This is a genomic window from Ruegeria sp. CK3 (assembly GCF_056536565.1).
The window spans coordinates 113,092-168,573 of sequence record NZ_JBQFPV010000006.1; the positions used below are offsets into that span (position 1 = coordinate 113,092).

Annotated in this window: 59 protein-coding genes (2 of these 59 cut by a window edge); 31 read left to right on the top strand and 28 right to left on the bottom strand. The window is 59.3% G+C overall.

The annotated features are described in order from the left end of the window. Window positions 1–232, top strand: partial view of a [protein-PII] uridylyltransferase gene (locus ACR0C3_RS09920; protein WP_480758267.1) — the end only. Its footprint begins 2,588 nt before the window's first position; the window shows 232 of its 2,820 coding nt (coding positions 2,589–2,820); the start codon falls outside the window, past its left edge; the stop codon is at window positions 230–232. After that, window positions 229–1,770 (top strand): murein biosynthesis integral membrane protein MurJ, encoded by a 1,542-nt coding sequence (murJ, locus tag ACR0C3_RS09925; RefSeq protein ID WP_480758269.1) that lies wholly within the window; start codon window positions 229–231, stop codon window positions 1,768–1,770. The genes ACR0C3_RS09920 and murJ overlap by 4 nt, the downstream gene beginning before the upstream one ends. On the opposite strand, the gene ACR0C3_RS09930 is transcribed toward murJ, so the two are convergent. Further along, a complete protein-coding gene (locus ACR0C3_RS09930) occupies window positions 1,771–2,457 on the bottom strand; it encodes a rhomboid family intramembrane serine protease (RefSeq protein ID WP_480723912.1) in 687 nt (228 codons plus the stop codon). Between the two features lie 86 nt (window positions 2,458–2,543). On the opposite strand from ACR0C3_RS09930, the gene trpS reads away from it, so the two are divergent. The 13 genes from trpS to ACR0C3_RS09995 all read left to right on the top strand — a co-directional run bounded on the left by trpS (window position 2,544) and on the right by ACR0C3_RS09995 (window position 14,018). Continuing rightward, entirely contained in the window at window positions 2,544–3,572 is a 1,029-nt protein-coding gene (gene trpS / locus ACR0C3_RS09935) for a tryptophan--tRNA ligase (protein WP_480758270.1), read from the top strand. A gap of 59 nt (window positions 3,573–3,631) precedes the next feature. Continuing rightward, window positions 3,632–4,495, top strand: coding sequence for a branched-chain amino acid aminotransferase (locus tag ACR0C3_RS09940; protein WP_480758271.1), 864 nt, complete (start codon window positions 3,632–3,634; stop codon window positions 4,493–4,495). Between the two features lie 65 nt (window positions 4,496–4,560). Further along, window positions 4,561–5,016 carry a universal stress protein gene (locus ACR0C3_RS09945; RefSeq protein ID WP_170378913.1) on the top strand — a complete coding sequence of 152 codons (456 nt, stop codon included), beginning with the start codon at window positions 4,561–4,563 and terminating at the stop codon, window positions 5,014–5,016. Window positions 5,017–5,022: 6 nt separating this feature from the next. After that, complete coding sequence (locus ACR0C3_RS09950) at window positions 5,023–5,616, top strand: DsbA family protein (protein ID WP_480758273.1); 594 nt, start codon at window positions 5,023–5,025, stop codon at window positions 5,614–5,616. Window positions 5,617–5,685: 69 nt separating this feature from the next. Beyond that, window positions 5,686–6,249 carry a NifU family protein gene (locus ACR0C3_RS09955; RefSeq protein ID WP_170462695.1) on the top strand — a complete coding sequence of 188 codons (564 nt, stop codon included), beginning with the start codon at window positions 5,686–5,688 and terminating at the stop codon, window positions 6,247–6,249. Continuing rightward, window positions 6,239–6,826, top strand: coding sequence for a tRNA (adenosine(37)-N6)-threonylcarbamoyltransferase complex dimerization subunit type 1 TsaB (gene tsaB, locus ACR0C3_RS09960; RefSeq protein ID WP_170691461.1), 588 nt, complete (start codon window positions 6,239–6,241; stop codon window positions 6,824–6,826). Before ACR0C3_RS09955 ends, tsaB begins: the two co-directional genes overlap by 11 nt. Further along, the gene (locus ACR0C3_RS09965; protein WP_480758275.1) at window positions 6,823–7,236 is read left to right on the top strand and encodes a GNAT family N-acetyltransferase; all 414 of its coding nucleotides are present in this window, start codon (window positions 6,823–6,825) and stop codon (window positions 7,234–7,236) included. Before tsaB ends, ACR0C3_RS09965 begins: the two co-directional genes overlap by 4 nt. Window positions 7,237–7,393: 157 nt before the next feature. After that, window positions 7,394–8,392: a BMP family ABC transporter substrate-binding protein gene (locus ACR0C3_RS09970; protein ID WP_170378922.1), complete on the top strand. Its 999-nt coding sequence runs from the start codon at window positions 7,394–7,396 to the stop codon at window positions 8,390–8,392. A gap of 84 nt (window positions 8,393–8,476) precedes the next feature. Further along, the gene (locus ACR0C3_RS09975) at window positions 8,477–10,006 is read left to right on the top strand and encodes an ABC transporter ATP-binding protein (RefSeq protein ID WP_480758276.1); all 1,530 of its coding nucleotides are present in this window, start codon (window positions 8,477–8,479) and stop codon (window positions 10,004–10,006) included. Window position 10,007: 1 nt separating this feature from the next. Beyond that, window positions 10,008–11,102: an ABC transporter permease gene (locus ACR0C3_RS09980; RefSeq protein WP_480758278.1), complete on the top strand. Its 1,095-nt coding sequence runs from the start codon at window positions 10,008–10,010 to the stop codon at window positions 11,100–11,102. Beyond that, window positions 11,102–12,070 (top strand): ABC transporter permease, encoded by a 969-nt coding sequence (locus tag ACR0C3_RS09985; RefSeq protein WP_480675618.1) that lies wholly within the window; start codon window positions 11,102–11,104, stop codon window positions 12,068–12,070. The genes ACR0C3_RS09980 and ACR0C3_RS09985 overlap by 1 nt, the downstream gene beginning before the upstream one ends. A 257-nt stretch (window positions 12,071–12,327) precedes the next feature. After that, window positions 12,328–13,248, top strand: coding sequence for a sulfite exporter TauE/SafE family protein (locus tag ACR0C3_RS09990; RefSeq protein WP_419738888.1), 921 nt, complete (start codon window positions 12,328–12,330; stop codon window positions 13,246–13,248). 2 nt (window positions 13,249–13,250) lie between these two features. Beyond that, window positions 13,251–14,018: a TIGR02186 family protein gene (locus tag ACR0C3_RS09995; protein WP_480758279.1), complete on the top strand. Its 768-nt coding sequence runs from the start codon at window positions 13,251–13,253 to the stop codon at window positions 14,016–14,018. 3 nt (window positions 14,019–14,021) lie between these two features. Here the strand turns inward: ACR0C3_RS09995 and ACR0C3_RS10000 are convergent, their stop codons facing one another. The 6 genes from ACR0C3_RS10000 to ACR0C3_RS10025 form a co-directional block, all read right to left on the bottom strand. Continuing rightward, entirely contained in the window at window positions 14,022–14,750 is a 729-nt protein-coding gene (locus tag ACR0C3_RS10000) for an SDR family oxidoreductase (RefSeq protein WP_480758281.1), read from the bottom strand. Beyond that, complete coding sequence (locus ACR0C3_RS10005; protein ID WP_480758282.1) at window positions 14,747–16,279, bottom strand: ATP-dependent DNA helicase; 1,533 nt, start codon at window positions 16,277–16,279, stop codon at window positions 14,747–14,749. Before ACR0C3_RS10005 ends, ACR0C3_RS10000 begins: the two co-directional genes overlap by 4 nt. 60 nt (window positions 16,280–16,339) lie before the next feature. Then, window positions 16,340–16,978: an acyl-homoserine-lactone synthase gene (locus tag ACR0C3_RS10010; protein ID WP_480758283.1), complete on the bottom strand. Its 639-nt coding sequence runs from the start codon at window positions 16,976–16,978 to the stop codon at window positions 16,340–16,342. A gap of 83 nt (window positions 16,979–17,061) precedes the next feature. Next, window positions 17,062–17,781, bottom strand: coding sequence for a helix-turn-helix transcriptional regulator (locus ACR0C3_RS10015; protein WP_480758284.1), 720 nt, complete (start codon window positions 17,779–17,781; stop codon window positions 17,062–17,064). A gap of 364 nt (window positions 17,782–18,145) precedes the next feature. Next, window positions 18,146–19,432 (bottom strand): crotonyl-CoA carboxylase/reductase, encoded by a 1,287-nt coding sequence (gene ccrA / locus ACR0C3_RS10020; protein ID WP_170468948.1) that lies wholly within the window; start codon window positions 19,430–19,432, stop codon window positions 18,146–18,148. Window positions 19,433–19,543: 111 nt separating this feature from the next. Continuing rightward, window positions 19,544–20,932 (bottom strand): 1-acyl-sn-glycerol-3-phosphate acyltransferase, encoded by a 1,389-nt coding sequence (locus ACR0C3_RS10025; protein ID WP_480758286.1) that lies wholly within the window; start codon window positions 20,930–20,932, stop codon window positions 19,544–19,546. A 144-nt stretch (window positions 20,933–21,076) separates the two neighbouring features. Between ACR0C3_RS10025 and ACR0C3_RS10030 the strand changes: the two genes are divergently transcribed. From ACR0C3_RS10030 to deoD, 3 genes are all read left to right on the top strand, one after another. After that, window positions 21,077–23,044 carry a methylmalonyl-CoA mutase family protein gene (locus ACR0C3_RS10030; RefSeq protein WP_480758287.1) on the top strand — a complete coding sequence of 656 codons (1,968 nt, stop codon included), beginning with the start codon at window positions 21,077–21,079 and terminating at the stop codon, window positions 23,042–23,044. Window positions 23,045–23,167: 123 nt separating this feature from the next. Further along, window positions 23,168–23,485, top strand: coding sequence for an H-NS histone family protein (locus tag ACR0C3_RS10035; protein ID WP_480758288.1), 318 nt, complete (start codon window positions 23,168–23,170; stop codon window positions 23,483–23,485). Between the two features lie 19 nt (window positions 23,486–23,504). Next, a complete protein-coding gene (deoD, locus tag ACR0C3_RS10040; RefSeq protein ID WP_480758290.1) occupies window positions 23,505–24,218 on the top strand; it encodes a purine-nucleoside phosphorylase in 714 nt (237 codons plus the stop codon). Window positions 24,219–24,493: 275 nt separating this feature from the next. Here the strand turns inward: deoD and ACR0C3_RS10045 are convergent, their stop codons facing one another. From ACR0C3_RS10045 to ACR0C3_RS10095, 11 genes are all read right to left on the bottom strand, one after another. Beyond that, entirely contained in the window at window positions 24,494–24,640 is a 147-nt protein-coding gene (locus tag ACR0C3_RS10045) for a hypothetical protein (RefSeq protein ID WP_475219313.1), read from the bottom strand. A 124-nt stretch (window positions 24,641–24,764) separates the two neighbouring features. After that, on the bottom strand, window positions 24,765–25,544 hold the full coding sequence (locus ACR0C3_RS10050) for a succinate dehydrogenase iron-sulfur subunit (RefSeq protein ID WP_170462678.1): 780 nt from the start codon (window positions 25,542–25,544) through the stop codon (window positions 24,765–24,767). 13 nt (window positions 25,545–25,557) lie between these two features. Beyond that, window positions 25,558–26,184 (bottom strand): sulfotransferase, encoded by a 627-nt coding sequence (locus tag ACR0C3_RS10055; protein WP_480758291.1) that lies wholly within the window; start codon window positions 26,182–26,184, stop codon window positions 25,558–25,560. A 91-nt stretch (window positions 26,185–26,275) separates the two neighbouring features. After that, window positions 26,276–28,084, bottom strand: a complete 1,809-nt coding sequence (gene sdhA / locus ACR0C3_RS10060; RefSeq protein ID WP_170378956.1) for a succinate dehydrogenase flavoprotein subunit — start codon at window positions 28,082–28,084, stop codon at window positions 26,276–26,278. A 22-nt stretch (window positions 28,085–28,106) separates the two neighbouring features. Further along, on the bottom strand, window positions 28,107–28,478 hold the full coding sequence (locus ACR0C3_RS10065; protein ID WP_170468973.1) for a succinate dehydrogenase, hydrophobic membrane anchor protein: 372 nt from the start codon (window positions 28,476–28,478) through the stop codon (window positions 28,107–28,109). Window positions 28,479–28,488: 10 nt separating this feature from the next. Beyond that, window positions 28,489–28,872, bottom strand: coding sequence for a succinate dehydrogenase, cytochrome b556 subunit (gene sdhC, locus ACR0C3_RS10070; protein ID WP_170378960.1), 384 nt, complete (start codon window positions 28,870–28,872; stop codon window positions 28,489–28,491). A 213-nt stretch (window positions 28,873–29,085) separates the two neighbouring features. Then, complete coding sequence (locus ACR0C3_RS10075) at window positions 29,086–29,745, bottom strand: DUF1194 domain-containing protein (protein WP_480758293.1); 660 nt, start codon at window positions 29,743–29,745, stop codon at window positions 29,086–29,088. A 53-nt stretch (window positions 29,746–29,798) separates the two neighbouring features. Beyond that, window positions 29,799–30,827 (bottom strand): MaoC family dehydratase, encoded by a 1,029-nt coding sequence (locus ACR0C3_RS10080; RefSeq protein WP_480758294.1) that lies wholly within the window; start codon window positions 30,825–30,827, stop codon window positions 29,799–29,801. Continuing rightward, window positions 30,827–31,033 (bottom strand): DUF1737 domain-containing protein, encoded by a 207-nt coding sequence (locus ACR0C3_RS10085; protein ID WP_480758296.1) that lies wholly within the window; start codon window positions 31,031–31,033, stop codon window positions 30,827–30,829. The genes ACR0C3_RS10080 and ACR0C3_RS10085 overlap by 1 nt, the downstream gene beginning before the upstream one ends. Before the next feature lie 16 nt (window positions 31,034–31,049). Continuing rightward, a complete protein-coding gene (locus ACR0C3_RS10090; RefSeq protein WP_480758297.1) occupies window positions 31,050–31,601 on the bottom strand; it encodes an NnrU family protein in 552 nt (183 codons plus the stop codon). A 6-nt stretch (window positions 31,602–31,607) separates the two neighbouring features. Continuing rightward, entirely contained in the window at window positions 31,608–32,465 is an 858-nt protein-coding gene (locus ACR0C3_RS10095) for an HpcH/HpaI aldolase/citrate lyase family protein (protein ID WP_480758298.1), read from the bottom strand. A gap of 169 nt (window positions 32,466–32,634) precedes the next feature. Here ACR0C3_RS10095 and ACR0C3_RS10100 point away from each other — a divergent pair, with 169 nt between their 5' ends. Then, on the top strand, window positions 32,635–32,940 hold the full coding sequence (locus tag ACR0C3_RS10100) for a hypothetical protein (protein WP_480758299.1): 306 nt from the start codon (window positions 32,635–32,637) through the stop codon (window positions 32,938–32,940). On the opposite strand, the gene ACR0C3_RS10105 is transcribed toward ACR0C3_RS10100, so the two are convergent. After that, window positions 32,937–33,692, bottom strand: coding sequence for a sulfite exporter TauE/SafE family protein (locus tag ACR0C3_RS10105; RefSeq protein ID WP_480758301.1), 756 nt, complete (start codon window positions 33,690–33,692; stop codon window positions 32,937–32,939). The genes ACR0C3_RS10100 and ACR0C3_RS10105 overlap by 4 nt on opposite strands. A 161-nt stretch (window positions 33,693–33,853) precedes the next feature. Between ACR0C3_RS10105 and mdh the strand changes: the two genes are divergently transcribed. From mdh to lpdA, 10 genes are all read left to right on the top strand, one after another. Continuing rightward, entirely contained in the window at window positions 33,854–34,816 is a 963-nt protein-coding gene (mdh, locus tag ACR0C3_RS10110) for a malate dehydrogenase (RefSeq protein ID WP_170378975.1), read from the top strand. A gap of 321 nt (window positions 34,817–35,137) precedes the next feature. After that, window positions 35,138–36,331 (top strand): ADP-forming succinate--CoA ligase subunit beta, encoded by a 1,194-nt coding sequence (sucC, locus tag ACR0C3_RS10115; RefSeq protein WP_170378977.1) that lies wholly within the window; start codon window positions 35,138–35,140, stop codon window positions 36,329–36,331. An 84-nt stretch (window positions 36,332–36,415) separates the two neighbouring features. After that, window positions 36,416–37,297 carry a succinate--CoA ligase subunit alpha gene (gene sucD / locus ACR0C3_RS10120; protein WP_170480831.1) on the top strand — a complete coding sequence of 294 codons (882 nt, stop codon included), beginning with the start codon at window positions 36,416–36,418 and terminating at the stop codon, window positions 37,295–37,297. Further along, entirely contained in the window at window positions 37,298–37,738 is a 441-nt protein-coding gene (locus tag ACR0C3_RS10125; RefSeq protein WP_480758302.1) for a hypothetical protein, read from the top strand. 10 nt (window positions 37,739–37,748) lie between these two features. Next, complete coding sequence (locus ACR0C3_RS10130; RefSeq protein ID WP_170553562.1) at window positions 37,749–38,291, top strand: DUF805 domain-containing protein; 543 nt, start codon at window positions 37,749–37,751, stop codon at window positions 38,289–38,291. Next, the gene (locus tag ACR0C3_RS10135; protein ID WP_480758303.1) at window positions 38,288–41,245 is read left to right on the top strand and encodes a 2-oxoglutarate dehydrogenase E1 component; all 2,958 of its coding nucleotides are present in this window, start codon (window positions 38,288–38,290) and stop codon (window positions 41,243–41,245) included. The genes ACR0C3_RS10130 and ACR0C3_RS10135 overlap by 4 nt, the downstream gene beginning before the upstream one ends. A 3-nt stretch (window positions 41,246–41,248) precedes the next feature. Then, window positions 41,249–42,757 carry a 2-oxoglutarate dehydrogenase complex dihydrolipoyllysine-residue succinyltransferase gene (gene odhB / locus ACR0C3_RS10140; RefSeq protein WP_480758304.1) on the top strand — a complete coding sequence of 503 codons (1,509 nt, stop codon included), beginning with the start codon at window positions 41,249–41,251 and terminating at the stop codon, window positions 42,755–42,757. A gap of 2 nt (window positions 42,758–42,759) precedes the next feature. Further along, a complete protein-coding gene (locus tag ACR0C3_RS10145; RefSeq protein ID WP_170469015.1) occupies window positions 42,760–43,035 on the top strand; it encodes a hypothetical protein in 276 nt (91 codons plus the stop codon). Window positions 43,036–43,158: 123 nt separating this feature from the next. Next, complete coding sequence (locus ACR0C3_RS10150; protein WP_480758305.1) at window positions 43,159–43,551, top strand: MAPEG family protein; 393 nt, start codon at window positions 43,159–43,161, stop codon at window positions 43,549–43,551. Between the two features lie 51 nt (window positions 43,552–43,602). Further along, window positions 43,603–44,991, top strand: a complete 1,389-nt coding sequence (gene lpdA, locus ACR0C3_RS10155) for a dihydrolipoyl dehydrogenase (protein ID WP_480758307.1) — start codon at window positions 43,603–43,605, stop codon at window positions 44,989–44,991. Between the two features lie 22 nt (window positions 44,992–45,013). Here lpdA and ACR0C3_RS10160 read toward each other — a convergent pair whose 3' ends face one another. Continuing rightward, window positions 45,014–45,592, bottom strand: coding sequence for a TetR/AcrR family transcriptional regulator (locus ACR0C3_RS10160; RefSeq protein WP_480758308.1), 579 nt, complete (start codon window positions 45,590–45,592; stop codon window positions 45,014–45,016). Window positions 45,593–45,694: 102 nt separating this feature from the next. On the opposite strand from ACR0C3_RS10160, the gene ACR0C3_RS10165 reads away from it, so the two are divergent. Beyond that, on the top strand, window positions 45,695–46,288 hold the full coding sequence (locus ACR0C3_RS10165; RefSeq protein WP_480527382.1) for an NAD(P)H-dependent oxidoreductase: 594 nt from the start codon (window positions 45,695–45,697) through the stop codon (window positions 46,286–46,288). Window positions 46,289–46,297: 9 nt separating this feature from the next. Here the strand turns inward: ACR0C3_RS10165 and ACR0C3_RS10170 are convergent, their stop codons facing one another. Genes ACR0C3_RS10170 through ACR0C3_RS10185 form a run of 4 tightly spaced genes read right to left on the bottom strand, consistent with a single transcriptional unit; the run spans window position 46,298 to window position 49,203 of the window. After that, window positions 46,298–46,903 carry a pyridoxamine 5'-phosphate oxidase family protein gene (locus ACR0C3_RS10170; RefSeq protein WP_170379255.1) on the bottom strand — a complete coding sequence of 202 codons (606 nt, stop codon included), beginning with the start codon at window positions 46,901–46,903 and terminating at the stop codon, window positions 46,298–46,300. Next, the gene (locus ACR0C3_RS10175; RefSeq protein ID WP_419740422.1) at window positions 46,890–47,630 is read right to left on the bottom strand and encodes a lysophospholipid acyltransferase family protein; all 741 of its coding nucleotides are present in this window, start codon (window positions 47,628–47,630) and stop codon (window positions 46,890–46,892) included. Before ACR0C3_RS10175 ends, ACR0C3_RS10170 begins: the two co-directional genes overlap by 14 nt. Next, on the bottom strand, window positions 47,630–48,529 hold the full coding sequence (locus ACR0C3_RS10180; protein ID WP_480758310.1) for a cell division protein FtsX: 900 nt from the start codon (window positions 48,527–48,529) through the stop codon (window positions 47,630–47,632). Before ACR0C3_RS10180 ends, ACR0C3_RS10175 begins: the two co-directional genes overlap by 1 nt. Further along, the gene (locus ACR0C3_RS10185) at window positions 48,526–49,203 is read right to left on the bottom strand and encodes an ATP-binding cassette domain-containing protein (protein ID WP_170379000.1); all 678 of its coding nucleotides are present in this window, start codon (window positions 49,201–49,203) and stop codon (window positions 48,526–48,528) included. The genes ACR0C3_RS10180 and ACR0C3_RS10185 overlap by 4 nt, the downstream gene beginning before the upstream one ends. A 184-nt stretch (window positions 49,204–49,387) precedes the next feature. Between ACR0C3_RS10185 and ACR0C3_RS10190 the strand changes: the two genes are divergently transcribed. Further along, complete coding sequence (locus tag ACR0C3_RS10190; protein ID WP_480758311.1) at window positions 49,388–50,098, top strand: zinc-ribbon domain-containing protein; 711 nt, start codon at window positions 49,388–49,390, stop codon at window positions 50,096–50,098. 108 nt (window positions 50,099–50,206) lie between these two features. Here ACR0C3_RS10190 and ACR0C3_RS10195 read toward each other — a convergent pair whose 3' ends face one another. The 4 genes from ACR0C3_RS10195 to argH form a co-directional block, all read right to left on the bottom strand. Continuing rightward, the gene (locus ACR0C3_RS10195; RefSeq protein ID WP_480758313.1) at window positions 50,207–52,750 is read right to left on the bottom strand and encodes a TIGR02302 family protein; all 2,544 of its coding nucleotides are present in this window, start codon (window positions 52,748–52,750) and stop codon (window positions 50,207–50,209) included. A 36-nt stretch (window positions 52,751–52,786) separates the two neighbouring features. Further along, window positions 52,787–54,052, bottom strand: a complete 1,266-nt coding sequence (gene lysA, locus ACR0C3_RS10200; RefSeq protein ID WP_480758314.1) for a diaminopimelate decarboxylase — start codon at window positions 54,050–54,052, stop codon at window positions 52,787–52,789. 315 nt (window positions 54,053–54,367) lie between these two features. Further along, window positions 54,368–54,550: an argininosuccinate lyase gene (locus ACR0C3_RS10205; RefSeq protein ID WP_170469036.1), complete on the bottom strand. Its 183-nt coding sequence runs from the start codon at window positions 54,548–54,550 to the stop codon at window positions 54,368–54,370. Next, window positions 54,550–55,482, bottom strand: the 3' portion of a protein-coding gene (gene argH, locus ACR0C3_RS10210) for an argininosuccinate lyase (protein WP_170691532.1). 456 nt of this gene lie beyond the right edge of the window; only the last 933 of its 1,389 coding nucleotides appear in the window; its start codon lies off the right edge, out of view; its stop codon occupies window positions 54,550–54,552. The genes ACR0C3_RS10205 and argH overlap by 1 nt, the downstream gene beginning before the upstream one ends.

Here is a 55,482-nt window from a genome sequence, read left to right on the forward strand (position 1 = left end):
GGTCGATACCCGCGACCGCCCCGGCTTGCTTTATGACCTGACGCGCACGCTGGCAGCGGCCAATGTCTATATCGCCAACGCCGTGATCGCGACCTATGGCGAGCAGGTGGTGGATACATTCTACGTCAAGGACATGTTCGGGCTGAAATACCACTCGGAAAGCAAACAGCGCGGGCTTGAGACCAAACTGCGCAAAGCCATAACCGAGGGCGCCGAGCGCGCGGCGTCATGAAGCAGATCCGGCTGTTTTCCGGCTTTTTCACGGTCGGCTTCTGGACGTTGGCAAGTCGCATTCTGGGCTTTCTGCGTGAGATCCTGCTGACCGCGTTCATCGGCCCCGGCCCGGTGATGGACGCCTTCGTCGCGGCTTTCCGTCTGCCCAACATGTTCCGCCGCTTCTTTGCCGAAGGCGCATTCAACGCAGCTTTCGTGCCGATGTTTTCCAAGCGGCTAGAAGGCGGAAAGAACGCGCAAGGGTTCGCGCAAGACGCTTTCAACCTATTGGTCGCTGCGGTATTAGCCCTGGTCGGGTTGGCGATGGTCTTCATGCCCGGCCTCGTCTGGCTGACGGCCGAGGGGTTCTACGGCGATGAGCGCTTCGACTTGGCAGTCGACTATGGCTATGTCGTTTTTCCTTACATTCTTTTCATGTCACTGGCAGCGCTGTTTTCGGGCGTTCTGAACGCGACGGGGCGGTTTGCTGCCGCCGCCGCAGCGCCGGTTCTTCTGAACATCTTCGCCTGCACCGCCTTGATCGCTGGCGCGATATCCGGAGGTGAGGTTATTCGCTGGCTCATCGCCGTGATCCCTGTGGCAGGTGTGGCGCAGTTGGCGTTGGTCTGGGTCGCCACCGAACGCGCCGGTATCCGCATACGCTTCGGTCTGCCACGCCTGACGCCCGAGATGCGGAATATGGTCCGTATCGCCGTACCCGCCGCCTTGGCCATGGGGGTGACGCAGGTCAATCTGGTCGTAGGGCAACTTGTGGCCTCAAAAACCGAGAAAGCCGTCAGCTGGTTATTTGCAGCAGATCGTCTGTATCAGCTGCCTCTGGGCGTCGTCGGGATCGCCATCGGAATCGTTCTGCTGCCCGACCTGTCTCGCCGCTTGCGCGCGGATGACAAAGCGGGCGCGCGCAATGCGTTTTCGCGGGCCGGAGAGTTCATGTTGCTGCTCACCCTACCCTCGACCGTAGCGTTCCTGATCATCCCGAACCCGCTGGTCTCAGTCCTGTTCCAGCGAGGCCAGTTCACCGCTGAGGACACAGCCGCCACAGCCCTGGCCGTTGCGATCTATGGCATCGGCCTACCCGCATTCATGCTGCAGAAGCTGCTGCAACCGCTGTATTTCGCGCGCGAGAATACGCGGTCTCCGTTCCACTATGCTTTGGTGGCAATGATCATCAACGCGGCGCTTGCCTTTGGCCTTTACCCGATTTTCGGATGGATTGCCCCTGCCATTGCGGCCTCTGCCGCTGGCTGGGCCATGGTTGGCCTACTGGCCTTTGGCGCGCGGAATATGGGCGATGAGACGCGGTTCGACGACCGCTTCCGGCGGCGCGCGGGGCGGATCATCTTGGCATCGGTCGGGATGGGCGTGGTGTTGTTTGCCGCTATTCAACTGTTCGGCTGGACGCTTGATGTGCCCGGGTGGCGCTATTTGGCTCTGCTTGCGCTGATCATGGTTGCAGCGGTCAGCTACTTCGCATTCGGCCACCTGTTGAGGGCATTTAGACTGTCCGAGTTCAAAACGGCCCTGCGCCGGTCTTGATCACTCGCGCCGGATGCGGCCCTTGATCCGCTCCCAACCACCCGGCGCCAAAAAGAAGGACAGGCCGAACCCGGTGGCAAAACCGCCCAGATCGGCCACCCAATCACCTGTGCCGCCAAAGATCAGGCCAAACAGCAGCTGAATGCCCATCAGCACCGCAATCAACTGAAATGCCCGCGCCTGATTGGCCCCAACCAAAGACAGTTTGCGCCACAGCAACCAGGTAAATGCCCCGATCAACCCATAGACCGGTGGGAACCCTCCGACCAGCGGATAAGACGGGTCCAGAAACAGCGCATAGGCGAGCGCGCCACCAACACCCGACAGCACGAAGATCAGCAGCATCGGAAAGCCGCCAAAGACCTCACCCACCATCTTGCCCATGGCCAGCACGAACACGCAGACAAAAACCGCCTGCGTAAAACTGCCCGAAACGAACGGATAGGTCACAAAGCGGATGACATGCTCGAACGGCCAGCGCCCGTTTTGCACCATCCAATCGAAGATATCGGCCGAAAACGCGTAGCTCTGCAGCGCATCCAGCCGCCATCCGACCGCGCCCGGCCCTCCGACCAGACCTCGGGCGCCCAGCGTAAATGCCAGCTCGATCCCCATGATGAACAGAACCAAGGCCACCACGACGGGCGGCAGAGGGTTCACAGCGGGTGTATAATGCTCACTGCTCATTGGGCTGGCCTTTCGCGGCTGTTGACGTCCCTTGGCCTCATGGGTAAGCGACGAGGGCTGATTTTTCCAGACGGGAGTTCCCTTCGATGACCCAGACCCAATTCACGCCGCGCGTGTTTTCCGGCATCCAGCCTTCGGGCGGGCTGACCTTGGGCAACTATCTGGGCGCGATGAAGCGCTTTGTGGATATGCAGGGGCCAGAGTTCGAAACCATCTATTGCATGGTCGACCTGCACGCAATCACCGTCTGGCAGGACCCCGCCGCCTTGTCGCACAACACGCGCGAATTGTGCGCGGGTTATATTGCGGCGGGCATCGACCCAGAACAATCCATCCTGTTCAACCAAAGCCAGGTGCCCGAACACGCGCAATTGGCGTGGATCTTCAACTGCGTTGCCCGGATGGGCTGGATGCAGCGCATGACCCAATGGAAGGACAAGGCGGGCAAGAACACGCAAAACGCCTCGCTGGGCCTGTTTGCCTATCCGGCGCTGATGGCCGCGGACATTCTGATCTATCACGCGACCCATGTTCCTGTGGGTGAGGACCAGAAACAGCATCTTGAGCTGACGCGCGACATCGCGATCAAATTCAACAACGATTTCGGCGTCGACTTCTTCCCGGTCACCGAACCCGTGATCGAAGGGGCGGCCACACGGGTCATGAGCCTTCGTGACGGCTCCAAGAAGATGTCCAAGTCTGACCCGTCAGACATGAGTCGGATCAACATGACCGACGATGCCGACACGATCGCCAAGAAAATCCGTAAGGCCAAGACTGATCCGGACGCCCTGCCATCAGAAGTCGACGGTTTGGAAGATCGTCCCGAGGCGCGCAATCTAGTCAATATCTACGCCGCGCTCAGCGACAGCTCGGCCGAGCAGGTGCTGGCCGATGTTGGCGGCAAGCAGTTCGGTGAGTTCAAACCGATGCTCGCGGAATTGGCGGTCGAAAAACTGTCTCCGATCTCGTCCGAGATGGCCCGCCTGATGGGCGAGCAGTCCGAGATTGACCAGATCCTTGCCCGTGGCGCGGAAAAGGCGCGCGCGATTGCCGCTCCGATCCTGAAACAAACCTACGAGATTGTGGGCATGGTTGGCGCTGCATCTGGCTGATTGCACTGGACCTTCGCCTGACGCCCTCCTAGGTTTGCCGAAAGCTGAGGGAGGGCGCTATGGCAGTCGGCAAAAATATCCGCACCTATTTCGAAGGCCAATGGCATGAAGGGGACGCTCCGATCATGCGGGCGGCGGATCATGGATCGTGGCTGGGGTCCTCGGTTTTTGATGGCGCGCGCTACTTTGACGGCATGGCTCCTGACCTGCTGGCCCATTGCGCCCGCGTGAACCGTTCCGCCGAGGCTTTGATGCTGAACCCGACCGTGACGACTGAACAGATGGTCGATCTGGTGCGCGAGGGGCTGCAATCCTATGGCGCGGATCAGGCTGTCTATATTCGCCCGATGTATTGGGGCATCCACGGAGACGTCACGGCCATCGTGCCCCAGAAAGACAGTACCGGTTTCGCCATCTGTCTCGAAGAGATCCCAATGGCGCCCGAGACGGCCTCGGTCACGTTGACCACCACCCGGTTCCGCCGTCCTGTACTGGAATCCGCCGTGGTGAATGCCAAGGCCGGGTGTCTCTACCCGAACAACGCCCGGATGCTGACTGAGGCGCGCTTCAAAGGGTTCTCGAACGCGCTGGTCGCCGACGCGATGGGAAATGTGGCCGAGACCGCTACCGCCAATATCTTCATGGCCAAGGATGGAGAGGTCTTTACCCCCATGCCCAATGGCACCTTTCTGGCCGGGATCACCCGCGCACGGCACATCAAGAACCTGCGCGCCGATGGTTTTACCGTACACGAGTCAGTCCTCAGCTTTGATGATTTCCATGCAGCGGATGAAGTGTTCATGTCCGGCAATATGAACAAAGTGACGCCTGTGACCGCTCTGGACGACACGCAATATCAGGTTGGCCCTATCGCCCGTCGCGCCCGCGCGCTCTACTGGGATTGGGCAGCAAGCGAGCGCTAGGGATTTACCCGAGTTGCCAGCACGCTATCGGTCAGGCATGATCCCAGAAAATTAAGAGGACCCAAATGCGCAAGTTTCTCGTCATTCTGGATGACAGCCGCGAATGCCTGAACGCCATGCGTTTTGCCGCGATGCGGGCCGCGCATACCGGCGGCGGCGTGACAATTCTGTCCGTGATCCCGCCGGATGAATTCAATCACTGGATCGGCGTGGCCGAGACCATGCGTGAAGAGGCCCGCGAGCGTATCCACGCCCATTTTGAAGTCTTCGCTAAATGGATGCGCGACAAGCAGAGCGTTGAGCCTGAATTGGCCATTCGCGAAGGCGATCCGGTGGCGCAGATCATCGAACACGTGCAATCCGATCCAGAGATTGGGGTTCTGGTTCTGGGCGCCGGTACCGACAAGAAAGGGCCGGGACCGCTAGTGACTCAGCTGACCAAGAACTCGGGCAGCATGCCGATCCCGATCACCATCGTGCCGGGCGATCTGAGTAAGGAAAAACTGGAAGAGATTACCTGAGGCACCATGGCAGCACCCGTTCAGTTCTGGTTCGAGTTCGCCTCAACCTATTCTTATCTCAGCGCGATGCGGATCGAGCAACTGGCCGCTGACAAGGGCGTTTCCATCGACTGGCAGCCCTTTCTTTTGGGGCCCATCTTTGCCGAACAGGGCTGGAACACATCTCCCTTCACGATCTACCCCGCCAAGGGCCGCTACATGTGGCGCGATATGGAGCGTTTATCCGCCGCGCGCGCATTGCCTTTTCAACGCCCCGATCCGTTTCCGCAGAATTCCCTGACCGCTGCGCGTTTGGCCGTGGCCATCAGGTCCCAGGACCAGCGGGCCGCGTTTACCCGAGCCGTCTACATTGCCGAGTTCGGTGAGGGCCGCGACATCTCGGCCGCATCGACATTGACCGATTGTCTTGCAGCCGCAGGTCTGCCCGCCGGTTTTATGGACAAATCGCAAGACCCGCAGGTCAAAGCGGCGCTCTTTGCTCAATCCAGCCGCGCCAAAGAACTCGACTTGTTCGGCGCACCCAGTTTTGTCGTCGGGGATGAGGTTTTCTGGGGTGACGACCGGTTGGTTGACGCGATAAACCACGCTCTCGCAATTTAGAACGGTTCCAAATCTTGACTTCCACGGCGGCTGCCCGCATATCAGAAGCAACGAAAACGGAGCTGCCTCATGTTCATTCAGACCGAATCCACCCCGAACCCGGCAACCTTGAAGTTCCTGCCCGGCCAGACGGTGCTTGAGGCAGGCACAGCCGACTTCCCATCCGCAGAAGCGGCCGAAAAATCGCCCCTCGCCCAGCGCATCTTTGCGGTCAGCGGCGTGACCGGCGTGTTCTTTGGCAATGACTTTGTCACGGTGACCAAGGCGGATGACGTCGATTGGGACCACATCAAGCCAAGCATCCTCGGCGCGGTGATGGAGCATTACCAATCCGGCCAGCCCGTCATGGGAGCCGAGGCGGCGCCGGCATCCGGCCATGCCGAACATACCGGCGAGGATTCGGAAATCGTCGATCAGATCAAGGACCTGCTGGACAGTCGCGTGCGCCCTGCGGTGGCTCAGGACGGTGGCGACATCACCTTCCACGGCTTTGACCGCGGCGTGGTCTACCTGCACATGCAAGGGGCCTGCGCGGGCTGCCCGTCCTCGACCCTGACCCTGAAAATGGGGATCGAGAACCTGCTGCGCCACTACATTCCCGAAGTGACCGAGGTTCGCCCCGTTGCCGTCTGAACCGACGCTGCTGGCATTTGACACATCGGCCGCGCATTGCGCGGCCGCTTTGTTGCGTGGCTCTGAAATTGTCGTCACGCGGGCCGAGGCCATGTCACGCGGGCAAGCCGAACGCCTGATGCCCTTGCTGGAGGAGGTTCTGTCTGAGGCAGGTCTTGGCTGGAAAGACCTGGACGCCACTGGTGTTGGCGTAGGACCGGGAAACTTCACCGGCATTCGAATCTCAGTCTCAGCGGCGCGCGGGCTTGCATTGGGTTTGAACATCCCGGCCGTCGGCGTGTCAGGTTTTGACGCTTTGGCCGAGATCATGCCCGACGGTCACCTGTCCGCAATCTCAGCCCCACGCGATCAGGTCTATATGCAAACCTCCGAAGGCCCACGCCTGATGCCTCGAGCCGAGGCCGAGGGGCTTGGCCCCCTCTTCACTGCCACGGACCCAAACGCGCATGTTCAGGCCATCGCCCATGTCGCGGCGCGCCGATACGGCACGGAAACAGACCCACCCGCACCGCTTTATATTCGCCCCGCGGATGCGGCGCCTTCTCGCGACCTCCCTCCTATGCTGCTGGACGAATGACCCCGGAAGACATGGCCCTGACCCACGCTGCGGCCTTCACACAGGCGCGCCCGTGGACGGCTGCCGAGTTCGAAGACCTGCTGCAAAACCGCTTCACCCATGTCGTCGGAGACCCCAACTCCTTTGCTCTGTTTCAGGTAGTCACGGGCGAAGCCGAGTTGCTGACCATCGCGACTCACCCTATGCATCAGCGTCAGGGATTGGCATCAGCCTGCATGGAAAACTGGCACGCCTTAGCTGCCGACCTCGGTGCAGCGCGTGCGATTCTTGACGTGGCGGCAGACAATGAGGCGGCTATCGCGCTCTATGAGCGCTTCGGATACAGCCCCTGCGGGCGGCGAAAAGGCTATTACACACGCGATTCCGCCTCAAAATGCGACGCGATCGTAATGGAACGCCCCCTACCGTAGCCCCACACCCCACTTTTTAGACCAAGTGGTCAAAAATCAGTTGACCCTGCCTGTTGCATACGGCCTTAATTCCCGTCATCACAACGGTTATGCTCGCTATAGGTGGGTAAACGAGGCTAGTTTAACCTCGAACCGACAAAAACAACGGGAGTACCAAATGACCCTGATGAAATCTTTGATGGGCGCTGCCGCCGCCGTCGCTCTGACCGCGGGTGCCGCACTGGCCGAACCGGCCCTGATCTTTGACCTGGGTGGCAAGTTCGACAAGTCGTTCAACGAAGCCGCACATAACGGCGCGCAGCGTTGGGCCAACGAAACCGGCGGCACCTATCGCGAGATCGAGCTTCAGTCCGAAGCACAGCGTGAACAGGCCCTGCGCCGTTTCGCCGAGGCTGGCGCGAACCCGGTCATCACCATGGGCTTTGCCATGGCCGACCCGCTGTCTGCCGTTGCCGGCGACTATCCTGAAACCAAGTTCGTCGCGGTTGACGTTACTTGGCTGGACGCCCCGAACATCCGTCAGATCGGCTTTGCCGAGCACGAAGGCTCGTACCTTGTTGGTATGATGGCTGCAATGGCGTCGGAGTCGGGCACTGTCGGCTTCATCGGCGGCATGGATATCCCGCTAATCCGCCACTTTGGTTGCGGTTATGCGCAAGGCGCCAAGGCTGTGAACCCCGACATAAACGTTGTTGCCAACATGACCGGCACAACACCTGCCGCATGGAACGACCCAGTCAAAGGGTCCGAGCTGACCAAAGCGCAGATCAGCCAAGGCGCTGACGTGATCTATGCGGCCGCGGGTGGCACCGGTGTTGGTGTTCTGCAGACCGCAGCGGATGAAGGCATCCTGTCGATCGGCGTGGACAGCAACCAGAACCACCTGCACCCGGGCAAGGTTCTAACCTCGATGCTCAAGCGCGTGGACGTGGCAGTCTATGACGCGATGAAAGCAGGTGAAGATCTGGAAACCGGCGTATTCGCCATGGGCCTGGCCGAGGACGGCGTTGGTGTTGCCATGGACGAGAACAACAAAGAACTTGTCTCTGTTCGTATGAACGACGCCGTGGACGAAGCACGCAAAGCGATCATCAACGGCGACATCTCCGTTGTCAGCTACTACGAGAACGACAGCTGCCCGGCGCTGCAGTTCTGATATCGCACGGGGCGGGGGGTGACCTCCGCCTCGGTCCCACTCTGCCGCGAACCGCGCGGCCCTTCGGCAACCCAAGGACAAGACATGACAGTCCCCGCCATTGAGCTCAAAGGGATTTCCAAAGCCTTTGGGCCGGTTCAGGCCAATAAAGACATTTCCATCAGCGTCGCCCCCGGCACGATCCATGGGATCATCGGTGAAAACGGTGCGGGCAAATCCACGCTGATGAGCATTCTCTACGGCTTCTACAAAGCCGATAAAGGTGAGATTTGGATCAACGGCACCAAGACCGACATTCCAGACAGTCAGGCGGCCATCGCCTCGGGTATCGGGATGGTGTTCCAGCACTTCAAGCTGGTCGAAAACTTCACCGTTCTGGAAAACATTGTTCTGGGCGCCGAGGATGGCGGTCTGCTGGCCCCGTCTCTGGCCAAAGCCCGGAAAGAGCTGAAAGCGCTGGAGGAAGAGTACGAGCTGTTCGTCGACCCTGACAAGCGCATCGATGAAATCGGCGTGGGCATGCAGCAACGGGTCGAGATCCTCAAGGCGCTGTATCGCAAGGCCGAGATCCTGATCCTTGATGAGCCCACCGGCGTTCTGACCCCGGCCGAGGCCGACCAGCTGTTCCGCATCCTCGATCGCCTTCGGGCCGAAGGAAAAACCATCATCGTGATCACGCATAAGCTGCGCGAGATCATGGAGAACACCGATACCGTCTCGGTCATGCGGCGCGGAGAGATGACGGCTACGGTCAAAACCGCCGAAACCAGCCCGGAGCATCTGGCCGAGCTGATGGTGGGCCGCAAGGTCCTGCTACAGGTCGACAAGGTACCCGCGCAGCCCGGGAAACCCATTCTTGAGGTCCAAGACCTACGCGTGTTCGATGCGGCAGGTGTTGAACGTGTCAAAGGCATCGACCTGACCGTCCGCGCTGGAGAGATCGTCGGCATCGCAGGCGTCGCGGGCAACGGCCAGTCGGAACTGTTGGAAGTTCTGGGCGGAATGCGCCCCGGTCAGGGGTCGATCAAGCTGAACGGTACGCCGTTGCCCCTCAGCGGGGCTGGGTCCGACGGTCAGGCGCGTCGCGCGCAGCACATCGCCCACGTCCCCGAAGACCGTCAGCGCGAAGGTCTGATCATGGATTTCCATGCCTGGGAAAACGTTGCCTTCGGCTATCACCGCGACCCGGCCTACAAGCGCGGCCTGTTCATGGACAACGCCGCCCTGCGCGCGGACACCGAAGCCAAGATCGAGAAATTCGATGTGCGTCCCCCGAATGGCTGGCTGACCGCCAAAAGCTTTTCGGGCGGCAACCAGCAGAAGATCGTCGTCGCGCGCGAGATCGAGCGGAACCCAGACCTGTTGCTGGTTGGCCAACCGACCCGCGGCGTAGACATTGGCGCGATCGAATTCATTCACAAACAGATCGTAGCCCTGCGCGACCAAGGCAAAGCGATCCTGCTGGTCTCGGTCGAGCTGGAGGAAATATTCTCGCTCTCGGACCGGATCGCCGTGATGTTTGACGGACATATCATGGGTGAGCGTCTGCCCCATGAGACAGATGAAAAAGAACTGGGCCTGCTGATGGCCGGTGTTGCGGGAGAGGCCGCGTAAGATGGAAAAAATGCCCAAATGGGCCGACGTCGTGCTGATTCCCATAATCAGCCTGGTGTTGGCCACGATCCTGTCGGCGCTGGTGATCCTCGCCATCGGAGAGAACCCGGTTGAGGCCGTGAACCTGATGGTCACAGGCGCGCTGGGGTCGACCTATGGCTGGGGCTATACGCTCTACTACGCGACCAACTTCATGTTCACTGGGCTCGCGGTGGCCGTGGCCTTCCACGCGCGGCTGTTTAACATCGGTGGCGAAGGTCAGGCGATGCTGGGCGGCCTTGGAGTGGCGATGGTGTGCCTCTACATCCCTTGGCCGCATTGGAGCATCGCTCTGATCGCTGCAGGTTTGGGGGCCGCTCTATTCGGCGCGGCATGGGCCGCAATCCCGGCTTACCTGCAGGCCAAACGTGGCAGCCACATCGTGATCACCACGATTATGTTCAACTTTATCGCAGCCGCCTTCCTGAACTACATGCTGGTCAATGTCATGCGCCCGCAAGGCTCGCAGGACCCGGCAACCGCGCGCTTCCCCGAGGCGGTACACCTGCCGACTTTCCAATCCATGTTCTCAACCGCCGAGAACGTGATGTTCCGCGGCGCACCTGCCAATATTTCATTTTTCGTGGCGATCATCGCCTGTTTCGTGGTCTGGGCGCTGATCTGGCGCACTCGGTTGGGATATGAAATTCGGGCCTATGGTCATTCGGAAACCGGTGCCGTCTATGCCGGGATCTCGCCGGTTCGCATCACCATCATCGCCATGCTGATCTCGGGCGGGTTGGCCGGTCTGATGGCGATCAACAACGTGATGGGTGAGGCCGAGCGTCTGGTTCTGAACTCAACCGAAGGCGCGGGTTTCATCGGGATCGCCGTGGCCCTGATGGGCCGTTCGCACCCGTTCGGCGTATTCCTCGCGGCGCTTCTGTTCGGCTTCCTCTATCAAGGCGGTGCCGAACTGGCCTTGTGGACATCCATCCCGCGCGAACTGATCGTGGTCATTCAGGCGCTGGTGATCCTGTTTACCGGAGCGTTGGACAACATGGTGCGGATGCCGCTTGAAAAGCTGTTCCTTGCCCTGCGGAAGGAGCCTCAGTGATGGAGTCGTTCGTAACACTGATCCAGGTTCTAGACTCCACCGTCCGCCTGGCGACGCCCTTGCTGCTGGCCTGCCTGGCAGGCCTCTATTCCGAACGCGCAGGGATTTTCGACATCGGGCTTGAGGGCAAAATGCTGATCTCGGCCTTCTTCTCGGCGGCTGTGGCGGCGGTGACCGGTTCGGTCTGGTTGGGATTGCTCGCGGGGATCGCGTCGTCTCTGGTTTTGTCGGCACTACACGGCGTGGCGTCGATCACGTTCCGGGGTAATCAGCTGATCTCAGGCGTGGCGATCAACTTCCTGGCCTCAGGCCTGACGGTTCTGATCGCGCAAAGCTGGTTCCAACAGGGCGGGCGCACCCCGTCGCTGTTCGGGCAAGGCCGATTTGAGCCGATCAACTTCCCCTTCGCCGAAGCGCTGAGTGACGTGCCCTTCATCGGCCCGATCTACTCCGAGCTGCTGTCCGGCCATTCGATCCTCGTCTATATCGCCTTCCTGATGGTGCCTGCGACGTGGTGGATCCTTTATCGCACCCGGTTCGGGTTGCGGTTGCGCGCTGTGGGTGAAAACCCGGCCGCCGTGGATACAGCCGGTGTCTCGGTCGTCGGTCTGCGCTTTGCGGCTGTCGCCATCTGCGGCGTACTCTGCGGTATCGCCGGAGCCTATCTTGCAACCGCCCTGCAAGCTGGGTTCGTCAAGGAAATGACCGCCGGTCGCGGGTTCATTGCGCTGGCGGCGCTGATCTTTGCGAAATGGCGTCCCTGGCACGCGATGTGGGCTTGTTTACTGTTTGGCCTGCTTCAGGCCATCGCGCTGCGGTTCCAGAATATCGACCTGGGCGGCATCGTGATCCCTGTGCAGGTGATGGACGCCCTACCCTATATCCTGACCGTGGTGATTCTTGCGGGCTTCGTCGGCAAGGCGGTTCCGCCCCGCGCCGGTGGCGAGCCTTACGTGAAAGAACGCTGATAAGTCCAGTTCAGGGCCAATTCTGGGTCCTGTTCGCTGCAGAGCGGCATGCAGAGTTGATTTTGCATGCCGCAACCGCTCTAAGAGGGTATGTGCGTGTTTCCTCTGATAGAAAAGAGTGCAAACCTCCCCTCGTATTTGCCAAAGACGGGTGGTAGGCCTGTGACCGCAGCGCCCGATATTCAGGCTGCACGCATTTTCGATGCCGGCGGGTCCACCGCTTTGCACAGCCGAACTCAATACGACTAGAGCATGCCATGCAAATTTACCTTCCGATTGCCGAAGTCTCCGTAAACGCCTTCCTACTGCTAGGGCTCGGAGGCATGGTCGGCATTCTGTCGGGCATGTTCGGAGTCGGCGGTGGCTTCCTCATGACGCCGCTTCTGTTCTTTATCGGCATCCCTCCGGCGGTTGCCGTCGCGACCGAAGCCAACCAGATCGTCGCCTCGTCTTTCTCGGGCGTTCTGGCTCATTTCAGGCGAAGGACGGTCGATTTCAGGATGGGCACGGTGCTGTTGATCGGCGGCCTCATCGGGGCCGCGCTTGGCGTCGTCGTGTTCAACTATCTCAAGAGTTTGGGTCAGGTCGATCTGCTGGTAACCCTGTGTTACGTCGTCTTCCTTGGCGTGATCGGCAGCCTGATGTTCATCGAAAGCCTGCGCGCCTTGCGCAAGGCAAAGAAAGGCGGAGCGTCACCTGCCAAGCGTCGTCAGCGCGGCTGGGTCCATGCGATGCCCTTCAAGATGCGCTTTCGTACTTCGGGCCTGTATATCTCGGTCATCCCACCGGTTCTGGTTGGCCTCTGTGTGGGCGTTCTGTCCGCGATCATGGGCGTCGGCGGCGGCTTCATCATGGTGCCTGCCATGATCTATCTGTTGGGCATGCCCACCAAGGTTGTGGTTGGGACATCCCTGTTCCAGATCATCTTCGTAACCGCCTTCACGACAATGCTACACGCCACCACGAACTACACCGTGGACGTGGTTCTGGCCGTACTGCTTCTGGTCGGCGGCGTTATCGGAGCTCAGATCGGAACTGTGATCGGCGCCCGGATGCCAGCCGAACAATTGCGGGTTTTGCTGGCTGCGCTTGTACTGGTCGTCTGCGGCAAGCTGGCGCTTGATCTGCTTCTGGAACCGTCCGAGCTGTATTCGCTTGGCGCCAGCGGGGGGCACTGATCATGATCCGCTCATTGATCGCCGCCCTGTGCCTGTTCTGCCTGCCCGCCGCTGCCGCGGAAGAGCAGGTGGTCTTGGGACTTAGCCAGGACCGGGTTGCCATTACCGCAACGTTCGACGGGTCCGAGATTCTGATCTTCGGGGCCATCAAGCGCGAAGCCCCGATCCCCGAAGGCCCTCCGCTAGAGGTGATCGTCACCGTTGCAGGCCCGTCAGAGCCTCTGACCGTGCGCCGCAAGGAGCGCAAGTTAGGAATCTGGGTGAACACCGACAGCGTCGAGGTCGATCTGGCCCCCAGCTTCTACGCTGTTGCCACCAGCGGGCCATTCAAAGAAATCCTCACCAATACCGAGGATCTGCGCTATCGGGTTTCCATCGAACGGGCCATCCGCTCGGTTGGGGCGGCGATGCATATCGAAGCCGCTCAAGACTTTGCCGACGCCGTGATACGCATCCGCGAAAGCGAGAGCCTGTATTCGATCCGCGAAAACACTGTTGCGGTGGATGAACAGACCCTGTTCCGCACCTCCATCGACATGCCCGCCGACCTGACCGAAGGAGACTACGCCGCACGCATCTTCCTGACGCGGGGCGGCAGTGTTGTGTCGCAATACGAAACCACCATCGACGTGCGCAAAGTGGGGCTGGAGCGGTTTCTCTACAATATGTCCCGCGAACAGCCCGTTTGGTACGGGCTGATGTCACTGGTCATCGCTATTGCCGCTGGGTGGGGTGCCTCGACCGCCTTCCGTCTACTGCGCGAAAAGTAGCGCTCAACCCCGGCCGATATAGGGCATGGTCGTGGCCATCACGGTCATGAATTGCACATTGGCCTCGGGCGGAAGATTGGCCATGTGCAGCACCGACTTGGCAGCGTCTTCCACATCCATGGTCGGATCGGGCGTCGTACCATCGGCAATCGCAGCATCAACCAGCCCCTGCACCATCTGAGTGCGGGCGTTCCCGATATCGATCTGGCCGCAGGCAATGCCAAAATCACGCCCATCCAGCGACAGGCTACGCGTCAGCCCGGTGATGGCATGTTTCGTTGCAGAATAATGCACCGAGTTCGGGCGCGGCACATACGCCGCGATTGAGCCATTGTTGATGATGCGCCCGCCTTGCGGCGTTTGATGACGCATGATCCGAAACGCCTCACGCGCGCTCAGAAACATGCCGTTGAGGTTGACGTTGACGCTTTGGTACCAGTCCTCCAACGCGATTTCATCAATCGTGCCGCCCGGTGCGAAGATGCCTGCATTGTTGAACAGTACATCCAGCCGCTCGGCCCTGTTCGAGAACGACCGAAAGGCGCGCGCAACTGCCACGGGATCGGTCACATCCGCAACCAGAGGGATCGCATTGCGATGCCCTGCGGCCATTTCCACCAGTTTGTCTTCGCTGCGGGCCAGCAGGCCAACAGTCCAGCCCTCGGCCAGAAACAGCTCGGCTGTAGCCTTTCCGATCCCGGAACTTGCGCCGGTTATGAGGATGGATTTCATGTCTCTTCAGCCTCCAGTGTCAGGGTCGCCGCCGGTATCGCGCGCAGATCATCGACGCGCAGAGGATGGGTGGGTTTGGACAAGCGATTGCGCACCACCCAGATCAACCGTTCCTGCGCGCGGGTGATGGCAACATAGGCCAGTCGTTTCCACAAGGGCTGACCGGCCTCGGTCCGGCCCATGCGGGCAGCGGCATAGATGTCGGGCGCAAAGACCTGCACCGTGTCCCATTGCGAGCCCTGCGCCTTGTGGATGGTCACCGCCGCCCCATGCAGAAAGGTCGCGCCCATACGCGCGGCATAGGGGATGAACGGTTCCTCTTCATCCGGCTTTTCGATCTGCACAATCGACGCCGCACTGACCTGAGGGTCCTCGGCCCCCATGACATGCAGGCGCGAGAAACCGGGTTTTCGCCCCGGCCCCAGATAAACGACCTGCGCGCCTTTGATCAGGCCACGCGCCTCAAGATCCAGCCGTTTCTTGCGGTGTTTCAGAGGCAACTCAATCCCGTCGCAGATCAGCGGCTCACCTTCCAGCAACTCCGTCTCGGGCGCGCCGTGGACCTGCCGGAAGGCCTGGATCAGACGGATGCGCGTTGCGTTGCGCCAGACCAGAACCGGACTGCGGGCCATCAGATCAACCTCGACCCGCTGCCCCCAGACCACACGGTCATCGCGACGCGCGGTATCTTCGACCAGACGCTCGAAATCCTCAAAGCCCATGGCAGGGTCAGCAAGCGCATGGGCCAGATCGAGAATGGGATTGTCGGCATCCTGACGGTGTATGCGATGCAGGGTCAGCTTGCGCGGCTCGGGCAGGGTTTCGAATACCATGCTGCCGGATTGGTTCACTGGTGCCAGCTGCGCCGGATCGCCGAACAGCAGCAACGTCGGAAAGATCTCCTTCAGATCATCAAACTGGCGGTCATCCAGCATCGAGGCTTCGTCGACAAAGCCGATGTCCAGCGGCTCTTCCCGGCGTTTCCAGCCGGTGATGAAGTCCGACCCGCGCAGACCGGCGGCAGCCAGAGCTCCGGGGATCGACTTGTTGTTCTGATAGAAGGCAGCCGCCCGGTCCAACGCCTCATCCGTCAGGCCTTCGATTTCGGGCCGTTCGTCATTGCCCTCAAGCCATTCGGCGATGCGTTCATATTCTGGGTCATAGACGGGCGTGTAGAGAATGCGATGGATGGTCGTCGCGGGCACCCCGCGCAGGCGCAAAACGCTCGCAGCTTTGTTGGTGGGGGCCAGAATCGCCAGACTGCGTTTGTCGCGGGATTTGCGGCTTTCATAGTCGCCTGAGACGATGTGAACGCCCGTCTCAGCCAGCGCCTTGTAAAGTTCCGCCAGTAGTAAGGTCTTGCCCGAACCGGCCTTGCCGATCACGGCCATAACGCCCGATTCACCGTGTCCCGGCAGTTTCAGCAGGGCATCATCTTCAAGGTCCACCCCGGCAGAGCGCAGCATCTCGGCGATGCTGTCATAGGCGGCGGCCTGATCTTCTGAGAAGGTCACATTGGGCAAAGACATGGCGCGACCCTACAGGGCCGCGCCACCCTTCACCAGATATGGATTTGGGTTTTCAAGACCCTAGGCCGACAGCGCAAACCGGTGCTGTTTCGCCGGGCCGAACGCGGTTTTGAACCACAGGCGCGAAAGCTCGCGCGGGATGCCCGCCCGATCCGCCACGCGGTTGCAATCATCCGCGGAATACGGCCACAAACCAACCGAGATCTGATCGCGCCCTTTCCCTTCGGACCCTAACACAATTGGCGACGACCCAATCAGGCGGTAGATCCGGATCATCCGCGCATCAAAGACGCCGGCGATATGAGTCAGACCGAACCCCTCCATCATTTCACCGCCGCTCAGCATAATAGCCCCAGCCGTATGGGGGCTGGCTGTACGCGATAGGCAAAAGCGCGTGACCTCCCAGATCAGAGGGCTGCAGATCGGCTCGCCCTCGTTGAGATGACCGAACACCTCGTTCACCATGACCGGGCCAGTGGTCGGCAGAACCCGCATTGAGCCGCCATGGCTACCATCCGGCTCCTCCCAAATCACATAGAGCGGGTTGAGATCGTCGTATTGATCCCGCTCTTCCCCTTTTTCATTGACGTAAACGTCCCATCCCAGCCGGGTTTTGAACTGATCCGCGCGATCTCGAAACATCCCGTCGGCCAAAGCTGGAAATTCATGCAGCTCATCAGCATACAAGTAACGCAACATGACTAATTCCCCTTGTCGTCCTGTGCAGGAACGAAAGGGGTACGAAGTCGTGGTTAATTTACTGTTCTAAGACCGTACGTTGCTTAAACGACTATTAACCCACGGCTGAGCGCGGTCGCGATGGCGTGCGTCGTATTTTGCGCACCCAGTTTCGAGCGCGCGCTTTCAATATAGACCCTAAGAGTGTGTTCCGAGATCGACAGCGAATGCGCAACCTGCGCTCGGCTGAAGCCCTGCGCAAGCAACGTCATCGCATCAATTTCACGCGGGGACAGACCTCGGGTCGCTTCAGGCTGCCTGTCCCTTTCAAACTCCAGTGCTTTGCGGTTGATGTAATGCGCCACGAGAATCAATTCTCGGCCAAAAGTCGAGATGAAATCCTGCCAAGTGCCGTCGTCACAACTGTGATTGACGGTGAACAGCGCAAACTGCCCGTTTGGCCCTCGGATCGGGATCGAATAACCCTGATTGCCCACCCCATGTTCCAATGCATCCTGAAGAAACGCTTTGGACACCCTGCCGGACCAGTCCAGCGATTTCCAATCTACCGGGTGAAATCGTTGGAAACACCCCAGTATCACAGGGTCGATGCGGTGATAGTTTTTTTCGCGATACCGTTCATCCCAGGCATCAGAATAGGTGGTATGGCCGTACTGATCCCCGGCGGCATCCACCCAATGATATGTCAGATGTTCGACTTTCAGACAGTCGCGCAGGCGAATGGCGACCGAGCCAAGCTCATCAAGCGTGCTGGTGTTTTCCAAATCCTTCAGGATCTGACCCAAATCGAGTTCTGTTCCCATCCGCGGGCGCCCGTGCCTTATCTGTCATGGACGCGATCTCGGCTGCGGCAATCAGCTTGGTGTCGTCCAGCTGTTCGGCCAAGGCAGTCAACCCATTCGCGACAGCGAACGCGTTGAGGTCCGACAATACGTCCAGTATCCACTCATTTTGCGCCATTAGGGTCTCTCTGAAACAGTTAACGAAGTGTTAACACAACCATAGCATGTGCGATCTTTTTGACCTATTCACCGGTTTCTACTCCCCCAAAATGGCGAGGGGCAAAATTCCAACCTGTTGAATCAAAAAAGGGCCCTCCAAGAAGGCAGAACACCCGCGTATCGGAGTTCCGATTCGCGGGTGTTTTTTGTTAATTTCAGTATGGGCTTATGGACGCGCGTCTAAAACCTCTTCCAAAGTGCGCATGCCAGTGCGCGGGGCCTGAACCAGAACCGACATGTTGCCCGGCTTGTGCTCGTTGCGCAGCATTTTCATATGCGCTTCGGGCAGATCGTTCCACGCGAACACTTCCGACATGCAGGGGTCTAGACGGCGTTCGACCATCAGCTTGTTGGCGGCTGCCGCTTGCTTCAGATGCGCAAAATGCGACCCCTGTAGGCGTTTCTGGTGCATCCACATGTAGCGCACGTCAAAAGTGCAATTGAACCCGGTGGTACCGGCACAAATCACGACCATGCCGCCCTTTTTCACCACGAAGGTCGACACTGGGAAGGTGCTTTCGCCAGGGTGTTCAAACACCATATCAACGTTATTGCCCTTACCGGTGATATCCCAGATCGCTTTGCCGAACTTACGGGCCTCTTTGAACCACTCAGCGTATTCGGGTGTGTTGACCGTGGGCAGCTGACCCCAGCAGTTGAAGTCCTTGCGGTTCAGAACGCCTTTGGCGCCCAACCCCATCACGAAATCCCGTTTGCTTTCGTCGGAGATCACACCGATCGCATTTGCACCGGCCGTGTTGATCAACTGGATCGCGTAAGAGCCCAGACCACCCGACGCTCCCCAAACCAGAACGTTCTGGCCGGGCTTCAGGTCATGGGGCTCGTGCCCGAACAGCATCCGGTAGGCCGTAGCGAGCGTCAGGGTATAGCACGCCGCCTGCTCCCAGGTCAGGTGCTTGGGACGCGGCATCAGCTGTTGCGCCTGCACGCGGGTGAATTGGCTGAACGACCCGTCTGGGGTCTCATAGCCCCAGATGCGCTGGCTGGGCGAGTACATCGGATCGCCGCCGTTGCATTCCTCATCGTCGCCATCGTCCTGGTTGCAGTGGATCACCACCTCATCGCCAACTTTCCAGCGCTTGACCTTGTCACCCACGGCCCAAACGATGCCCGACGCATCCGAACCAGCGATGTGGTACGGGGCCTTGTGGCCATCAAACGGGCTGATCGGCTGGCCCAAAGCGGCCCAGACGCCGTTATAATTGACGCCCGCCGCCATCACGAGGACGAGAACCTCGTTGCTGTCCAACTCGGGAACATCAACCACTTCCTGCTGCATCGCAGTATTTGGTTCTCCGTGACGCTCTTTGCGGATCGCCCAAGCGTACATCTGCTTGGGCACAAACCCCATCGGAGGGATTTCCCCCATTTCATAGAGGTCCTTTTCGGGTGCCTCGTACGACGCGATACCGCTTTCGGTGTCCAAAGCCATGCTGGCCTCCTTTTCTAAATCTTTGCCGCGGCGCAGAATCGCCGCCTCTCCTACAGAGGGATAGGAGGGGTTGCGCAACATTGCAACCATCTTTGGTCTATTTTTGTAATTTTATGACCCAGCGGGTGCAGAAACGTCTTTTGCGGGCGCAGCATTGGCGGATTTCACATGTTCGGGCACTGACTCTGCGTAGTATTGCATAAGATCCTCGCGCTGCCCGGACAGATTCAAAACCCCGTCTTCACGCGTCAGAATGCGCCGTTCGACCATTTGATCCACCGCGCTTGTGATGGCGTCCTGAGCCTCCGCGAACGCAAGACCATCAGATTCCATAAGGGCAAGGATTCGACTCCGCACGTCCTCTTCGGGCATTGAGCCATTCTCGCGCAGCAGCCAGCAGGCGGCCGGTCCGGGTACCAAGGGAATCGCCGCGCCAATCCGTTTCATCAACGCACGCGCGAGGTCAGTCATCACGTCATCACCAGACTGCGCCTCGAATTCTTTAAGTGAGATCGGCCTACCATAGCGAACCGCGGCCAATCCGAACCGCTTGTAGCGACCGATCAGCCGACGCCAGATCTGCTTGAGAACCCAGCTTGTGATCACCCCGATCCGTGCACGAAAACGTCGATCAGTTCCGAGAGCGGCACGCGTCAGGATCGTGTCTTCGAGCACGCGATCATAGTTCAGGGCCACCGGCACAAACACGACATCGCGCCCGTCGGGCGAGGTGCCGTCGATAATGTATTTCAGTAGTCCTAGTTTAGGTCGCCCCAAAGCCCCGGTAAGGCTGAGCCCGCCTTCGGGGAACATTGCCTGCGTTACACCCGCTTCGGTCGCGTGGCGGACATAGCTGGCCAGAACCTGACGATACAGCTCACTGCCCGATTTGCGCCGGATGAAATACGCGCCCATTGCTCGGATCAACCGACTAAGCGGCCAAACCCTTGCCCATTCGCCAACGGCATAGGACAGGGCGGATTGCTGCGCCGCCAGATAGGTGACCAGAACATAGTCCATATTGCTGCGATGGTTCATCACAAAGACAACCGTCGCTTCGGGGTCGATATCCTTGATCGCGCTTTCATCCTTATAGCTGAGATGCACGTTGTAGAACGCGTTGCTCAGCAATCGGGACAGGCGAATGGCAAAGCTGAAATAGGCAAATGCCGAAAAGGAGGGCACGATCTCACGCGCGTATCGGCGCGCTTGTTCGAACGCAACGGCTTCGGGGATACCTTCGTCATGGGCATGCTGCTGCACCGCTTGCCCGACCTGAGGATCATAGATGAGCCGCTGGATCATGTCGTGCCGCCGTGCCAGTTTGAACGGTTGGATCGGCCGCTGCAGGCGCTTGTTTAACCGAGAGACCGCCCTCTCAAGCCTGCGGCGAAAGAACCAGCGGACAGACGGGAACAGAAAATGCGAGGCAAAAGTGACCATGGCAAAGACCACGATCAACAGGAATAGCCACAGCGGAAGTTCCACGGTTCTCAACATCGGGCCACACTGCCACCAAACGAGACGGCTCACAATCTAGACAATTCGCGTATGCCGCAACGCAGCGAATTGACAATGCCTGAAAATTGCGATTTAGAACCCCTAGACGTAATTTTGTTGCTCACCGAAACACGAGGCCCGCCCATGACGCAGATGCAGAAAGACCGCCCCTGGCTGATCCGAACCTATGCCGGTCATTCCACCGCCAAGGCCTCGAACGCGCTATATCGCGGCAACCTCGCCAAAGGTCAGACCGGCCTGTCTGTGGCATTCGATCTGCCGACTCAAACGGGCTATGACAGCGACCACACACTGGCGCGCGGAGAGGTCGGCAAAGTGGGTGTGCCGATCTGCCATCTGGGCGACATGCGGGTCCTGTTTGATCAGATCCCGCTGGAGCAGATGAACACCTCTATGACGATCAACGCGACGGCCCCGTGGCTGCTGGCGCTTTACATCGCCGTGGCAGAGGAACAGGGCGCGGATGTCTCAAAGCTGCAGGGCACCGTTCAGAATGACTTGATCAAGGAGTATCTCAGCCGCGGTACCTATGTCTGCCCACCCAAGCCGTCTTTGAAGATGATCGCTGATGTGGCCGAGTATTGCTATACCAACGTGCCAAAATGGAACCCGATGAACGTGTGTTCCTATCACCTGCAGGAGGCCGGCGCGACACCGGAGCAGGAGCTTGCCTATGCGCTGGCGACCGCCATCGCTGTGCTGGATGAACTACGCCCGCGGGTGCCCGCCGAGGACTTCCCTACCCTGTGCGGACGTATTTCCTTCTTCGTGAATGCTGGTATCCGCTTTGTTACCGAAATGTGTAAAATGCGGGCTTTTGTGGATCTTTGGGATGAAATCCTTCAACAACGATACGGCGTTGAGAACCCCAAGTTCCGCAGATTCCGCTATGGCGTTCAGGTAAACTCACTTGGACTGACCGAACAGCAGCCGGAAAACAACGTCTACCGCATCCTGATCGAAATGCTGGCTGTGACCCTGTCGAAAAAGGCGCGCGCCCGTGCGGTTCAATTGCCCGCGTGGAACGAAGCTCTGGGCCTGCCGCGCCCCTGGGATCAGCAATGGTCGATGCGCATGCAGCAGATTCTGGCCTACGAGACTGACCTGCTGGAATATGGCGATCTGTTCGACGGGAACCCGGCGGTAGATGCCAAGGTCGAAGAACTCAAAGAAGGCGCGCGGGCCGAGTTGGCCAATCTCGACTCCATGGGCGGTGCCGTAGCCTCGATCGAATACATGAAGTCCCGACTGGTCGATTCCAATGCCGAACGCCTGAACCGCATTGAACGGAACGAAACCATTGTGGTCGGTGTGAACAAATGGGTCGATGGTGAACCCTCGCCTCTGCAAACCGAGGACGGCGGCATCATGGTCGTGGACCCCGCGGTCGAGCAGGAGCAGATCAATCGTCTGAACGAATGGCGGTCCGAACGTGATGAGGTAGCCGTAGCAGCGGCGCTGGCTGCCCTGCGCGAGGCGGCGCAAACCGGGGCGAATGTCATGGAGCCCTCGATTGCTGCGGCCAAGGCCGGTGCAACCACGGGCGAATGGGCCGAGGAAATGCGCAAGGTCTACGGCACCTACCGTGGCCCAACCGGCGTGTCCGGCTCGGTCTCGAACAAGACCGAAGGGTTGGAGGACCTGCGCGCGTCGGTCGATGCAGTCAGTGACCGTTTGGGGCGTCGCTTGAAATTCCTGGTCGGCAAGCCGGGGTTGGATGGCCATTCCAACGGAGCCGAGCAGATTGCTTTCCGCGCCCGCGATTGCGGCATGGATATCAGCTATGAGGGCATTCGCCTGACGCCAGAAGAAATCGTCTCGGCCGCGTCCGAGGATGATGCCCATGTGATCGGTTTGTCGATCCTGTCTGGCAGTCATCTACCCCTGGTCGAAGATGTAATGACCCGCCTGAAACAGGCAGGCCTGTCGCACGTGCCTGTCATTGTAGGAGGAATTATTCCGGACGATGACGCAGACGCTTTGAAGAAAATGGGCGTTGCCAGAATCTACACGCCCAAGAATTTCGAGCTGAACGCCATTATGGGCGACATCGTCGCGCTGGTGGACCCACAGGAAATCGCCGCCGAATAACGACCCGTTTTGAAAAACTCTTGATGGCTATTCCCGAAATGAAGGGAATAGCCTATATCGGCGTGTGGAAATACGGCTCGTATTTTACAACCACAACCACTCACGTCTGAAAGAGGAATTATAATGGGACTTGAGCTTGAAAACATGTCGCGCAATGAACTTCTGCAATTGCGCAGCGATATCGATAAGGCCCTGGTAAATGCCGAAAAGCGCGAGCGCAAAGCCGCTCTGGAAGCCGCGGAAAAAGCCGCAGCCGAATTCGGATTTTCCTTGTCCGAGCTTTCGGACGCCGCCCCAAAAGGCGCCAAAATCCAGAAATCAAAAGCAAAATACCGCAACCCAAACGCCCCAGATCAAACCTGGACCGGCCGTGGACGCAAGCCTCGATGGGTCCATGACGCGCTGAATTCCGGCTCCGATATCGCCGAGTTGGAAATCTAAATTTGAGGTCGTTTCAGAAATGACAATCCACATTGGCGCAGAAAAAGGTGACATCGCAGAAACCGTTCTTTTGCCCGGAGATCCCTATCGGGCGAAATGGGCGGCGGAAACGTTTTTGGATGACGTAAGGTTGGTCAACGACGTGCGCGGCATGCTCGGGTTTACCGGTACGTGGAAAGGGAACCCTGTCACCATTCAGGGCAGCGGCATGGGGATGCCCTCGCTTTCCATTTACGTGAACGAATTGATCCGGGATTTCGGCGCAAAGACATTGATCCGCATCGGCTCCTGCGGTGGTATGCAGGAGAGCGTCAATGTCCGCGATGTTATTCTTGCTATGACATCGACCACGCTCAGCACGCCGTCCCGGGGCATCATGAAGGAACTGAACTTCGCCCCCTGCGCCGATTGGGGCCTGTTGCAGGCTGCGGCCAATGCGGCGGCAGCCAAGGGGACACCGACCCATGTGGGCGGGATTTATTCGTCAGATGTGTTCTATGATGAACGCCCCGATCTGAACGAACAGATGGTGCGTCACGGCATTCTGGGGGTCGAGATGGAAGCGGCCGAGCTGTATATCCTCGCCGCCAGACACAAATGCCGGGCACTTGCGGTTCTGACCGTCTCGGACCACCTGCTGACGGGCGAGGCCCTGCCCTCGTCAGAGCGGGAGCGCAGCTTTGGCGACATGGTCGAGATCGCGCTGCAAGCGGCCTTCTCGGACGCAGCATAACGTGAAACGGGCCGAGCTTGTCTCGGCCCGATTTCTATTTGCCGATTGATTGCCGCAGACATTTCGAAGGACGATCTGATCCGTCGGATCTCGCGCCGCAAAAGGCGCAGACCCACAGATCCTCGTCTCGATGCTGTCGCCAGCGACAATCGCGTGTCAGCGAAGACGTGCGGGACCGCCAGAAGAAATAGGCGAAAACCCCAGCGGCCAGAAGAAGCAGAAGAACAGGCATAGATCTGTTTGGCCCGTTCCAGCCGCAAATGGCAAGGCTGGTGTCACGCTGCGTTTGCGTATTCGAACAGTTCAGGCTCTCGCTGATCTTCTGCGACAGCTGGTTCAGGCGAGTAATACGCCCAAGCTTGCTCCAACAGGGTCAGAGCTTCCTTGGCGTCAGCTTTCGGTGTGTTTGATTGTGTACTCATCAGAGTGATCCTGATTTTATCACTCCTCCCTTCTGCAAATTTACCGCGTCGGTGGTCCGACGACATCAGACGTTTTTGCAAAGGGGGCTTGCGCTTGCCGCAGCACGGCAAGCGCATCGGTCGATCAGACAGAGCGTTCGACCATCATCTTCTTGATCTGCGCAATCGCCGCAGCCGGGTTAAGACCCTTCGGGCAGGTCTTGGCACAGTTCATGATCGTGTGGCAGCGATACAGCTTGAAGGGATCTTCCAGCTCATCCAGACGCTCGCCCGTGGCTTCATCACGGCTGTCGATGATCCAGCGGTAGGCGTGCAGCAAAGCTGCGGGGCCAAGGTAGCGGTCGCCGTTCCACCAGTAGCTCGGGCAGGAGGTCGAGCAGCTGGCGCACATCACGCATTCATACAGGCCGTCCAGCTTCTTGCGGTCTTCGATTGACTGCTTCCACTCTTTCGCGGGACGGTTGGTCTTGGTTTCCAGCCACGGCATGATCGAGGCATGCTGCGCGTAGAAATGCGTCAGATCGGGGATCAGGTCCTTGACCACCGGCATATGTGGCAGCGGATAGATCTTTACGTCGCCCTTGATCTCATCCATGCCGTAGATACAGGCCAGCGTGTTGATCCCATCGATATTCATCGCGCAGGAGCCACAGATCCCTTCCCGGCACGAACGGCGGAAGGTCAGGGTCGGATCGATCTCGTTCTTGATCTTGATCAGCGCGTCCAGAATCATCGGACCGCAGGTGTCCATATCGACGAAATACGTGTCGACACGCGGGTTCTGGCCGTCATCGGGGTTCCAGCGATAGATCTGGAACTTGCGCAGGTTCTTCGCGCCGTCCGGTTTGGGCCATGTCTTACCGGTGGTGATCCGGGAATTCTTGGGCAGGGTCAGTTGAACCATGTCAATTCTCCATTCAGCCTGTCCGGGCGCGGTCAGACGCGCCTCGATTATGGTGCCCCCAATGGGCAGTGTTCACGTCAAAATCCGCAGACAACCAATCAGCAATCGCCTGAGGGTCATCGCGGTCGATATCAAAGCGCAGGAACCTTGGGTTCCCGTCGAAATGGGCCTGCACCTCGGCGTGGTGTACGTCATACATCCGGCGCCAGCCCTGTTTCACCTCGTCTGCGCCCATCCCGTTGGCCTTGCAGCAGCGTTCGAGATAGCCGCCATTGCTGTGCAGCGCGCGCGACGAAATCCAATCCTCACGATCGCGCGTGTTCAGCAGGAAATAGGCATCCGGATACGCGGCGTGCAAATCGCGGAAGAACCGCGTGCCATCCAGCATGAACCGGGCATTCACAAAAGCAATGTCAGTAAAGGCCCGGACCGAGCCGAACCCATACAGCGGTTTCCGACCCATGGCGATATTCGTCACCATTTTCTGGGCCAGATTGTCCCCTTGATCATCCACCCAATGCACCGACGCGATGCCGCTGTTCTGAAACAGCTTGTGCAGCGACGTGGTGGCGCAGCGGTTCAGACCGATCAGGATGATCTTGGGGTCTCGCGGACCCGAGGGCAGCTGTTCAACCGTCATGGCAAGCACCCCTCACCACGCCCGAAAGGGGCGTTTGTCGTGTCGGTGGGTATGTGGCGCTTGCACCGCATTGCCTGATGGTTGCTCCTACTTAGAACGTCCGCGCTTTGGGCGCGATTTTCTTGAGGCTGATGCCGCCCTGATCCTCGTTGGTCAGAGGATCAACGATCACCGGACGGTAACTGAGTTCAACCTTGTTACCCTCGACCCGGCTGACGGTGTGGACACGCCAGTTCTCATCGTCGCGCTCTGCGAAATCCTCATGCGCATGTGCGCCACGGGACTCTTTGCGCGCTTCGGCCCCCACAATGGTGGCCAGAGCGCTCGGCATCAGGTTGGTCAGTTCCAGTGACTCCATCAGGTCACTGTTCCAAACCAGCGACCGGTCCGAAACCTTCAGATCGTCCATCTTAGCCGCGATCGCTGTCATCTTTTCGACACCCTCCGCCATGGTCTTGGCGGTCCGGAACACAGCCGCGTCCTGCTGCATGGTCTTTTGCATTTCAAGCCGCAGGTCAGCGGTCGGGACTGCGCCCGAGGCGTTCCGTACGGCGTCAAACCGATCAAATGCCTTGTCAACCGATGCCTGATTCAGCACAGGGTTCGGCGCGTCTGCGTCCACTACTTTACCGGCCCGGATGGCCGCCGCGCGACCAAAGACGACCAAATCGATCAGAGAGTTAGATCCCAGACGGTTGGCGCCGTGGACCGAAGCACAGCCCGCTTCGCCCACTGCCATCAGACCGGGAACAACGGCAGTTGGGTTGTCGGCGGTGGGGTTGAGGACCTCACCCCAATAATTCGTCGGAATACCGCCCATATTGTAGTGCACGGTCGGCAGAACCGGGATGGGTTCCTTGGTAACGTCCACACCAGCAAAGACACGCGCCGATTCCGAGATTCCCGGCAGCCGTTCCGCCAGCGCCTCGGCTGGCAAGTGGCTGAGGTTCAGGTGGATGTGGTCGCCATCATCACCGTGACCACGACCTTCGCGAATCTCCATCGTCATCGAACGCGAGACATAGTCGCGCGGCGCCAAGTCCTTATACTGGGGCGCATAGCGCTCCATGAAACGCTCACCTTCAGAGTTGGTCAGGTAACCGCCCTCACCCCGAGCACCCTCGGTGATTAGGCAACCCGAGCCGTAGATTCCAGTCGGGTGAAACTGAACGAACTCCATATCCTGCAGGGCCAGACCGGCACGGGCCACCATGCCGCCACCGTCGCCGGTGCAGGTATGGGCCGAGGTCGCGCTGAAATAAGCACGACCGTAACCGCCGGTCGCCAGTACAACCATCTTGGCGTTGAAGACATGCATCGTGCCGTCGTCCAGCTTCCAGCAGACGACGCCCTGACACTGCCCGTCCTCGGACATGATCAGGTCGATGGCGAAATATTCGATGTAGAATTCAGCGTTGTTTTTCAGCGATTGTCCATAAAGCGTATGCAGGATCGCGTGACCGGTCCGGTCTGCGGCCGCGCAGGTACGCTGCACGGCAGGGCCTTCGCCAAACTCGGTGGTGTGACCGCCGAAGGGACGCTGATAGATTTTACCCTCTTCCGTACGGCTGAAGGGCACGCCGTAGTGTTCCAGCTCATAAACTGCCTTGGGAGCCTCGCGCGCTAGGTACTCCATCGCATCGGTGTCACCCAGCCAGTCCGAGCCCTTTACGGTGTCGTACATGTGCCATTGCCAATGGTCAGGCCCCATGTTGGACAGGGACGCGGCAATACCACCTTGCGCGGCAACCGTGTGTGAGCGTGTCGGAAACACTTTGGTGACACAGGCTGTACGTAGACCCTGCTCGGCCATGCCCAATGTTGCCCGCAGACCAGCCCCACCTGCACCTACGACGACAACGTCGTATTCGTGGGTTTCATATTCATATGCTGCTGTCATTGTTCTTGTTCCTTATCGCGCGTCACAGGGCCAGCTTGACCAGGGCAAACAGCCCCGCAGCCATCAGCGTGTAGCCAAGCGCCCACATCGCAACGAGAGAGATTTTCTCAAGAATGCCATGGATATAGTCTTCGATGGTTTCCTGCGCCTCATACATAAGCTGCTGCAGGCCCACGACCAGCGTCAGGGCGGTGACAATCGCAGGGAAGGGACGGCTGAAATAGGCCAGAACCTCTTCGTACGTGCCGCCGAGGCCCATTCCGAAGGTGATGATAAATATGGGAACCAGCACGGTCAGGATCATCGCGCGCACCATGGTACGCCAATGGGTTTGTGTTCCCGATTTCCCTGCGCCCAGGCCCTGCGCGCGTTTGCGGTCGGTCAGATATCGCATCTCCGTCTCCTTAAACCACAAGCACGGTGAGAATGGTCAGGACGGTGGCCCCGATGAACATGCCCATCCCCAGTTTTTCCGAGGTGTTCACGTCGAGGCAGTAGCCGAAGTCCCAGAACACGTGACGCAGGCGGCCCAGCGTGTGATACCAAAGCGCCCAGGTCGCGACGATGAGGATCAGCTTACCGAACCAGCTGGTCAGGAACCCGTCGATCAGCGCAAATGCACTTTCCGAAGTTGACGCGGCCAGCAACCACCAGACAACCAGAATGGCAACGGCGAAAACCCCGAGGCCGGAAAACCGAACCATAATGGACGACATGGAAGTCATCTGCGGGCGATAGATCATAATATGTGGCGAGAGCGGGCGGTTGCCCCGATTGACATCGGCCATGGCGGCTCCTCTTACTTTGGCTACCAGACTTTTTACTTGTTTTTGCGCTTCTGTCACGTGCTGCACCTGCAAAAACAGGTAAAATTGCCTCAAAAACGGTGATTTTGACCAATTGTGATCACGCAATTTAAAAGTGTGATCACAAAATACAATGCGATCATTCTATGTTAGCGTTTTCAACGCCGAAGCATTGTGATCACGAATCCCTACCGATCAGCGAAAGCCGGCAGATTGCTGCGTCACCTCGCGCAGCAGCTTTTTTCGTATGCGCTCCGGATAGTCTGCAAAACCTGAGGCTGACACGACAAACGCCCCTTCTCCGAAGATGACGTTCTCAAAGAAATAAGCCGTCAGATCCGGTTCGCTTTCTTCAATGGCAATGGCGTTTACCGTCACGCCTCGATCTTTCAGAAGGCCGTGAATCTGTGTTGGCTCAACACCTTCGTTGGAAACCCCATCGCCCGAGATATCAATCAGCAGTCGCCTACACTCTGCCACATCGTCAAACCGCAGCAGGGTGGCTTCCAACGCCTCTCCGATCGCGGTCGAGAAATTGCGCCAGACCCTTGGATCCTGCGCAACTTGATCAGCGAATGTCTCCAGAGCGATAAAGCTGTCGATTTTCGTCCACGGGATCGTCACCCGCTGGCGGGATTCGCCCGTCCACTGCACCAGCATCACCCGCGCCTGCCCGCGCACCAAAGCCTCGGACACGACCGGGTCACGCAACCCAGCGGCGAGGCCATCCATCTGAATGCGGTATTCGCTGCTGTCGACAGAGCCAGAGACATCCACCGCCAAGGCCAGCGCCAGATCGCATGCCCAGGCGGGGCGTGCAAGGCACAGGAAAAGGGTGAGAAAACGTAGAAGCATGCCGCCACCCTAGCACGGATTGCGGGTGCTGTGTTCACATCACTGTAACCCGACTAGATCGGCATCAAGGCCCAATAATCGAGATCCAGCAACACATTTGAGGTGTATTTTCCGTCTTCGCCGCGCAGCTCGAACGGCGCGCCGCCTTTGGTCGCCACCAGGCGCAGGCGGATCGCCCCTACTCCGGGTACGCCGGTTTCGGCCTTGTCCAGAACCTCAGACCACGCCTTGATCGTGTCTCCTGCGAAACAGGGGTTGGCATGGGCGCCACCATTCAGACCCACGATCATCTGCGCATTGGCCAGACCGTTGAACGACAAAGCACGCGCCATCGAGATCACGTGTCCGCCGTAGATCAGGCGGCCTTCGGGGCGGAAGGTCAGGTCGAAATGCACCTTGGCCGTGTTCTGCCACAGGCGTGTGGCCAACATATGCTCGGCCTCTTCCACCGTCACGCCGTCCACGTGATCAATGGTTTCGCCGATCTCATAGTCGCCCCAACGATGCGGCTCACCCGCCAGGGTGAAATCGTAGTTCGAGAAATCCAGCCCCTCGGGGATGACCAAATCGCTTGGCTCTAGCACTTTCTTCAACTCGGGAACGACAGTTTCCGGTGCAGGCGCATCCGGGTTTGCCTTGCGCACCATCACCCAGCGGACATACTCTATGACCACTTCGTCTAACTGGTTCAGACCGCGCGTCCGCACCCAGACCACGCCAGTCTTACCGTTCGAGTTCTGCTTGACCCCGATCACCTCGGACACCGACCGCAGCGTGTCACCCGCATGAACCGGCAGCAGCCAGCGCCCCTCGGCATAGCCCAGATTGGCCACTGCATTCAGCGAGATATCGGGCACCGTTTTGCCGAACACCACGTGGAAGGCCGCCAGATCATCAACCGGGCTTTCCTGCAAACCACAGGACCGCGCGAACTCATCCGAGGAATACAGCGCATGGCGCGCAGGATAGAGCGCATGGTAGAGGCCGCGCTCTCCCTCCGTCACGGTGCGCGGAACGGCGTGCGGCAGCACCTGCCCGACGGAATAATCCTCGAAAAAGCGGCCCGGATTGGTTTTTGCCATTATTGCTGTCCCAGTTTCATCTCAGGTGAATAGTCCGCGTCGACCTCTTTGGTCACAGCCTGCGCGCACCGCATGACGTTGTTGGCCTGATCGAAAGCGTAGGAGGGATCGCCATAAAGCTCCCACCCTTTTGTCAAGGCATCTGACACTTTGTGACAGAAGGCCGAGGTGTCTTCCTCGGTCAGCAGGCGATAGAGTTTTGCCATTCTTTTCAGGTCCTTATCATCCGAAGGGAGACGGGCCGACCAGCCCGTGGATATAGCCGATCACACCCAGCAGAACGATCGAGGCAACAAGGAACATCGCGTCCATGCCATAGGTGCCGGGTTCGCCAGGGGTCCAGTCGGGTTCGGATTTGTTGATAACGATCACTTCGACCACGGCCCAGGCCAAAAGCCCACCGAACAAGATGATCGAGGCCAGATCGCCATTCACCAGCAGATGCGCAAAGGCCCACAGCTTGAACCCGCCCAGCATCGGATGGCGCAGCTTATGCAGCAGACGGCCTTTCTTGGGGGCCGGGCTCATCATGTAGATCGCGATCAGCACCAACAAGTTGTTGATATGGGTCATGAAGCTTGGCGGCGCCCAGACATAGATGAACTCGGTCATGCGGTAGCCGAAGATCATCAGCAGGATCGCGGCCACCAGCGCCAGCGCCACAGCCCCCTTGCCGCCTTCGCCGATAGCCGCGCGCTGCGCAGGCATGATACGTTTGAACAGATGTGCGGCCCACCATAGCGCCACACCAAGGATCAGAAGAACAAAGCCCATGCTGGCTTACCCCGCTTGCAAAGCTGAAATCGCCTCCGCTTTTGCCAGAATTTCGCGGGCAGTTACAACATGCAGGTTTTCGACGATCTTACCGTCGACAACGGCAACACCCTGCCCTTGCGCCTCGGTTTCCTCAAACGCGCTGATCTGGCGGCGGGCGAGGTCTATCTCGTCATCCGACGGAGCGAAGGCTGTATTGGTGACCTCAATCTGCGCCGGGTGGATCAGCGTCTTGCCATCAAAGCCCATATCGCGGCCCTGTTCGCATTCCGCTGTCAAACCGTCTGTGTCCTTGAAGGCGTTGTAGACGCCATCAACGATGATCAGCCCTTCGGCCTTGGCCGCCAGCAGACATAGGCCGAGCGAGGTCATCAGCGGCAGACGGTCGGGACGGAACCGGGTTTGCAGGTCCTTTGCCAAATCGTTGGTCCCCATCACGAAACCCGCCATAAGCGGATGCGCTGCAATCTCGGCTGCATTCAGCATACCCCGCGGGGTCTCCATCATGGCCCAGATCGGCAGGTCCCCTGTGATCGCGGCCAGAGCATCCACATCCGCCGCCGAGTTCACCTTGGGCAGCAAAACCGCATCCGCATCCATCTCGCGCACGGCTTTGGCGTCATCTGCACCCCACGGAGTATCCAGCCCGTTGATGCGCACGATCTTGACCCGAGGGCCGTATCCCCCAACGGCCAGAGCTGCCTTGAGGGTCTCGCGTGCATTGGGTTTTTCGTCGGCGGCCACCGCGTCTTCGAGATCGAAGATAATGGCATCAACCGGCAAGGTGCGGGCCTTGTCCAACGCCCGGTCACGCGAACCGGGAATGTAAAGAACCGAGCGATATGGGCGCTGACGCGGGTGCATTGGCCTCTCCCGTTGAAATAATGTTGCGCAGAAAGGGGCATTTTTCTCAGGAAAGTTCAAGGTAAAAATCGCCGCAGCGCAGCATAAATGACGCAACGCTCTTTGCTTTAACGCAATATCGCCCTCTTGATCGCAGGCTTCAGGCGACTGGTGTCAGATGGGGTCAGAGATGAAGAAGACAGTTTTGAAGGTGACAATCGGGCTGGGAATCATGGTCCTCGCGGCGCAACAGGTTCAGGCGCAGGCCAGCAACTGCGCCCCTCGGGCCGATGTGTTGCAACGCCTTGCGGAAGCCTATGGCGAAACGCGCCGGGGGATCGGCATTGCCCGTCAGGGTGCGGTGATGGAGCTGTTTGCCTCGGGCCAATCCGGCAGCTGGACGATCACGGTGACGCTGCCGGACGGAATGACCTGCCTTTTGGCCTCGGGGCAGGCATATGAGCAGATGGCCGATGTCCTGCCGCCAAACACCTAAGTCAATGCGTCCCAGATCAGCTTGCCTCCGGTCAGGGTCAGCAACACATAGGCGATACCAAAGAACAGGCGTTCGGACAGCATGAAATGCGCCCGGACGCCCAGCCAGGCTCCCAGAATGGCGAACGGGGTTAGTAGAAGATCCGCCAACGCCGTGTGCCATGTGAACAGGCCGAGAAAGGCATAGGGCACGAATTTCGCCGCGTTGATCACCCAGAACACCAAAACGGTCGAGGCCTGAAACTCGGTCTTCGACAGGCGCTGGGACAACAGATAAACGGCAGCCGGGGGACCTCCGGCATGGCTGACAAAGCTGGTAAACCCGGCGACAAGCCCCGCGAACAGACCTGCAGAGGCAGGCAAGCGGCGGGTGAAACCGCGAATCCAGCCTTTGCTTTGGGCGACGTGCCAGATCACGAACCCAATCGAGATCCCTCCGATCAGCAACCTCAACAGGTCGTCATCTGTCACGCGGTATAGCCAGGTGCCCAGCAGAACACCCGGAACCGCGCCCAAGATCAGCAGACGCGAGTCCGGCCAGCTCCAACGTTTCCAATAGGGTCCCAGCGTGGCCACATCGATCACCATGAGGATTGGCAACATCAGCGCCAGCGCCTGCCCCGGTGTCAGTATCAGAGCCAGAATCGACGACGATGCAAAGGCAACGCCCGAGCCGAACCCACCCTTCGAGATGCCCGCAAAGATCACCGCCGGGATCGCGACTGCAAAAAACATCAGGTTCAATTCAAACATGCAGCGTCCCGGGAATTGGCTTGATTCACAGGCGGTTTAGCGCAACCGGATTGGGGATGGCAAACGGTATGCGGTGGCATGCCGCGCCGCAGGACCCTTGCGCAAAAGCCATTTAACGACTAGCAAACCCGCGATTTCAATACCGACCGGAGATATTCCAAATGGCCAGACCCAAGATTGCGCTGATCGGCGCTGGGAACATCGGCGGCACGCTTGCGCATCTTGCAGCTGTCAAAGAACTCGGTGACGTCGTCCTGTTTGACATCGCTGACGGACTGCCTCAGGGCAAGGCGCTCGACATCGCCGAGTCCGGCCCGTCCGAAGGCTTTGACGCCGCAATGTCGGGCAGCAGCGACTATGCGGACATCGCAGGCGCAGACGTGTGCATCGTCACCGCAGGTGTCGCCCGTAAACCGGGGATGAGCCGCGATGACCTGCTTGGCATCAACCTGAAAGTCATGAAATCGGTCGGCGAAGGCATCGCAGCTCACGCGCCCGACGCATTCGTGATCTGCATCACCAACCCGCTGGACGCGATGGTTTGGGCTCTGCGCGAATTCTCGGGCCTGCCGCACAACAAGGTCTGCGGCATGGCGGGCGTTCTGGATTCGGCCCGTTTCGCACACTTCCTGTCGGAAGAGTTCAACGTCTCGATGCGCGACGTTACCGCCTTTGTTCTGGGCGGCCACGGCGACACAATGGTGCCGTCGGTGCGCTATTCGACCGTCGCCGGTATCCCACTGCCCGATCTGGTCGAGATGGGCTGGACAACGCAAGAGAAACTGGACGCAATCGTTCAGCGCACCCGTGACGGCGGCGCCGAGATCGTTGGCCTGCTTAAAACTGGCTCGGCCTTCTATGCGCCTGCGACCTCGGCGATCGAAATGGCTGAAGCCTACCTGAAAGATCAGAAGCGCGTTCTGCCTTGCGCGGCCTATTGCAACGGCGAGTTCGGCGTTGACGGCATGTATGTCGGCGTTCCGACTGTCATCGGCGCCGGCGGCATCGAGCGTATCGTCGACATAAAGCTGAACGAAGACGAACAAGCGGGCTTTGAAAACTCGGTCAACGCCGTCAAAGGTCTGATTGAGGCTTGTAAAGGCATTGATGGTTCTCTGGCTTAAGCGCTCTAAGACTCAATCTCAGAATCGGCCCTAAATGGGGCCGGTTTTTTTATGCGGCGGGCCCATTACGTCACTAATCCGCCGCCTGGAATGTTAGGGCAAACGTCGCAACCGCCTATTTTGAAGCGGTTTTGAAACTCCGTTCGACGTGGATTCGAATCAAACGTCAATCCGTTGAATTTTGTGATCACACCCTAAAATACTGTGATCACAAATGAGAAAAATCTTCACTAAAAACCGCTCCGAGGTCAAAAAGGCCTTTATAATTGCGCCCTAGACACCTCTATATCGGTTTAATCGTAGTCAGACGGGACAATTTCGATGAACATTCACGAATACCAAGCCAAGGCGCTTCTTCGCAGCTATGGCGCTCCGGTCTCCGACGGTCGCGCGGTTCTGCGCGCCGAGGAAGCCAAAACCGCAGCCGGTGAACTGGACGGCCCCCTGTGGGTTGTAAAGGCGCAGATCCACGCAGGTGGACGCGGCAAAGGCAGCTTCAAAGAGGCCGATGCAGGTGAAAAGGGCGGTGTACGTCTGACCAAGTCGGTGGAAGAAGCGGCCGAGGAAGCAAAGAAGATGCTGGGTCGCACTCTGGTCACCCACCAGACCGGTCCCGCAGGCAAGCAGGTCAACCGCATCTATATCGAAGCCGGTTCCGGCATCGAGCGTGAACTGTATCTGGCCCTGCTGGTGGATCGCCAAACCAGCCGCATCTCTTTTGTCTGCTCGACCGAAGGCGGCATGGATATCGAAGAAGTGGCCGCGTCCACGCCCGAAAAAATCCTCTCCTTCTCGGTGGATCCTGTGACCGGCTATCAGGCCTATCACGGCCGCCGCATCGCGTTCTCGCTGGGTCTGGAAGGTGCGCAAGTCAAACAATGTGTGCGCCTGATGGGCATCCTCTACAAAGCCTTCGTTGAGAAGGACATGGAGATGTTGGAGATTAACCCGCTGATCGTCTCGGACAGCGGCGAACTCAAGGTGCTGGACGCCAAGCTGGGCTTTGACGGCAACGCGGTTTACCGCCACCCCGACATCGCCGAGCTGCGCGACGAGACCGAGGAAGACCCCAAGGAACTCGAAGCCTCCAAGTACGATCTGAACTACATCGCGCTGGACGGTGAGATCGGCTGCATGGTCAATGGTGCTGGTCTGGCGATGGCAACGATGGACATCATCAAGCTCTACGGTGCCGAGCCTGCCAACTTCCTCGACGTGGGCGGCGGTGCGACCAAGGAGAAAGTAACAGAGGCGTTCAAGATCATCACCTCGGACCCGAACGTCAAAGGCATTCTGGTCAACATCTTCGGCGGCATCATGCGCTGTGACGTCATCGCAGAGGGCGTTGTTGCCGCGGTGAAAGAGGTCGGCCTGCAGGTTCCGCTGGTCGTACGTCTGGAAGGCACGAATGTCGAGAAGGGCAAAGAGATCATCAACACCTCTGGCCTGGATGTAATCGCGGCAGACAACCTGAAAGACGGTGCCGAGAAGATCGTGAAAGCCGTGAAAGGCTAAGCCCAATTCCGTGGAGTGGGTTTCGCCCCACTTTTCCGAAGAATTCTGGCAGGCCCTGGCCCGCCTAAAATAGGAGAACGCCAAATGGCAGTCCTCATCGACGAAAATACCAAAGTGATCTGTCAGGGCTTTACCGGCTCGCAGGGCACATTCCACTCTGAACAGGCCATTGCCTATGGCACCAAGATGGTCGGCGGCGTGACCCCCGGCAAGGGCGGGATGGAGCATCTGGGCCTGCCCGTGTTCAACTCGGTCCACGAGGCCAAGCATGTAACCGAAGCCAATGCCTCGGTGATTTATGTTCCGCCGCCCTTCGCGGCTGACTCGATCCTCGAAGCGATTGATGCCGAGATGGAAGTGATCGTGGCGATCACCGAAGGCATTCCGGTTCTGGACATGATGAAGGTGAAGCGCGCACTGGAAGGTAGCAAATCGCGCCTGATCGGCCCGAACTGCCCCGGCGTCATCACACCTGACGCCTGCAAGATCGGCATCATGCCCGGCCACATCCACAAGCGCGGCTCGGTCGGCGTTGTGTCGCGCTCGGGCACCCTGACTTATGAGGCCGTCAAACAGACCACCGATGTGGGTCTGGGCCAGTCCACCTGCGTAGGCATCGGCGGCGACCCGATCAAAGGGACTGAGCATATTGACGTGCTGGAATGGTTCCTGGCCGATGACGAGACCCACTCGATCATCATGATCGGTGAGATAGGTGGCTCAGCCGAGGAAGAAGCCGCGCAGTTCCTGGCGGATGAGGCCAAGAAGGGCCGCAAAAAGCCGGTTGCCGGTTTCATCGCAGGCCGCACAGCCCCTCCGGGACGCCGCATGGGCCACGCAGGCGCGATTGTCGCGGGCGGCAAAGGCGGCGCCGAGGACAAGATCGAAGCCATGCGCTCGGCCGGTATCGTTGTGGCAGAAAGCCCGGCAACGCTGGGTGAGGCCGTGCTGGAAGCGATTGGGTAAATGATCAACTGCCGGGCATACGCTCTAAGGGCGGCGCCCGAAAAAAGGGTGGGCGCGTTGCGTCCATCCTTCTCATCTTTAGCTTGGCTGTGGTCTTTGTTCGCGACTGCGGTGTTCGCATTTTCTACCGCTGGGCAAGCCAAAGCAATGGAATGTGAAGTTCGAATTGGCTGGTCCAGCGAGGGTCAGTTTATTCAGGACGAGGCTTGCGGCATACACAACGTTGCCAAGGCAAAAGGTTTTTTTGACCTCGAGCTATCGGGGAGCAAAAAATACCAGTTCCGCTTTCGCGCAAACAAAGAATCCACCAAGGATGAAATCGTGCAACGCGTTGGTTATGTTTGCGATTTGATAGGCAGCGAAAGGTCCGTTTTCTCAGCCAATCGCGGAAGGGAGCGTGCTCTGATCGTTTCTTTTTCATGTGACGACGCAAGGGGGTGAATTGACTGCAATGACCTTCTCCGACGCCATCCGCACTTGTTTCTCCAAATTCTTCACCTTCTCAGGTCGTGCCTCGCGGACCGAATACTGGTTCTTTTTCCTGTTCATCGTGATCTGGAGCATCCTTGCCGGCATCATTGATGCGCAATTCTTCACTCAGGTCTCGGTGACCGAGGGAGATGGCGTGAAATCCGTCACCGCCACATCCCGTCAACCGGTGCAAAGCATCGTCAGCCTGATTGTGTTCTTCCCACATCTGGCCGTCGCGTGGCGGCGGATGCACGATTCTGGGCGCAGTGGGCTTTACGCTCTGTTGCCGATCCTACTGATCCTCGGGGCCTTTGCGGTTCTGATCTTCGGTATCGGCCTTGCCTCGAGTTTCCAGCATGGCGGCAATCTGGACATTCTGTTCACACGTGCCACTCTGCTGATCGTCATTCCGACACTGCTTGTTTTGTTTGTGTCGCCCCTCCTGGTTCTGTGGTGGCTGACCCGCCCGTCTCAACCAGGCACCAACCAATACGGTCCCAACCCATATGAGGTAGCCCAATGACCGAACACACGCCCAATTCCGCGTTCCATGCCTCAAGCTTTATGCAAGGCCACAATGCCGAATATCTGGAGCAGCTCTATGCCCAATACACGAAGAACCCCGGGGCGGTGGATGCCGCCTGGGCCGAGTTCTTCAAGGCGATGGGCGACGCTTCTCCGGACGTTCAGCGTGAGGCCGAGGGGCCATCTTGGGCGCGAACCGACTGGCCGCCGATGCCTGCGGATGATCTGACTGGGGCGCTGACCGGTGAGTGGGCCGAGATTGACGCCAAGGCGGCAGGAAAGAAGATTAAGGAAAAGGCTGCAGACAAGGGCGTAGAGGTCAGCGATGACCAGATCAAGCGCGCCGTGCTAGACAGCTTGCGGGCGCTGATGCTGATCCGGGCCTACCGGATCCGAGGCCATCTGGCCGCCGATCTGGATCCGCTGGGCATGCGCGCGGCCAGCACACATCCGGAACTCGATCCGAAGACCTATGGCTTTACCGAGGCCGACATGGACCGGCCGATCTTTATCGACAATGTTCTGGGCCTGCAGATGGCGTCGATGCGGCAGATCGTCGAGATCGTGAAGCGGACCTACTGCGGCACCTTCGCGTTGCAATACATGCATATCTCGGACCCGGAACAAGCCGCCTGGCTGAAGGAGCGGATCGAAGGTTACGGCAAGGAAATCGCCTTTACCAAGGAAGGCCGCAAGGCGATCCTGAACAAGATGGTCGAGGCCGAGGGTTTCGAGAAATTCCTGCATGTCAAATACATGGGGACCAAACGGTTCGGTCTGGATGGTGGTGAAAGCCTGATCCCGGCGATGGAGCAGATTATCAAACGCGGTGGTGCTCTGGGCGTCAGCGACATTGTCATCGGCATGCCGCACAGAGGCCGCCTGAATATTCTGGCCAACGTGATGGGCAAGCCCTACCGCGCGATTTTCAATGAGTTCCAGGGCGGTAGCTTTAAGCCTGAAGATGTGGATGGCTCTGGCGACGTGAAATATCATCTCGGTGCCTCCAGCGACCGTGAGTTTGACGGCAACAGCGTCCACCTGTCGCTGACCGCCAACCCCTCACACCTTGAGGCGGTGAACCCGGTGGTTCTGGGCAAGGTCCGCGCCAAGCAGGATCAGTTGAACGACACCGACCGCACCAAGGTTATGGGTATCCTGCTGCACGGTGACGCGGCCTTTGCTGGTCAGGGTGTGGTCGCCGAAGGGTTTGGTCTGTCCGGCCTCAAGGGCCACAAAACCGGCGGCACTATGCATATCGTCGTGAACAACCAGATCGGCTTTACCACTGCGCCGCACTTCTCGCGCTCCAGCCCATATCCGACAGATATCGCGCTGATGGTTGAAGCGCCAATATTCCACGTGAACGGCGACGACCCCGAGGCGGTTGTTCACGCAGCCAAAGTCGCGACAGAGTTCCGCCAGAAGTTCCACAAGGACGTGGTCATCGACATCTTCTGCTACCGCCGGTTTGGTCACAACGAGGGCGATGAGCCCATGTTCACCAACCCGATCATGTACAAGAAGATCAAGACGCATAAGACCACTCTGTCGCTCTACACCGAACGTCTGGTCAAAGACGGCCTGATCCCCGAAGGCGAGATCGAGGATATGAAGGCCGCCTTCCAGGCCCATCTGAATGATGAGTTCGAGGCCGGCAAAGACTACAAACCCAACAAGGCCGACTGGCTGGATGGGCGCTGGTCGCATCTGGACAAGAACAAAGAGGACTATGTGCGCGGCGAAACCGCCATCGCCCCGGCGACTCTGGCCGAGATCGGCAACGCGCTGACCCACGCCCCTGCGGATATTGCGGTACACAAAACCGTTGCGCGTCTGCTGGACCACAAGAAACAGATGTTCGACAGTGGCAAGGGCTTTGACTGGGCCACAGGTGAAGCGCTGGCCTTTGGCTCGTTGCTGACCGAGGGCTTTCCGGTTCGACTGTCCGGTCAGGACGCGACGCGCGGGACGTTCAGTCAACGTCACTCGGGCTTTGTCCATCAGGATACGGAAGAGCGGTTTTATCCGCTGAACAACATCCGCGCAGGTCAGTCGCATTACGAAGTGATTGACTCGATGCTGTCCGAATATGCGGTTCTGGGTTTTGAGTACGGCTACTCGCTGGCCGAACCAAACGCCCTTGTCCTGTGGGAGGCCCAGTTTGGTGACTTCGCCAACGGGGCACAGATCATGTTCGACCAGTTCATCAGCTCGGGCGAAAGCAAATGGTTGCGCATGTCGGGTCTGGTGACGCTGCTGCCGCACGGGTTCGAGGGGCAAGGCCCCGAACACAGCTCGGCGCGGTTGGAGCGGTTCCTGCAGATGTGCGGTCAGGACAACTGGATCGTGGCGAACTGCACGACACCGGCGAACTACTTCCACATCCTGCGCCGCCAACTGCACCGTACCTTCCGTAAACCGCTGATCCTGGTGACCCCGAAATCGTTGCTGCGTCACAAGCTGGCAGTCAGCACGGCCGAGGATTTCACCACCGGCTCCAGCTTCCACCGGGTGCTGTGGGATGATGCGCAGCAAGGCAACTCGGACACCAAGCTGACCGCAGACGACAAGATCAAGCGCGTGGTTCTGTGCTCCGGTAAGGTCTATTACGACCTTCTGGAGGAGCGCGACGCTCGTGGTATCGACGACGTCTACCTGATGCGGATCGAGCAGTATTACCCGTTCCCGGCGCACTCGCTGATCAACGAGCTTGAGCGTTTCAAAGGGGCCGAGATCGTCTGGTGCCAGGAAGAGCCCAAGAACCAGGGGGCCTGGACCTTCATCGAGCCAAATATCGAATGGGTGCTGACCCGTATCGGCGCCAAACATACACGGCCGCTCTATGTCGGCCGCGCAACCTCGGCCTCGCCTGCGACGGGTCTGGCCAGCCAACACAAAGCTCAACAAGAAGCGCTCGTGAACGAAGCGCTGAGCCTCGAAGGAAAGTAAACGATGACCATTGAAGTTCGTGTTCCCACGCTAGGCGAGTCTGTTACCGAAGCCACGGTTGCGACCTGGTTCAAAAAACCCGGCGATGCCGTGGCCGTGGATGAGATGCTCTGTGAGCTTGAAACCGACAAGGTGACGGTCGAAGTCCCCGCCCCCGCCGCTGGCGTTATGGGCGAGATCGTCGCCGCCGAAGGTGAGACCGTCGGCGTCGACGCCCTGCTGGCGACAATCGCCGCAGGCGAAGGCGCAGCCCCTGCTCCGGCCGCAGCAGCGCCCGCCCCTGCGGCCGCTCCGGCAGCGTCGGGTGGCAGTGTTGATGTGATGGTGCCCACGCTGGGTGAATCGGTCACCGAAGCCACCGTCTCGACATGGTTCAAACAGGTTGGTGACGCGGTCGCGCAGGACGAGATGCTGTGTGAGCTGGAGACCGACAAGGTCTCGGTCGAGGTTCCCGCCCCTGCTGCTGGCGTTCTGGCGGAAATCACAGCGCCCGAAGGCACAACTGTGGACGCCTCGGCCAAACTGGCCGTGATCTCGGGCTCCGGTGCAGGCGCCGCCCCATCGCCAGCCCCTGCCGCCGCAGTAGCTCCTGCTGCCGCAGCAACCGGCAAAGATGTCGCCAATGCTCCGTCGGCAGAAAAAGCCATGGCCGAGGCCGGTCTGTCCGCCGCTCAAGTCTCTGGCACCGGACGTGATGGCCGCATCATGAAAGAAGACGTGGCCCGCGCCGTGGCAACGGCTGCTGCACCCGCGCCTGCTACCGCTCCGGCTCCGGCCCCTGCGCCGCGTGCGCCTGTGGCCGCCGATGACGCCGCGCGCGAGGAACGGGTCAAGATGACCCGCCTGCGCCAGACCATCGCCAAGCGTCTGAAAGACAGCCAGAACACCGCTGCCATGCTGACCACCTATAACGAGGTGGACATGACCGAAGTGATGGCCCTGCGCAGCCAGTACAAGGACCAGTTCGAGAAGAAGCACGGCGTGCGTCTGGGCTTTATGTCCTTCTTCACCAAGGCCTGCTGCCACGCGCTGAAAGAAGTGCCCGAGGTGAATGCTGAGATCGATGGCACCGACATCGTCTACAAGAACTTCGTCCATATGGGTGTCGCCGCCGGTACACCTACAGGTCTGGTGGTTCCGGTCATCCGCGATGCGGACTCGATGTCTTTTGCAGCGATCGAAAAGGCCATCGCCGAGAAAGGCAAACGCGCCCGTGACGGCAAGCTGAGCATGGCCGAGATGCAAGGCGGCACCTTCACCATCTCGAACGGTGGCGTCTATGGCTCGCTGATGTCTTCGCCGATCCTGAACCCCCCGCAATCGGGTATTCTGGGCATGCACAAGATTCAGGACCGCCCGATGGCGATCAACGGTCAGGTTGTGATCCGTCCGATGATGTATCTGGCGCTGTCTTATGACCACCGTATCGTTGACGGCAAAGGCGCGGTGACCTTCCTTGTCCGCGTGAAAGAGGCGCTGGAAGACCCGCGCCGCCTACTGATGGATCTGTAATCATGGCAACGCATGTTCTGTGGCAAGCCGATGTTGCCGACTTTGATGCCTGGCTGAAGGTGTTTCGAGAAGACATCGCGATGCGCCAGGCAGCCGGTATCCACGACCTGCATGTCTGGCGTGACCCCGATCAAAAGGATCACGCCATCGCCATGTTCGAAGTGGATGACATACAAAAAGCCCGCGCTTTCTTCGACTCGGAAGAGCTGGCCATGCATCTCGAACGCGGTGGGGTCGCCCATATTCAGGTGAAACTTCTGGACCCGGTCTTGCCTTAAAAACTCTGCTGTGTGCGGGACCGCCCTGCACACAGCCCCGCAAATACACGTGAAGCGCGCCTGCTATTGATGTCAGAGAATGCTAACCGACAAACGGACTCTGGTTGAAAAAGGATACTCGTCATGTCTTCCGAACTTTCCATTCTTGCCCTGTACGGCCTTCTGATCGTCGTAGTGGTTTTGTTGAATGTGCTGACAGCCATGTCGCAGGTCGGGTTGATGACATTGGGTGGCGCACGGGACGACATGCCTGACCTGACCGGCGTTGCGGGCCGGGTCGAGCGGGCTCTGACCAATTCGGTCGTCGCCATGGCCTTGTTTGCACCTGCCATTCTGATCCTGTCCGCCAAGGACGCTTTCACCTCCGGATCGCTGCTGGCCGCGCAGATTTTTCTGATCGCGCGTGTCGTTTTCGTTCCGGTCTACGCTTTCGCAATCCCGGTTCCCTTCCTGCGCACGATCGTGTGGATGGCTGGGTTTCTTGCGACGATCTACCTTTACCTGCTAGCCCTATAGCTTAGTACGCCGCACCCAGAAGCGGCCAAGACACACCAAGGAGTGCCCTCAATGTCCAGCTATGACGTCATCGTAATCGGAGCCGGTCCCGGCGGCTATGTCTGTGCCATCCGCTGCGCCCAGCTGGGTCTGAAAACCGCCGTTGTCGAAGGGCGTGAGACGCTGGGCGGCACCTGCCTGAACGTGGGCTGCATCCCGTCGAAGGCGCTGTTACATGCCTCTCACCAACTGCATGAGGCTGAGCATAACTTTGCCAAGATGGGCCTGAAGGGCAAATCCCCTTCCGTCGACTGGAAACAGATGCAGGCCTACAAGGACGAGGTGATCGAGGGGAACACCAAGGGCATCGAGTTCTTGTTCAAGAAGAACAAGATCGACTGGCTGAAAGGCTGGGGGTCAATCCCGGCTGCCGGCAAGGTCAAAGTGGGTGATGAGGTTCACGACACCAAGAACATCATCATCGCATCAGGCTCCGAGCCGTCGGCCCTTCCGGGCGTTGAAGTTGACGAGAAAGTCGTCGTGACCTCAACCGGCGCGCTGTCACTGGGCAAAATCCCGAAAAAGATGGTCGTGATCGGTGCCGGTGTGATCGGCCTGGAACTGGGCTCAGTTTACAGCCGTCTGGGCGCCGAGGTTACGGTGATCGAATTCCTCAAGGAGATCACGCCGGGCATGGACCCGGAGGTGCAGAAGACGTTCCAGCGGATCCTCAAGAAACAGGGCCTGAACTTTGTGATGGGTGCGGCGGTGCAAAAGACCGAAGCATCGAAAACCAAAGCGAAAGTCACCTACAAGCTACTCAAGGATGACAGCGAACATGTGATCGAAGCCGATACCGTTCTGGTCGCCACCGGACGCAAGCCATACTCGGACGGGCTGGGGCTGGATGCGCTGGGCGTTGAGATGACGCCGCGCGGTCAGATCAAAGTTGGCTCGGACTGGCAGACCAAAGTGCCGGGCATCTACGCGATCGGCGACGTCACCGAAGGCCCGATGCTGGCCCACAAGGCCGAAGACGAAGGCATGGCCGCCGCCGAGCAGGTGGCCGGCAAGCACGGCCACGTGAACTACGGCGTCATCCCCGGTGTGATCTACACCTGGCCCGAAGTTGCCAATGTGGGTGAAACCGAGGCGACTCTGAAAGAACAGGGCCGCGCCTACAAGGTCGGCAAGTTCATGTTCATGGGCAATGGCCGGGCCAAGGCCAACTTTGCCTCTGACGGATTCGTCAAGATTCTGGCCGACAAGGAAACCGACCGGATTCTGGGTGCCCATATCATCGGCCCCGCTGCGGGTGATCTGATCCACGAGGTTTGCGTCGCGATGGAGTTCGGCGCCTCAGCCGAAGATCTCGCCCTGACCTGCCACGCCCACCCGACCTATTCGGAAGCCGTGCGTGAGGCCGCTCTGGCCTGTGGTGACGGCCCAATTCACAGCTAAAGCTCTCTGACCCCGGCAGCGATCAGCCTGTCGGGGTCAGCCAGGCATTCAGGTAAGTTTCAAGCCTGTCGGTGAAGGTTGTTGCCGAATGCAACGCGCAGAACCTCAGTGACATGGCCTGAATCGCAAAGGCCTGAACACCTTCGGCCAAAAGTTCGGACGGCACATCCTTGCGCGTCTCAGCCGCTTCAAGCCACATCATCACCACCCGGAAATACCGCTCAAAGCAATAAGCGATCGGCCCAACATCCGCGATGGCAGTTGCGCCGGAATACCGGATCAGCAGATCAAATACATACCGTTCGGACATCATGAAGCTGTGGACGGGTTCCAAGGCAGCGACAAGCTGTTTGACGGTTTTGGGTTGTGGCTCTGCCTCGGCCTGATCCAGACACGCATTCAATCTGTCCGCGATTAGGATCTCCATTAACGCGTCCTTGTCGCGGAAATGCGCAAAGAAGGTGCCCTTAGCGACACCGGCCGTTTGCACCACCTCTTCCACCCGAAGGCCCTCATACCCGCTTTTCTGAATCAACTCTTCCGATACCGCCATCAGGCGGGCGCGGGTTTTCAACGTGCGTTTCTGAACTGTCTTTTGCATGAGGTCAGATTGCATGTTTTTTGACCGTGGTCAAATTTTATATTGACCGCGGTCATTTTTATCTCCTATAAACTGACCACGGTCATTTTTAGGAGACATCCCATGCATGCCAAGAAAATCCTGATTCTCGACGGACACCCTGCCGAAAGCAGCCTGTCCCGTACTTTTGCGAAAACCTACGGCGACGCTGCGCGCCAGAACGGTCATGACGTCCGCCTGATCCATCTGAGCGACCTTCAGTTCGATCTCGATTTTGGACAGGGCAACTATCACGAGTTCAAACCCCTCGAACCCGAGCTTGAGAAGCTGTTGCAGGATTTCGAATGGAGCGACCATCTCGTTATGACCGCGCCGATGTGGTGGGGTGGTCTGCCCGCAAAGCTGAAAGGCCTGATCGATCGCATGTTCATCCCAGGACGAACATTTGATACGCGAAACACCACCAAGCTGGGCTTTCCAGCACCGATGCTGACCGGTCGCACAGCGCGCGTCATCCTGACCTCGGACACACCTGGCTGGTTCATGCGCCTGATCTACCGTCAAGCACTGATCCGGCAAGTCCGCGATCAGATACTCGGCTTCGTCGGCTTCAAGCCAACGCGGTTTACATATTTCGCAGGGGCCAGTGAGCCAAAGCCGGGAAGCGTCGATCGCTGGATATCAAAGGTCGCCAGAATTGGCGCAGAGGCTATCTAGGAGCCGTGCCTACCACATCGTCTTTGCGGCGCGCGCGCCCCATTGGGAGTCGTATTGCGCGCCGCCTTCCTCACCGGATGAGGCTTCTGCAAGGATCTCGCCAACCGTGGGCAATCCTTCGCTTTGATCGCCGCTGGTCCATGTACCAGCCCGCATCAAGGCCCGGGCGCATTGGGTGTAGATCTCGGCAATCGAAATAACGATCACGGTAGCCGGTTGCTTGCCTTGTTTTTCGAACCTGGCCTTCAACCCTTCGTCCGCGGATACGCGTGCAGTCCCGTTCAGGCGGACCACAGTGTTGGAGCCGGGCACGATGAACATCACCGAAACCCTCGGGTCGCGAACGATGTTGCGCAACGAATCCAGACGATTGTTCCCCCGCCAATCCGGCATTGCCAGCGTGTTGGGATCAAGCTCCAAAACAACGGGCCCATCGTCACCACGCGGGCTACCATCGACGCCTTCGGGGCCAACGGTGCTGAGGACACATAGGCGCGATGCCATGATCCATTGCCGGTAGAGCGGTGTCAGGTTGTGCGCGACCTTGCGCAATGACGGCGCTGCGGGCGTGCCATAGAGCGCCTCCAGGCTCGGGATGTCTTCAATGAACTCCATCCGGATCAAACCCCACTTCCTTCATCAAAGCGTCCGAGCGTGTCTCGATCACATCTTCCAAACGGCTTAGAAACGCGTCCCGTTCGACGCCCGGTTCAATCGGGTCGAGGAAATCGACAATCGCCAGCCCCGGTTTGCGCAAGATACCAGTGCGCGGCCAGAATACGCCGGCATTGGTCGCAACCGGCACACACGGAAAGCCCAGCCCACTGTAGAGGATCGCCGTACCGACCTTATAGGGCTTGGACACACCGGGCGCGACGCGGGTGCCCTGAGGGTAAATCACCAGTTGGCCGGGTTCGGCGAATTCCTTGGCGACGTCTTTGACCATCTTGGCCACTGCCGCACCCTTCTTGCCGCGATTGACCGGGATGCAGCCCAAACGACGCGCATACATTCCGATGACCGGGGTCCAGAGAAGCTCTCGCTTCATGATGAATTTACCATGCGGGATGGCGTCGAAGATCATGATGATATCAAGGAAAGACTGGTGCTTGGCCCCGATGACAACCTCGCCGGTTGGTACCGTGCCACGCACCTCGCACCTTATGCCGACCATCCATCCTGCCAACCACATCGTGCTGCGCGCGTAAGTTTTGCATGCGCGCAATGCGCCCTGTTTCGTGAAGATCGCGTATGGCAGATAGGCGATTCCAAGGATCAACATCCAAACGTAAATCACAATCATGAAGATCAGGGAACGGATCCATTGAAAGCCCTGTGACATCAGGAAAGCTCCTTCAACTTGCGGCGGGCGGCGGTCCAGGTGGCGAAGAAGGCAACCACAGCGCCCAGAACGGGGATCAGCAAAGGCAAAACCCAGCCAAGCCCCTGAAACCCTACTCCGGTCAGAAATCCGCCCTCGTCCGAGGGGTCGGGCAAGAGCAAAACGCCCGTCATCCCCAACATCGTCCCGACAAATGCGCCGAAGAAGGCGCGGTAGGTAAAGCGGCGGACAAATGCGCCTGCGATGAACCGATCCCGCGCGCCCACTTGCCGCAGCACTGCAATGATGCTGGCATTCGCAGCAAGCGAGGCGTTGGCCGCCAGCGTGATCATAGCCGCGGTAGCACCTCCGATCAGCAGGATCGAGACCCAGCCCAGCCGTCGCAGGGACATCGCCGCATCCACCAGAGGCTCGCGCCAGCGGGTGTGGTCATCCAGAACCGCTCCGGGCACTTCGGCGCCCAATCGCAGACGGAGACCAGTCGTGTCGAGACCCGGCTCACCTTCAACGATTTCAATAAGTTGCGGGATCGGCAGTGTCTCAATCGGCAAATCAGGCCCAAACCATGGTGACAGCAGCGCGGCCTGTTCCTGGGCCGTCAGCGCGCGGGCTGAGGCAACGCCGGGTGTCTGGCCAAGAACGGTCAGCGCGGTTTCCGTCTGTGCCGCCATCTGTTCGGCCGGGGCATTGATACGCAAGGTGGCAGCCCCCGCCAGCTCCGAGGCCCAACGGTCTGCAATTCGGCCCGATGCGAGCGAAAGCGCCAGTGCAAACACTGCCAGAAACGCCATTGCGCCCGATACAAACAGGGTCAGATGCGCCGTGTACCCGGTTGGAGGGACAACGCGATCCGCGCGTGTATCCCGGCGCAGCAGGTTGCGAATGTCGCCATTGCTCATAGGTCCGCTCCGGCCAGATTCAGTTTGCGCTGCGAGATACGCAACACGCGGGCCTGAACTTGGCTTTTGGCCGCGCGGATCAAACTCAGGTCGTGGGTGGCAATCAGGACGGTCTTGCCCATGCGGTTCAGCTCGATCAGCAACCGCAGCAGCCGTTGCGACATCTCCCAATCGACGTTGCCGGTGGGCTCATCCGCCAACACAACGTCTGGCGACAGAATTACGGCTCGGGCCAAAGCCGCACGCTGACGTTCGCCACCTGACAGTTCAGGCGGATGGGCGTCAAGCCTGGCCCCTAGCCCAACCCAGGACAAAAGCTCGGTCAGGTTGTCCTGCTCTTCCGACTCGGCCCGTCCCGACACCATCAGAGGCAGGGCCACATTTTCAGCCAGCGTCATGTGGTCCAGAAACTGGCAATCCTGATGCACAACACCGACCCGGCGCCGCAGCAGGGCCATCTGATCCCGATCCAAACGCGCGATATCTTCGTCAAACACGCTCAACCGTCCCGAGGTCGGCAACAACGCGCCATAGCACAGCTTCAGCAACGTTGTTTTGCCCGCGCCGGAAGGTCCGGTCAGGAAATGGAACGAGCCGGGCTGCAATTTGACTGAGACATCGCTCAGCAATGCGCCGTCGCCATAGGTATAGCTGACATTTTCCAGCTCGATCACAGGTGTCCCCAGTTCTTTTGCCGATCTTCTTGCCCGAGCTTGCCTGCGGTTTCAATGCCTGCACCGGGTCCAATTGGCGACACTTGCCCCATGAAACCGAAAACGCCCTTTGCTGTTGGGTCTTAACGGAATATCATCCCTGAAAAAACTACTATCGGGCCGAACGTCAGGCCGGGGAGGCAGTATGAGACTTACATGTCCGAATTGCGGCGCTCAATACGAAGTGCCGGACGAGGTTATCCCCGAAGAGGGGCGCGATGTGCAGTGCTCCGCCTGTGACCAGACGTGGTTTCAGCCCAAGCACCCCGAAGACGCAGCACCCACTACCGACGCGCCTGAAGCCACCGCCGAGCCCGACGCTAAGCCAGAGCCAACACCTGAACCCGACACAAACGTCGAGGTCGTTGATGAGACTCCGTCCGAAACCGGCAAAACCGGCAATGTCGACCCGGCCGTCGCGAGCATTCTGAAGGAAGAGGCCGCGCGTGAGGCCGAGCTGCGCTCTCAGGAAGGCAGCAGCCTTGAGACGCAACCAGATCTGGCGCTGGAGGACTCTGTCGAACCCGAGTTTCAGATCAAACGCCCGACCGCGACCGAGACCGCCGAGGATGCGGGCCAAAAGGATGAACTCCCTGACGTTGAGACCATCAATTCAGGCATGATGAGCGATGAGGGCGACGACACGCCCCCGGCCAAACAATCCCGTGGCTTCGTGCGCGGCTTTGCCGTGATGCTGGTCATCGGCGTGATCCTGTATCTAATCTACGGTAATGCGCAACAGATCAGTGAGGCTGTGCCGCAAGCCGATCCGGTGCTGGACTCCTACGTCTCTCTGATTGATCAGGCCCGTATCTGGCTGGAGACGCAGGCCGGCGCAGGCGCGCCGCAGGAATAGAGCGTTTGGGGTTTTACCTTAGTCATCAAGTGACACGAATGTCCCGATAACGCTGAAAGCGTGGCAGGGTATTTGTGTCTCAGGTTTAAGCCGAAACGATATAGCGGCTCAGAACCGTTCCAACAGACGCTTGAGGTATTCCAGCTCGATCTCGGGCCGGTCGGTTTCTCCGGTCCGACGGCGGATTTCGTCCAGCAACTCACGCGCGCGGCGGTAAACGTCTTCACCCTGCAACAGGTTGTCATCGGTGGAGATCGACCCGGCCGCACCGGGATTGCGGCCCAGCGGGTCGCGGCTGTTGGCTTGCGCCTCACCTTCCTCGGTGCCTTGTCCGGATTGGTTCTGCTGGTTCTGCGCCATGGCCTCACCCAAGGACCGCATGCCTTCGCGTAGGGCCTCCATCGCTTCGGACTGACGGTCGATCGCTTCGGCCAGATCATTGCCGCGCAGCGCCTCCTCCGCCTCTTCCATGGCACCTTCTGCGCGGCCCAACGCATCGCGCGCCGCGTCGCCTTCGGGGGTGCCTGCACCGGGCAAACCCTGTTGCTGTCGGTTCAGTTCCTGCCGCAGGGCCTGCTGCCGATCTGCCAGAGACCCCTCACCCGGTTGGCCTTCGCCCGCCTGATCCGAACCTTGACCCTGACCGCCTTGACCCTCGTGGCTTTCACCACGGCCCTGACCGCCATTGCGGCCTTCATTGCCCTGGTTTTCTCCGGCCTGAGCGCCGGGGTTGAACTGTTCCTGCAAATCGCGGAACGCCTGATCGCTCAGGCCTTGCTGTTCGCGCAGGGTCTCGGCCAAGCCTTCCATGGCCTGTTGCCCCTCAGATTGACCACCCTGCCCTTGGCCTTGGGTGACGCGCATGTTTTCCATCATCTGCTGGAACTCTTCCAGCGCCTGCTGCGCCTCGGCCATTCGGCCCTGTTCCATCAGTTCCTGAATGCGGTCCATCATGGCCTGCAGATCGTCCTGCGTCATCTGCATGCTTTCGCCGTTCTGACCGGACTGGCGCTCATCACTGTCGCCATTTTCCTGCGCAAGACGCTGCAATTGGTTGAGGTAATCCTGCGTGGCCTCTCGCAGTTCCTGCATCAGCTCGGCGATTTCCTCATCGCTGGCCCCGTTTTGCATCGCCTCAGTGAGGCGCTCCTGCGCCCGGCGCATCCGCTCGAGCGCATCTGCCAGAGTGCCGTCTTCGATCAAAACCGCGAGCTCCCAAAGGGCCTGCGCGATCTCGGCCTGTTGTTTATCCTTCAAACCGTAGTCGTTGAAGGTTTCCAACCGCCGCAGGGTGACCCGCAAGCGCAAATAGGCGGTATCGGAGCGAAACAGTTCCTCGGGCCGGTGCGAGATCGCCCGCAGCACCTGAGCCACACGCGGCGCATTGGTCCGCGACCAGAGTAGATCGCGGCGCTGTTCGATCACCGCAGCGGCCAAAGGATCAAAGAACCGGCGCGCGGGCAGATCGGTCAAATACGGGTCGGAGGTGCTTTCCTGATCCGAAGCGTCGCGCGCCATCAACGTGATACGAACCGGCAGATGCGCCCATGGGTGCTGCGAGAAATCCTCGATCAGATCCTCGGTGAAATCTGCACGGTCGCCGGTGATCGGCATTGGCAATTCGACCTCGATCACCTCGCGCGGTTCCGGGTCAGCCGTCAGACCATAGCGACGATCTACCGAGGCCATGTCCAACTCGATAACCGCCGAGCCAGAGACAATCCCATAGTCATCCGAAGCCGTATAGGGCAGCTTCATCTGCCCGCCTGCCTCGGCTTCGGCCTTATCAGCAACCGCAATGCTCGGCGGGGTGTCGGGAATGACGTCCACCATCCAATCCCGTCCTGCGGGGCCATCAATGCGCATCTGGCCTGAACGGGCGACGGTGAAATCCTGCTCAGTTTCGGTCGCTGCCTCGGCACCGAGGGGAGAGCTTGTTTCGGTCAGGCTATGCGCGCCGACCTCGCCATAGAAACGCAGGGTGACGCGACTGCCTTGCGGGATCGACAGCGTGGGGCCGGTCTGATCGGCCAGATAGAGCGTCGGCAGTCCGGTGTAGCGTGGGGGTTCGACCCAGCCTTCCCATGTCGGCCCTTGCCCTGCTACCGCCGTGCCGGGGGCCATCTCGGCCACCGAGCCAATCCGCCAGAACGAACCGAACAGGGCCGCGACCACCAGCGCCAGCAAAGCCGCGTAGCGCAGGGCATAAGGATCGCGCGACGCCAGTCGGAGGTCGGGTTTGGCAACGCGCGCTTGCGCAGCGCGGTCCGCCATCCGCGCCTTGTGCGCCTGCCAGAGGGCAACCGAATCCGCATCCCCCGCACCAATCGCCTGATCATCCATCAATGCCTGAATCGGACGCCCGGGCAGGGTCTCATCCAATCGGGCCAGCGCTTCGGCTCGTGATGGCAGGTGGAATTGCCGAATCCCCCAGATCGCGCTGACCAACAGCGCAATGGCTACGACGACAGCTGCGCCCCACACCATCTCGACCCGCACAAGATCATGCAGACCCAGCATCAACGCGGCCAAAACGGCCATCAAAACCGAGAAAAACGGCCAAAACGCGCGCAAAACCTGCTCGGCCAGCAATCCGGCATGTGTCATCCACACGGACAGGCGGGGTACGGGCAGGTTTTGTTTGTCGCTCAAAGCGGGCCTCCAGGGTTGGCCCGCGCGCCTACCGCGTCAGAGCCACTCAGGTATGGTATCGCGGTTTATGATTTCGTCAAAGCTTGGGCGCTCACGAATTACGGCAAATTGATCCCCATTCACCAAAACCTCGGGGATCAGGGGGCGCGTGTTGTATTCGCTGGCCATGACCGCGCCATAGGCACCGGCGCTGCGGAAGGCGATCAGATCACCCGGCGCAAGCGGCGGCATGTTGCGCTGTTTGGCAAATGTATCGCCGGATTCGCAGACCGGGCCCACGATGTCATAGGGCTGTTGTTCGACCCCCGCTGCGGGTTCCTGTACCGCAACGATATCGTGATGCGCCTCATACATGGCCGGGCGGATCAGATCGTTCATCGCGCCGTCAAGGATCAGGAAATCTCGTCCTTCTCCGGATTTCACATAGATCACCTTGCTGACCATCAGACCGGCATTGCCTGAGATCAGGCGACCGGGTTCGATTTCGATCTCGCAGCCCAGATGGCCCAAAGTTTTCTTGATCAGAGCGCCATATTCCAACGGCAGAGGCGGCGCGTCGTTCGAGCGCGTGTAGGGAATGCCAAGCCCACCGCCCAGATCGAGGCGGCGGATGTTGTGGCCCTCTGCACGCAACTGCTCGGTCAGTTCGGCGACCTTGGTGTAGGCCAGCTCAAACGGCTCCAGCTCGGTCAGTTGCGAGCCGATATGGACGTCGATGCCGATCACCTCCAACCCCGGCAGAGCGGCCGCGTGCGCATAGACCTCGGACGCGCGCGAGATCGGGATGCCGAACTTGTTCTCGGACTTGCCGGTTGCGATTTTGGCATGGGTCTTGGCGTCCACATCCGGGTTCACCCGAACGGTGATCGGCGCAACCACGCCCAGCTCCGTCGCTACCGCGTTGATCACTTCCATCTCGGGCTCGGATTCGACGTTGAACTGGCGGATGCCGCCGGTCAGCGCTGTGCGAATCTCATCCGCCGTCTTGCCAACGCCCGAAAAGACGATTTTGTCGCCCGGCACACCGGCGGCCTTAGCGCGCAGGTATTCCCCGCCCGAGACCACATCCATTCCAGCACCCGCCTGCGCCAGCGTTTTCAGGATCGCCTGATTGCTGGCGGCCTTCATCGCATAGCAGACAAGGTGATCAGTGCCTTCAAGCGCGTCATCGAACAGCTTGAAATGCCGCAACAGGGTCGCAGTCGAATAGACATAGAACGGGGTTCCGACCGCGGCTGCGATTTCGGAGATCGGGACATCCTCGGCGTAAAGCGCGCCGTCGCGGTAAAGAAAGTGATCCATAGAAGCGCGATTAGACCAAAACCGCCCTATGGATCAATGGATTCGCACTGAAACGATACGCCGCAGGGCGATCAGAAATCGTTCGACACCCCGACACGCGCGTAGCCGGACACTGAGACTCCGGTTGAACTGGGCTCTTTTTGCGGTGCAGGCCGTTGGCTGGAGGTCGGCTCGCAAGCCGCAAGCGCGACGAGCGCCAGAAGAAATCCGAAAATTCGCATGAGGTCAGTCTCAGAGTGCTGGAAAGAAGGTCCGCGCCTTGGCGTGACAGACCCTATTTGGGTGTTTCACCCGGAATTACAACGAGATCAGCGATTAAACGCCCAGGTAGAGTCCAAAACCCCCGCGGCGGAAGCCGATGCCTCCGCCCACATGCGTTCCGCTGGAGCCGACGCCAACACCCACGCTTGCCGTTGGCTGAACCGGCTCACCATCCGCGCCACATCCGGCCAGCGCGAACCCAGCCGCCACAATCACCGCTATGCGTAGAACTGTCATCACACCAGCGCCTTCCATCGCTCAACCTGCGCCCGCACCTGATCCGGGGCGGTGCCACCATAGGACTGACGCGAGTTTACAGAGTTTTGGACAGTAAGAACAGAATAGACGTCATCGGTGATATCCGCATGGACCGACTGCATGTCTTCCAAGGTCAGATCAGGCAGGTCGCAGCCCTTGTTTTCAGCCATCGCAACCAGCGAACCAGTAACATGGTGAGCATCACGGAACGGCAGACCCAGAACCCGCACCAGCCAATCGGCCAGATCGGTCGCGGTTGAGAAACCCGAACCGGCAGCGGCGGCCAGGCTGTCGCGATTGGCGGTCATATCCTTGACCATGCCCTCCATCGCCGCCAGCGCCAGCATCCAGTTATCGGCGGCGTCAAAGACCTGTTCCTTATCTTCCTGCATATCCTTGGAATAGGCCAGCGGCAGACCCTTCATCACCATCATCAGCGCGGTGTTGGCACCAAAGATGCGACCGACTTTGGCGCGGATCAGTTCCGCAGCATCCGGGTTTTTCTTCTGCGGCATGATCGACGAACCGGTCGAGAACCGGTCAGACAGCGTGACAAACCGGAACTGGGCCGAGGACCAGATGACCAATTCTTCGGCAAAACGCGACAGATGCACGGCGCAGATCGACGCGATCGACAGGAACTCCAACGCGAAATCCCGGTCGCTGACCGCATCCAGCGAGTTTGCGGCGGGGCGATCAAAGCCCAGCGCTTCGGCAGTCATGTGGCGGTCGATGGGGAACGACGTTCCGGCCAGCGCGGCTGCTCCCAGCGGGGATTCGTTCATCCGGGCACGGGCGTCGCGAACGCGGGACAGGTCGCGGCCAAACATCTCAACATAAGCCATCATGTGATGGCCCCACGTCACCGGCTGCGCGGTTTGCAGGTGGGTGAAGCCGGGCATGACCCAATC

Excerpts from the sequence above, each read along its gene's own strand:
- ACR0C3_RS10180 (WP_480758310.1), bottom strand. The coding sequence starts at position 48,529 with ATGAGCAATGGCGACATTCGCAACCTGCTGCGCCGGGATACACGCGCG.
- ACR0C3_RS09980 (WP_480758278.1), top strand. The coding sequence starts at position 10,008 with ATGGAAAAAATGCCCAAATGGGCCGACGTCGTGCTGATTCCCATAATC.
- deoD (WP_480758290.1), top strand. The coding sequence starts at position 23,505 with ATGACAATCCACATTGGCGCAGAAAAAGGTGACATCGCAGAAACCGTT.
- ACR0C3_RS09995 (WP_480758279.1), top strand. The coding sequence starts at position 13,251 with ATGATCCGCTCATTGATCGCCGCCCTGTGCCTGTTCTGCCTGCCCGCC.
- ACR0C3_RS10025 (WP_480758286.1), bottom strand. The coding sequence starts at position 20,932 with ATGTTGAGAACCGTGGAACTTCCGCTGTGGCTATTCCTGTTGATCGTG.
- ACR0C3_RS10175 (WP_419740422.1), bottom strand. The coding sequence starts at position 47,630 with ATGTCACAGGGCTTTCAATGGATCCGTTCCCTGATCTTCATGATTGTG.
- ACR0C3_RS10030 (WP_480758287.1), top strand. The coding sequence starts at position 21,077 with ATGACGCAGATGCAGAAAGACCGCCCCTGGCTGATCCGAACCTATGCC.
- ACR0C3_RS10150 (WP_480758305.1), top strand. The coding sequence starts at position 43,159 with ATGTCTTCCGAACTTTCCATTCTTGCCCTGTACGGCCTTCTGATCGTC.
- lysA (WP_480758314.1), bottom strand. The coding sequence starts at position 54,052 with ATGGATCACTTTCTTTACCGCGACGGCGCGCTTTACGCCGAGGATGTC.
- ACR0C3_RS10050 (WP_170462678.1), bottom strand. The coding sequence starts at position 25,544 with ATGGTTCAACTGACCCTGCCCAAGAATTCCCGGATCACCACCGGTAAG.
- ACR0C3_RS10135 (WP_480758303.1), top strand. The coding sequence starts at position 38,288 with ATGACCGAACACACGCCCAATTCCGCGTTCCATGCCTCAAGCTTTATG.
- mdh (WP_170378975.1), top strand. The coding sequence starts at position 33,854 with ATGGCCAGACCCAAGATTGCGCTGATCGGCGCTGGGAACATCGGCGGC.
- trpS (WP_480758270.1), top strand. The coding sequence starts at position 2,544 with ATGACCCAGACCCAATTCACGCCGCGCGTGTTTTCCGGCATCCAGCCT.
- ACR0C3_RS10055 (WP_480758291.1), bottom strand. The coding sequence starts at position 26,184 with ATGACGGTTGAACAGCTGCCCTCGGGTCCGCGAGACCCCAAGATCATC.
- ACR0C3_RS09970 (WP_170378922.1), top strand. The coding sequence starts at position 7,394 with ATGACCCTGATGAAATCTTTGATGGGCGCTGCCGCCGCCGTCGCTCTG.
- ACR0C3_RS10080 (WP_480758294.1), bottom strand. The coding sequence starts at position 30,827 with ATGGCAAAAACCAATCCGGGCCGCTTTTTCGAGGATTATTCCGTCGGG.
- ACR0C3_RS10145 (WP_170469015.1), top strand. The coding sequence starts at position 42,760 with ATGGCAACGCATGTTCTGTGGCAAGCCGATGTTGCCGACTTTGATGCC.
- sdhC (WP_170378960.1), bottom strand. The coding sequence starts at position 28,872 with ATGGCCGATGTCAATCGGGGCAACCGCCCGCTCTCGCCACATATTATG.
- sucD (WP_170480831.1), top strand. The coding sequence starts at position 36,416 with ATGGCAGTCCTCATCGACGAAAATACCAAAGTGATCTGTCAGGGCTTT.
- ACR0C3_RS10205 (WP_170469036.1), bottom strand. The coding sequence starts at position 54,550 with ATGACAGTTCTACGCATAGCGGTGATTGTGGCGGCTGGGTTCGCGCTG.
- ACR0C3_RS10170 (WP_170379255.1), bottom strand. The coding sequence starts at position 46,903 with ATGGAGTTCATTGAAGACATCCCGAGCCTGGAGGCGCTCTATGGCACG.
- ACR0C3_RS10165 (WP_480527382.1), top strand. The coding sequence starts at position 45,695 with ATGCATGCCAAGAAAATCCTGATTCTCGACGGACACCCTGCCGAAAGC.
- ACR0C3_RS09950 (WP_480758273.1), top strand. The coding sequence starts at position 5,023 with ATGGCAGCACCCGTTCAGTTCTGGTTCGAGTTCGCCTCAACCTATTCT.
- ACR0C3_RS10010 (WP_480758283.1), bottom strand. The coding sequence starts at position 16,978 with ATGTTGCGTTACTTGTATGCTGATGAGCTGCATGAATTTCCAGCTTTG.
- lpdA (WP_480758307.1), top strand. The coding sequence starts at position 43,603 with ATGTCCAGCTATGACGTCATCGTAATCGGAGCCGGTCCCGGCGGCTAT.
- ACR0C3_RS10190 (WP_480758311.1), top strand. The coding sequence starts at position 49,388 with ATGAGACTTACATGTCCGAATTGCGGCGCTCAATACGAAGTGCCGGAC.
- ACR0C3_RS10160 (WP_480758308.1), bottom strand. The coding sequence starts at position 45,592 with ATGCAAAAGACAGTTCAGAAACGCACGTTGAAAACCCGCGCCCGCCTG.
- ACR0C3_RS10085 (WP_480758296.1), bottom strand. The coding sequence starts at position 31,033 with ATGGCAAAACTCTATCGCCTGCTGACCGAGGAAGACACCTCGGCCTTC.
- ACR0C3_RS10125 (WP_480758302.1), top strand. The coding sequence starts at position 37,298 with ATGATCAACTGCCGGGCATACGCTCTAAGGGCGGCGCCCGAAAAAAGG.
- ACR0C3_RS10090 (WP_480758297.1), bottom strand. The coding sequence starts at position 31,601 with ATGGGCTTTGTTCTTCTGATCCTTGGTGTGGCGCTATGGTGGGCCGCA.
- ACR0C3_RS10035 (WP_480758288.1), top strand. The coding sequence starts at position 23,168 with ATGGGACTTGAGCTTGAAAACATGTCGCGCAATGAACTTCTGCAATTG.
- ACR0C3_RS09945 (WP_170378913.1), top strand. The coding sequence starts at position 4,561 with ATGCGCAAGTTTCTCGTCATTCTGGATGACAGCCGCGAATGCCTGAAC.
- sdhA (WP_170378956.1), bottom strand. The coding sequence starts at position 28,084 with ATGACAGCAGCATATGAATATGAAACCCACGAATACGACGTTGTCGTC.
- ACR0C3_RS10100 (WP_480758299.1), top strand. The coding sequence starts at position 32,635 with ATGAAGAAGACAGTTTTGAAGGTGACAATCGGGCTGGGAATCATGGTC.
- ACR0C3_RS09965 (WP_480758275.1), top strand. The coding sequence starts at position 6,823 with ATGACCCCGGAAGACATGGCCCTGACCCACGCTGCGGCCTTCACACAG.
- ACR0C3_RS10065 (WP_170468973.1), bottom strand. The coding sequence starts at position 28,478 with ATGCGATATCTGACCGACCGCAAACGCGCGCAGGGCCTGGGCGCAGGG.
- ACR0C3_RS10015 (WP_480758284.1), bottom strand. The coding sequence starts at position 17,781 with ATGGGAACAGAACTCGATTTGGGTCAGATCCTGAAGGATTTGGAAAAC.
- ACR0C3_RS10105 (WP_480758301.1), bottom strand. The coding sequence starts at position 33,692 with ATGTTTGAATTGAACCTGATGTTTTTTGCAGTCGCGATCCCGGCGGTG.
- ACR0C3_RS09975 (WP_480758276.1), top strand. The coding sequence starts at position 8,477 with ATGACAGTCCCCGCCATTGAGCTCAAAGGGATTTCCAAAGCCTTTGGG.
- ACR0C3_RS10045 (WP_475219313.1), bottom strand. The coding sequence starts at position 24,640 with ATGAGTACACAATCAAACACACCGAAAGCTGACGCCAAGGAAGCTCTG.
- ACR0C3_RS09990 (WP_419738888.1), top strand. The coding sequence starts at position 12,328 with ATGCAAATTTACCTTCCGATTGCCGAAGTCTCCGTAAACGCCTTCCTA.
- odhB (WP_480758304.1), top strand. The coding sequence starts at position 41,249 with ATGACCATTGAAGTTCGTGTTCCCACGCTAGGCGAGTCTGTTACCGAA.
- ACR0C3_RS10075 (WP_480758293.1), bottom strand. The coding sequence starts at position 29,745 with ATGCTTCTACGTTTTCTCACCCTTTTCCTGTGCCTTGCACGCCCCGCC.
- ACR0C3_RS09940 (WP_480758271.1), top strand. The coding sequence starts at position 3,632 with ATGGCAGTCGGCAAAAATATCCGCACCTATTTCGAAGGCCAATGGCAT.
- ACR0C3_RS09985 (WP_480675618.1), top strand. The coding sequence starts at position 11,102 with ATGGAGTCGTTCGTAACACTGATCCAGGTTCTAGACTCCACCGTCCGC.
- ccrA (WP_170468948.1), bottom strand. The coding sequence starts at position 19,432 with ATGGCTTTGGACACCGAAAGCGGTATCGCGTCGTACGAGGCACCCGAA.
- ACR0C3_RS10130 (WP_170553562.1), top strand. The coding sequence starts at position 37,749 with ATGACCTTCTCCGACGCCATCCGCACTTGTTTCTCCAAATTCTTCACC.
- ACR0C3_RS10000 (WP_480758281.1), bottom strand. The coding sequence starts at position 14,750 with ATGAAATCCATCCTCATAACCGGCGCAAGTTCCGGGATCGGAAAGGCT.
- sucC (WP_170378977.1), top strand. The coding sequence starts at position 35,138 with ATGAACATTCACGAATACCAAGCCAAGGCGCTTCTTCGCAGCTATGGC.
- ACR0C3_RS09955 (WP_170462695.1), top strand. The coding sequence starts at position 5,686 with ATGTTCATTCAGACCGAATCCACCCCGAACCCGGCAACCTTGAAGTTC.
- ACR0C3_RS10095 (WP_480758298.1), bottom strand. The coding sequence starts at position 32,465 with ATGCACCCGCGTCAGCGCCCATATCGCTCGGTTCTTTACATTCCCGGT.
- ACR0C3_RS09930 (WP_480723912.1), bottom strand. The coding sequence starts at position 2,457 with ATGAGCAGTGAGCATTATACACCCGCTGTGAACCCTCTGCCGCCCGTC.
- murJ (WP_480758269.1), top strand. The coding sequence starts at position 229 with ATGAAGCAGATCCGGCTGTTTTCCGGCTTTTTCACGGTCGGCTTCTGG.
- ACR0C3_RS10005 (WP_480758282.1), bottom strand. The coding sequence starts at position 16,279 with ATGTCTTTGCCCAATGTGACCTTCTCAGAAGATCAGGCCGCCGCCTAT.